The 57,671-nt window shown below is 45.8% G+C and carries 53 protein-coding genes, 1 tRNA gene and 1 other annotated feature (1 of these 55 running past the window's edge); of the genes, 24 read left to right on the plus strand and 30 right to left on the minus strand.

Translation table 11 applies throughout. The features are described 5' to 3' along the window. Positions 1-289 precede the first annotated feature (289 nt). Entirely contained in the window at positions 290-1,285 is a 996-nt protein-coding gene (gene thiL / locus J7545_RS03425) for a thiamine-phosphate kinase (RefSeq protein ID WP_318699869.1), read from the minus strand. Between the two features lie 49 nt (positions 1,286-1,334). On the opposite strand from thiL, the gene J7545_RS03430 reads away from it, so the two are divergent. Further along, positions 1,335-1,889 carry a cofactor assembly of complex C subunit B gene (locus tag J7545_RS03430; RefSeq protein WP_318699870.1) on the plus strand — a complete coding sequence of 185 codons (555 nt, stop codon included), beginning with the start codon at positions 1,335-1,337 and terminating at the stop codon, positions 1,887-1,889. 47 nt (positions 1,890-1,936) lie between these two features. Here J7545_RS03430 and J7545_RS03435 read toward each other — a convergent pair whose 3' ends face one another. After that, a complete protein-coding gene (locus J7545_RS03435) occupies positions 1,937-2,293 on the minus strand; it encodes a DUF3155 domain-containing protein (protein WP_318699871.1) in 357 nt (118 codons plus the stop codon). 281 nt (positions 2,294-2,574) lie between these two features. Between J7545_RS03435 and J7545_RS03440 the strand changes: the two genes are divergently transcribed. Beyond that, the gene (locus J7545_RS03440) at positions 2,575-3,858 is read left to right on the plus strand and encodes a sensor histidine kinase (RefSeq protein ID WP_318699872.1); all 1,284 of its coding nucleotides are present in this window, start codon (positions 2,575-2,577) and stop codon (positions 3,856-3,858) included. Between the two features lie 22 nt (positions 3,859-3,880). Continuing rightward, on the plus strand, positions 3,881-4,471 hold the full coding sequence (locus J7545_RS03445; protein WP_318699873.1) for a DUF1802 family protein: 591 nt from the start codon (positions 3,881-3,883) through the stop codon (positions 4,469-4,471). Between the two features lie 54 nt (positions 4,472-4,525). Here J7545_RS03445 and J7545_RS03450 read toward each other — a convergent pair whose 3' ends face one another. The 13 genes from J7545_RS03450 to ndhN all read right to left on the minus strand — a co-directional run bounded on the left by J7545_RS03450 (position 4,526) and on the right by ndhN (position 14,592). Continuing rightward, positions 4,526-5,122 (minus strand): alpha/beta fold hydrolase, encoded by a 597-nt coding sequence (locus tag J7545_RS03450; protein ID WP_318699874.1) that lies wholly within the window; start codon positions 5,120-5,122, stop codon positions 4,526-4,528. Positions 5,123-5,217: 95 nt separating this feature from the next. After that, positions 5,218-5,613, minus strand: coding sequence for a 50S ribosomal protein L7/L12 (gene rplL / locus J7545_RS03455; protein ID WP_318699875.1), 396 nt, complete (start codon positions 5,611-5,613; stop codon positions 5,218-5,220). Positions 5,614-5,661: 48 nt separating this feature from the next. Further along, positions 5,662-6,210, minus strand: coding sequence for a 50S ribosomal protein L10 (gene rplJ / locus J7545_RS03460; RefSeq protein WP_318719137.1), 549 nt, complete (start codon positions 6,208-6,210; stop codon positions 5,662-5,664). Between the two features lie 51 nt (positions 6,211-6,261). Beyond that, positions 6,262-6,436: a sequence feature (ribosomal protein L10 leader region), on the minus strand. A gap of 41 nt (positions 6,437-6,477) precedes the next feature. Next, entirely contained in the window at positions 6,478-7,194 is a 717-nt protein-coding gene (gene rplA, locus J7545_RS03465) for a 50S ribosomal protein L1 (protein WP_318699877.1), read from the minus strand. 119 nt (positions 7,195-7,313) lie between these two features. Continuing rightward, positions 7,314-7,739 (minus strand): 50S ribosomal protein L11, encoded by a 426-nt coding sequence (gene rplK, locus J7545_RS03470; protein WP_271943014.1) that lies wholly within the window; start codon positions 7,737-7,739, stop codon positions 7,314-7,316. 22 nt (positions 7,740-7,761) lie between these two features. After that, entirely contained in the window at positions 7,762-8,394 is a 633-nt protein-coding gene (nusG, locus tag J7545_RS03475) for a transcription termination/antitermination protein NusG (protein WP_318699878.1), read from the minus strand. A gap of 2 nt (positions 8,395-8,396) precedes the next feature. Beyond that, positions 8,397-8,624: a preprotein translocase subunit SecE gene (secE, locus tag J7545_RS03480; protein WP_271943008.1), complete on the minus strand. Its 228-nt coding sequence runs from the start codon at positions 8,622-8,624 to the stop codon at positions 8,397-8,399. Positions 8,625-9,045: 421 nt separating this feature from the next. Continuing rightward, positions 9,046-9,132: transfer RNA gene (locus tag J7545_RS03485), tRNA-Ser, on the minus strand. 230 nt (positions 9,133-9,362) lie between these two features. Beyond that, the gene (locus tag J7545_RS03490; RefSeq protein ID WP_413038565.1) at positions 9,363-11,171 is read right to left on the minus strand and encodes a R3H domain-containing nucleic acid-binding protein; all 1,809 of its coding nucleotides are present in this window, start codon (positions 11,169-11,171) and stop codon (positions 9,363-9,365) included. Between the two features lie 99 nt (positions 11,172-11,270). After that, positions 11,271-12,419, minus strand: coding sequence for a circadian clock protein LdpA (ldpA, locus tag J7545_RS03495; RefSeq protein WP_318699880.1), 1,149 nt, complete (start codon positions 12,417-12,419; stop codon positions 11,271-11,273). Positions 12,420-12,630: 211 nt separating this feature from the next. Then, positions 12,631-13,377: a salt stress protein, Slr1339 family gene (locus J7545_RS03500; RefSeq protein ID WP_318699881.1), complete on the minus strand. Its 747-nt coding sequence runs from the start codon at positions 13,375-13,377 to the stop codon at positions 12,631-12,633. 56 nt (positions 13,378-13,433) lie between these two features. After that, the gene (locus tag J7545_RS03505; RefSeq protein WP_318699882.1) at positions 13,434-14,057 is read right to left on the minus strand and encodes a VWA domain-containing protein; all 624 of its coding nucleotides are present in this window, start codon (positions 14,055-14,057) and stop codon (positions 13,434-13,436) included. 67 nt (positions 14,058-14,124) lie between these two features. Continuing rightward, a complete protein-coding gene (gene ndhN / locus J7545_RS03510; protein WP_318699883.1) occupies positions 14,125-14,592 on the minus strand; it encodes an NAD(P)H-quinone oxidoreductase subunit N in 468 nt (155 codons plus the stop codon). A 305-nt stretch (positions 14,593-14,897) separates the two neighbouring features. Between ndhN and J7545_RS03515 the strand changes: the two genes are divergently transcribed. The 5 genes from J7545_RS03515 to J7545_RS03535 all read left to right on the plus strand — a co-directional run bounded on the left by J7545_RS03515 (position 14,898) and on the right by J7545_RS03535 (position 20,901). Then, positions 14,898-15,821: an NAD(+) kinase gene (locus J7545_RS03515; protein ID WP_318699884.1), complete on the plus strand. Its 924-nt coding sequence runs from the start codon at positions 14,898-14,900 to the stop codon at positions 15,819-15,821. Between the two features lie 91 nt (positions 15,822-15,912). Continuing rightward, complete coding sequence (locus J7545_RS03520) at positions 15,913-17,244, plus strand: hypothetical protein (protein WP_318699885.1); 1,332 nt, start codon at positions 15,913-15,915, stop codon at positions 17,242-17,244. Continuing rightward, positions 17,237-18,247, plus strand: a complete 1,011-nt coding sequence (locus tag J7545_RS03525) for a GNAT family N-acetyltransferase (protein ID WP_318719138.1) — start codon at positions 17,237-17,239, stop codon at positions 18,245-18,247. The genes J7545_RS03520 and J7545_RS03525 overlap by 8 nt, the downstream gene beginning before the upstream one ends. Positions 18,248-18,340: 93 nt before the next feature. Further along, positions 18,341-19,990 (plus strand): adenylate/guanylate cyclase domain-containing protein, encoded by a 1,650-nt coding sequence (locus J7545_RS03530; protein WP_318699887.1) that lies wholly within the window; start codon positions 18,341-18,343, stop codon positions 19,988-19,990. Positions 19,991-20,109: 119 nt separating this feature from the next. Continuing rightward, positions 20,110-20,901: a ParB/Srx family N-terminal domain-containing protein gene (locus J7545_RS03535; protein ID WP_318699888.1), complete on the plus strand. Its 792-nt coding sequence runs from the start codon at positions 20,110-20,112 to the stop codon at positions 20,899-20,901. Between the two features lie 91 nt (positions 20,902-20,992). Here the strand turns inward: J7545_RS03535 and J7545_RS03540 are convergent, their stop codons facing one another. From J7545_RS03540 to J7545_RS03555, 4 genes are all read right to left on the minus strand, one after another. After that, on the minus strand, positions 20,993-21,295 hold the full coding sequence (locus J7545_RS03540; RefSeq protein WP_318699889.1) for a DUF3082 domain-containing protein: 303 nt from the start codon (positions 21,293-21,295) through the stop codon (positions 20,993-20,995). 35 nt (positions 21,296-21,330) lie between these two features. After that, entirely contained in the window at positions 21,331-22,278 is a 948-nt protein-coding gene (gene ispE, locus J7545_RS03545) for a 4-(cytidine 5'-diphospho)-2-C-methyl-D-erythritol kinase (RefSeq protein ID WP_318699890.1), read from the minus strand. Between the two features lie 3 nt (positions 22,279-22,281). Beyond that, a complete protein-coding gene (locus J7545_RS03550; protein WP_318699891.1) occupies positions 22,282-23,226 on the minus strand; it encodes a glycosyltransferase in 945 nt (314 codons plus the stop codon). Between the two features lie 305 nt (positions 23,227-23,531). Continuing rightward, complete coding sequence (locus J7545_RS03555) at positions 23,532-24,599, minus strand: CAP domain-containing protein (RefSeq protein WP_318699892.1); 1,068 nt, start codon at positions 24,597-24,599, stop codon at positions 23,532-23,534. A 249-nt stretch (positions 24,600-24,848) separates the two neighbouring features. Here J7545_RS03555 and J7545_RS03560 point away from each other — a divergent pair, with 249 nt between their 5' ends. The 7 genes from J7545_RS03560 to J7545_RS03590 all read left to right on the plus strand — a co-directional run bounded on the left by J7545_RS03560 (position 24,849) and on the right by J7545_RS03590 (position 36,995). Further along, a complete protein-coding gene (locus J7545_RS03560) occupies positions 24,849-27,005 on the plus strand; it encodes a PAS domain S-box protein (RefSeq protein ID WP_318699893.1) in 2,157 nt (718 codons plus the stop codon). Between the two features lie 13 nt (positions 27,006-27,018). Beyond that, positions 27,019-28,155 carry an ATP-binding protein gene (locus J7545_RS03565; protein WP_318719139.1) on the plus strand — a complete coding sequence of 379 codons (1,137 nt, stop codon included), beginning with the start codon at positions 27,019-27,021 and terminating at the stop codon, positions 28,153-28,155. Continuing rightward, a complete protein-coding gene (locus J7545_RS03570; protein ID WP_318719140.1) occupies positions 28,133-29,902 on the plus strand; it encodes an EAL domain-containing protein in 1,770 nt (589 codons plus the stop codon). Before J7545_RS03565 ends, J7545_RS03570 begins: the two co-directional genes overlap by 23 nt. Before the next feature lie 45 nt (positions 29,903-29,947). Then, positions 29,948-31,042 (plus strand): response regulator, encoded by a 1,095-nt coding sequence (locus J7545_RS03575; protein WP_318699896.1) that lies wholly within the window; start codon positions 29,948-29,950, stop codon positions 31,040-31,042. Positions 31,043-31,149: 107 nt separating this feature from the next. Continuing rightward, positions 31,150-32,802: an EAL domain-containing protein gene (locus J7545_RS03580; protein WP_318699897.1), complete on the plus strand. Its 1,653-nt coding sequence runs from the start codon at positions 31,150-31,152 to the stop codon at positions 32,800-32,802. 2 nt (positions 32,803-32,804) lie between these two features. Continuing rightward, positions 32,805-33,848, plus strand: a complete 1,044-nt coding sequence (locus J7545_RS03585) for an S-layer homology domain-containing protein (RefSeq protein ID WP_318699898.1) — start codon at positions 32,805-32,807, stop codon at positions 33,846-33,848. A gap of 447 nt (positions 33,849-34,295) precedes the next feature. Continuing rightward, entirely contained in the window at positions 34,296-36,995 is a 2,700-nt protein-coding gene (locus J7545_RS03590) for an EAL domain-containing protein (RefSeq protein ID WP_318719141.1), read from the plus strand. 110 nt (positions 36,996-37,105) lie between these two features. Here the strand turns inward: J7545_RS03590 and J7545_RS03595 are convergent, their stop codons facing one another. The 3 genes from J7545_RS03595 to cobS all read right to left on the minus strand — a co-directional run bounded on the left by J7545_RS03595 (position 37,106) and on the right by cobS (position 41,342). After that, complete coding sequence (locus J7545_RS03595; protein WP_318719142.1) at positions 37,106-37,795, minus strand: hypothetical protein; 690 nt, start codon at positions 37,793-37,795, stop codon at positions 37,106-37,108. A gap of 27 nt (positions 37,796-37,822) precedes the next feature. Next, the gene (locus tag J7545_RS03600; RefSeq protein WP_318719143.1) at positions 37,823-40,483 is read right to left on the minus strand and encodes a DUF3769 domain-containing protein; all 2,661 of its coding nucleotides are present in this window, start codon (positions 40,481-40,483) and stop codon (positions 37,823-37,825) included. Between the two features lie 85 nt (positions 40,484-40,568). Then, positions 40,569-41,342: an adenosylcobinamide-GDP ribazoletransferase gene (gene cobS / locus J7545_RS03605; protein ID WP_318719144.1), complete on the minus strand. Its 774-nt coding sequence runs from the start codon at positions 41,340-41,342 to the stop codon at positions 40,569-40,571. Positions 41,343-41,647: 305 nt separating this feature from the next. Here cobS and J7545_RS03610 point away from each other — a divergent pair, with 305 nt between their 5' ends. The 3 genes from J7545_RS03610 to J7545_RS03620 all read left to right on the plus strand — a co-directional run bounded on the left by J7545_RS03610 (position 41,648) and on the right by J7545_RS03620 (position 44,127). Then, positions 41,648-42,103, plus strand: coding sequence for a hypothetical protein (locus J7545_RS03610; protein WP_318699903.1), 456 nt, complete (start codon positions 41,648-41,650; stop codon positions 42,101-42,103). 162 nt (positions 42,104-42,265) lie between these two features. Next, positions 42,266-43,645, plus strand: coding sequence for a tRNA uridine-5-carboxymethylaminomethyl(34) synthesis GTPase MnmE (gene mnmE, locus J7545_RS03615; RefSeq protein ID WP_318699904.1), 1,380 nt, complete (start codon positions 42,266-42,268; stop codon positions 43,643-43,645). Positions 43,646-43,788: 143 nt separating this feature from the next. Next, positions 43,789-44,127: a hypothetical protein gene (locus J7545_RS03620; protein WP_318699906.1), complete on the plus strand. Its 339-nt coding sequence runs from the start codon at positions 43,789-43,791 to the stop codon at positions 44,125-44,127. A gap of 17 nt (positions 44,128-44,144) precedes the next feature. Here J7545_RS03620 and J7545_RS03625 read toward each other — a convergent pair whose 3' ends face one another. Continuing rightward, positions 44,145-45,560: a 2-succinylbenzoate--CoA ligase gene (locus tag J7545_RS03625; RefSeq protein WP_318699907.1), complete on the minus strand. Its 1,416-nt coding sequence runs from the start codon at positions 45,558-45,560 to the stop codon at positions 44,145-44,147. A gap of 6 nt (positions 45,561-45,566) precedes the next feature. After that, a complete protein-coding gene (locus J7545_RS03630) occupies positions 45,567-46,127 on the minus strand; it encodes a 3'-5' exonuclease (RefSeq protein WP_318699908.1) in 561 nt (186 codons plus the stop codon). A gap of 202 nt (positions 46,128-46,329) precedes the next feature. Between J7545_RS03630 and J7545_RS03635 the strand changes: the two genes are divergently transcribed. From J7545_RS03635 to J7545_RS03645, 3 genes are all read left to right on the plus strand, one after another. After that, a complete protein-coding gene (locus tag J7545_RS03635) occupies positions 46,330-47,019 on the plus strand; it encodes an ATP-dependent Clp protease proteolytic subunit (protein ID WP_318699909.1) in 690 nt (229 codons plus the stop codon). Positions 47,020-47,088: 69 nt separating this feature from the next. Beyond that, positions 47,089-47,685, plus strand: a complete 597-nt coding sequence (locus tag J7545_RS03640; RefSeq protein WP_318699910.1) for an ATP-dependent Clp protease proteolytic subunit — start codon at positions 47,089-47,091, stop codon at positions 47,683-47,685. A 212-nt stretch (positions 47,686-47,897) separates the two neighbouring features. Beyond that, positions 47,898-48,518, plus strand: coding sequence for a J domain-containing protein (locus J7545_RS03645; RefSeq protein WP_318699911.1), 621 nt, complete (start codon positions 47,898-47,900; stop codon positions 48,516-48,518). A gap of 14 nt (positions 48,519-48,532) precedes the next feature. On the opposite strand, the gene J7545_RS03650 is transcribed toward J7545_RS03645, so the two are convergent. Beyond that, on the minus strand, positions 48,533-49,543 hold the full coding sequence (locus tag J7545_RS03650) for a potassium channel family protein (protein WP_413038566.1): 1,011 nt from the start codon (positions 49,541-49,543) through the stop codon (positions 48,533-48,535). 183 nt (positions 49,544-49,726) lie between these two features. Here J7545_RS03650 and J7545_RS03655 point away from each other — a divergent pair, with 183 nt between their 5' ends. Further along, positions 49,727-50,497 carry an HAD-IA family hydrolase gene (locus tag J7545_RS03655; RefSeq protein WP_413038567.1) on the plus strand — a complete coding sequence of 257 codons (771 nt, stop codon included), beginning with the start codon at positions 49,727-49,729 and terminating at the stop codon, positions 50,495-50,497. 14 nt (positions 50,498-50,511) lie between these two features. Here J7545_RS03655 and J7545_RS03660 read toward each other — a convergent pair whose 3' ends face one another. Both J7545_RS03660 and J7545_RS03665 read right to left on the minus strand, forming a co-directional pair. After that, positions 50,512-52,299: a penicillin-binding protein 2 gene (locus tag J7545_RS03660; RefSeq protein ID WP_318699914.1), complete on the minus strand. Its 1,788-nt coding sequence runs from the start codon at positions 52,297-52,299 to the stop codon at positions 50,512-50,514. 106 nt (positions 52,300-52,405) lie between these two features. Then, positions 52,406-53,035, minus strand: coding sequence for a hypothetical protein (locus tag J7545_RS03665; RefSeq protein ID WP_318699915.1), 630 nt, complete (start codon positions 53,033-53,035; stop codon positions 52,406-52,408). Positions 53,036-53,194: 159 nt separating this feature from the next. Here J7545_RS03665 and J7545_RS03670 point away from each other — a divergent pair, with 159 nt between their 5' ends. Further along, positions 53,195-53,491 (plus strand): DUF3288 family protein, encoded by a 297-nt coding sequence (locus J7545_RS03670; RefSeq protein ID WP_318699916.1) that lies wholly within the window; start codon positions 53,195-53,197, stop codon positions 53,489-53,491. Between the two features lie 72 nt (positions 53,492-53,563). Here the strand turns inward: J7545_RS03670 and J7545_RS03675 are convergent, their stop codons facing one another. From J7545_RS03675 to J7545_RS03685, 3 genes are all read right to left on the minus strand, one after another. Next, complete coding sequence (locus tag J7545_RS03675; protein WP_318719146.1) at positions 53,564-54,988, minus strand: MlaD family protein; 1,425 nt, start codon at positions 54,986-54,988, stop codon at positions 53,564-53,566. 28 nt (positions 54,989-55,016) lie between these two features. After that, complete coding sequence (locus J7545_RS03680) at positions 55,017-55,799, minus strand: ABC transporter ATP-binding protein (protein WP_318699918.1); 783 nt, start codon at positions 55,797-55,799, stop codon at positions 55,017-55,019. 127 nt (positions 55,800-55,926) lie between these two features. Beyond that, positions 55,927-56,676: a DUF4344 domain-containing metallopeptidase gene (locus J7545_RS03685; protein ID WP_318719147.1), complete on the minus strand. Its 750-nt coding sequence runs from the start codon at positions 56,674-56,676 to the stop codon at positions 55,927-55,929. Positions 56,677-57,063: 387 nt separating this feature from the next. Here J7545_RS03685 and J7545_RS03690 point away from each other — a divergent pair, with 387 nt between their 5' ends. Beyond that, positions 57,064-57,671, plus strand: the beginning of a protein-coding gene (locus J7545_RS03690; protein ID WP_318699920.1) for an FAD-linked oxidase C-terminal domain-containing protein. The gene runs 883 nt beyond the window's last position; the window shows 608 of its 1,491 coding nt (coding positions 1-608); its start codon is at positions 57,064-57,066; the stop codon falls past the right edge of the window.

Here is a 57,671-nt window from a genome sequence, read left to right on the forward strand (position 1 = left end):
CAGATTTGAATAAAATTGAACACTTTTGGGAGCGGCTGAAGAAGGAGGTGGGAAAACTCAAGAACCAGTGTGAATCCCTTTATGATGCCATCATAGAAGCTTTTAAGATACTGTCCTAACGCTCCCTTTCTTTGCTATATAATTCCATCTTTGGACTTCTGGCAATATTATGCTTCGATAAACGATCGATGTCCAGATCTTAGTGACAAACTAATAAGCTTTCTGTAGGGGGAGTTGGCAATATTATGGTTCAGTTCCCGGCAAAGTTATGGGTAAAGGCACATGTACCTCATGAAAGCGGAAAATGTTGGAATCCCCAACTTCGATCTAAGGTCAAATTGGGGTTTTGTCGATCGTGACGATCGATCAGTTCAATGCGATCGCCCCCTATTAATTCTCCAATAATGGCCGCCTCTCCCTCTAATGTCTCCACGAAAGGATGAGCGACTTCTGGAGGAAGGCACAACACTAACTCAAAATCTTCTCCTCCATAAAAAGTCCAATGGCGAATCTTGGCTTCAGAAAGTACAGAGCTTAAACCCTGAGCAGTGGGAATTTGACTTAAATCAATCCTAGCGCCAACGCCACTGGCGCGACAGATTTGATCTAAGGCATCGGCTAACCCATCGCTACTATCCATTCCGGCGATCCGTTGCGGCTTTAAATTCCATAATTTGGGTAGAACATCTAAGCGCGGTTTGGGATATTGATGCGCTTTAATGAATTTTTGGCGATCGCCGGGTGACAAAGTCATCGACCACTGAGGATTTAACAAACATTCTAGGCCAGCACGGGAGGCTCCATGAACCCCTGTGACCACAATAAGATCGCCGGGCTTTCCAGTATGGCGTTGACAGAGGCGATCGGGTTTAACTTGTCCCAAAGCGGTAATACTAAGGGAAATAACCGGCGATCGCACTACATCCCCACCAATAATGGCAGTCTCATGGGGTTTTAAACCGTCATTCATCCCTTCATAAAGTGACTCAACCCACTCCACCTCTGTATCTGCCGTTAAACTTAACCCCACGGCGATCCCTAGGGGACAAGCACCCATAGCGGCTAAATCTGATAAATTAGCCGCTACTGCTCGCCATCCAACGGCATGGGGGGGAGTCGTGAGATCGCTAAAATGGACTCCATCCACCAACACATCCGTGGTCACCACCATGCGGTATCCTGGAGTCAGATCCAACACTGCCCCATCATCCCCCACTCTATGGGCAGCACAAAACCGGAAGAGACGCTGCAAAAGCCCCTGTTCCCCAACTTCTCTCACCTTCATGGCCACATCGTAAAATACTGAAAACGTCTTCTATACTTTAAACCCTGACATGATCGGCGAAAATCCTGCCTTAATTCCTCTCCTAATCCTTACCCTTCTGCTGTGTATCGGTCTCTTTTTCTTTATTCGAGCCTCCGTTAAAGACCGAACAGAAGAAATCACCCTCATTGCTAACATCACAGAAGAAGAATTACTTCCCCAACTGCAAACCTATTTTGACAACCGAGCCTACCAGGTTACTGCTCTAGAGAGCCAAACCCAGAAAATCACCTTTGAGGGGACTGTTCAACCCAGTTGGTTTTTAGCCATTTTTCTCTCTTTTTTAGCTACTCTTGGCCTACTTTGTGGTAATCTTGTAATTTCTACCGTATGGTCTGACTTTCCCCCAATCCTATGGGCGATCGTCTTCCTTGCCCCGGGTGCAGGTCTTTTCTACTGGAAGGGCGCTTATCGCACTGAACAAGTGGAGCTACAAGTTCAATCTCTTGAGTCATCCACGAAAACGGCGCAAAGTCTAATTGCGGTCAGAGCGCACCGAGATGAACTGGCTGAACTTCAGAAAGCCTTACAATCTTTGCTTTGTAATGAGGCAGAGTTAAGCTGAAACTCTGCCTCATTAGCTCCCTGAGTTACCTGAAGCTTGACACGCTGCTATCCGATCGGATAAGGTGTATCAACTTGTTTGGCTTCAGTTATGACAGCTCCCAGTAGCATTGATGGGGGTTGAAGGTCATCCGGATGTTTCAAACTGGGAAACAGAAAATGGTTTTCCTCAACATATTGAGCGCCAAATAAACCTTTTTCTGCCCAAAAATACCGATCTGTGGTATGCTCGTTCCGCTTGACCAATAATAAAGCGGGTGGGATAATCCCTTGAGCGCGAATAAATTTTCGAGCTGCCGTTACGGGTTTATCTTCTCCGCTTTCAATGCTATACTGAGGAACTTGTTCGAGGATACGCCGTCCTTCCTGGCGACGACGACTTTTGCGCTTACGTCTCCTAGCCAAATCTCCTTACCTCCCCTTTTAGCAGACAGATGTAGTTGTGGTTACAAAATACGTGCAGATTATATCGGTTTCTATGAAAAAAATCAATCAGTCTTAAGATAAATCAACAAAAGTCCCTAATCATACTGACGCGATCCCTATACAGATCCCCATCGGTAGAACCGGCTAAAGTCACTGAAGTCGCGGAAACCACTACAATAGGGAAAATGGAATTCACTTTGGGTATTCCTCGAATGTGTAATGTTGTGAATTCCTAACGTCCCCGCTTAAGTTCTATCCTCATGTTAAGGCCTGCCAGTTCGGACTTTATTGAACTGTGTCGATCGCAAATCTCCTTGTTGACCCAATCGTTGGGAGCATCTTTGAGTGCAGTTTATCTAACGGAACACCATCTAGACCGGTCGTTTACCCAACTGATTCCGATCGCCGCTTACCCGGATCGGGCAACTCCTTGGACGGAGTTGAAGCCGATCTCTTTTCTTCCCTATGAGGGATACTTGCAAGGTCTTGCTCCTTCTTTACCCAATCCCCTCGATCCGAAGTTGGAATCAGCCGCATCGAAAGTCCTGCCGCAACCTCATCAACTGATCCTACCGCTGGTAAAACAAAAAATGTTGATGGGGTTTTTAGTCACCCAACGGGAGGATCGGCAATGGAATGAACTCGAGCGAGAACAAATTCAACATATTACGAATACATTGGCGATCGCCTGTTTGTTGGATCAACGGGGTCAATGGTCTGAACATCGCTATCAACAACAGAGTACGCTGCAAACGAAGCGTCATGAACTGTTCCATAATTTTCTCCATCAATTCCGTAATCCTCTAACCGCTCTGCGAACCTTTGGTAAACTGCTGCTGAAACGATTGCCTGCTGCCGATCCGAATCGGGCGATCGCCGAGAATCTTCTGCGCGAAAGTACTCGCCTCCAGGATTTGCTCCAATATTTTAACCAATCGATGGATTCCCTAGAAGTGTCAGGGAACCGTCTGAATGGGGAGAATCCTTCAGAACAGCGACTGTTGAGTGCAACCCCTTCCTCTGTACCCCAACTTCCGGCTTCCCTAGGTCAGATTTCCCTCACGCTTCAATCGTGCGCTATTGAAGAGATTTTAGACGCTCTTTTACCGTCTATTGAGGCGATCGCTCAAGATAAGGGATTGGGTCTTAATGGTCAAATTCCGGCTAATTTACCTCTCATGGAAGTCGATCCCACGGCGTTAACGGAAGTTTTGAATAATCTTTTAGAAAATGCAATTAAATACACACCCGCTCCAGGAACGATATATCTACAGGTCACGGCTCGCGAGACTCAAAATCAACTGCTGATTGCCATTAGTGATACCGGCCCAGGTATTCCCCCAGAGGATCTAACTGAGGTCTTTAAGCGCCATTATCGAGGGGTTCAAGCTGAGGGGGAGATTCCTGGAACGGGTTTAGGTTTGGCGATCGCTAAAGATTTAACGGAGCAAATGCAGGGAAGCCTGAACGTTTTTAGTCCAGCCGCCTATCCACCTGACGCGACCCAAGGCACAACGTTTGTAGTTAGTTTACCCATTCCGTAAGTTTAATTGAGGATCAATAAGTATGGTGTTGTCAACGACTCGTGCCTTAAAAGAATGGGAGATCGCCATCCAAGCCTTAGAAACGGGCGAAATCATCTGCCTTTGGCGCAAAGGAGGCATTCAAGAAACCGAAAAACGCTTTCAGGTGGATCGGGATTGGATTTGGCTCTATCCGACTTATGAGCATCAAAAACCCTCTTTACTAAAACCAGTCTATGCGGCTCAAGTTAAGCCAGTTCCTTCTGGATGGCATCCTGATAAAATTACCATTAGTAGTGGTGCAAAGGTTACCGATGTTTTAGAACTCACGGAACCGGAGCAAATTCAGGGATTATTTCACAACTTGTTTGCCGAACAGATTTGGACTGAAGACTTTATCAGCGATCGCCTGCGCTGGAAGCCCCAAAAACCGCTCTCTCTTCTCCTGCTGCGAGTTTACCGCTTATCGAAACCAGCGATCGTTCCCTACGATGCCAGTTATGGCGGCTGTAAATCTTGGATCGATCTACAAATTACGATTTCTGGCGATCGACTCTCTCCCGTTCTCAATGATTCCATTTATGAACAACGATGTAACCAAATTCGAGCGCTTTGCGCTGTAACGGGGGGATAGGGAGAGTTAGGACATTTTTTATTGCCTATTGCCTCAAACCCTAACCTAACTGTCCTAACCCACTCCTGTTTTCTTCAGGTATTGACCCACTAACTCAATGATGCGATCGTCCGTTAACATCCAAGGATGAATCAGAACAGGAACCGTGATGTTTTTCCCCACAGGAACATTGGAACTTTTAGCAGGCAAAATCATTAAATCGTTGGGGGTCCAAATGGAAGTAAATTGAACGGAGTTCAGTCGATCGAAATCTCGATTTAAATCTTGCAAAAACTGACTATTGGGGCGCATTTGCACGCAGCCAGGATTTTGTCGCACGTAGGACATTAAGCTACCATGATGGGGAGACGATAACGTAATGAAGCGATCGCATCGCTCTAGCCCTCCCAAGCGCTGTAAATAGTACCGGCTAATGATTCCTCCCATACTAAAGGCAACTATATCGAAGCGTGTATCTTGGCTAAACGTTCGCTCTACATACCCTTGAATCTGTTCTGCTAACCGATCTAAACCCACTTGGCCATTGTTGGGAACTAAATCTAGAGCATGAGTCAACCATCCTTGACCCTCTAACACCACAGCCATTTTCCTAAACACCGCTCCAGTGTCATCAATGCCATGAATGAGTAAAACCGGATTGCGAGTTGTCATAAAAAAAGCCTACAGAGAGAAAACAAGAGTTTAAACAAAAGAAAAGAGGGGATTGAATCCCCCCTCAAAGTATATCAATTCAGGCCAATGGTTCTCTATTTAACGCTAACTTTAGCGCCTGCTTCCTCAAGCTGCTTCTTAGCATCTTCTGCCGCATCCTTAGCCACTGCCTCTTTAATCGGTTTAGGCGCAGATTCCACCATTTCCTTGGCTTCCTTCAGACCCAAGCCAGTAAGGGCACGAACCACTTTAAGAATGGCAATCTTCTTATCAGCAGGAACTTCTTCCAGAATCACATCAAATTCGGTTTTCTCTTCCACTTCCTCAGCCGGAGCCGCAGCGCCAGCACCAGGAGCCATCATCATCATGCCACCAGCCGGAGCCGCAGCACTCACCCCAAAGACTTCCTCGATTTGCTTAACCAATTCAGAAGCTTCGAGCAGAGAAAGGGTTTTCAGCTTTTCAACAATTTCGTCAGTAACAGCAGACATAGTTAGGTATACTCCGTATTAGTCATTTACGATCGGGTGAAGGGGATTCTAAGCAGCATCACTGCCAGCGTCCCCTCCTTCTTTGTCCACGTAGGCCTGAAGGCCACGGGCAATAGAGGATGGAACTTGATTAATTCCAACCGCCAGTTTGGTTGCCACACCATTGATTGCCCCAGCAATTTGAGCAATAAGTTCCTCTTTAGAAGGCAAGTCACCAATGGCTTTAATCTCTTCCTCGGAGAGGGCACGGCCTTCCATGACCCCACCCCGAAGAATGGTTTTCTTGGTGGCTTTTTGAAAACCTTGGTAGGCTTTAATTGCCCCACCAATATCGTCTTTAACCAGCAGAAAGGCTGAAGCATCGGCCAGGAACTCCTTCATCGGTTCCCAAGCTTCATCCCCTTCTACGGCTTTACGCATCAGGGTATTCTTGGTTACCTTACAGGTGGTTCCTGTTGGGCGCAGTTGTCGCCGTAAATCAGTGATTTCAGCAACAGATAGACCTTTGTAGTCAATGACAACAGCGAGTTGGGCATCCTTCAAGCTTTCTTGAAGTTCGGCGAGGATCGCCTTTTTATTTTCTAGGGTTCTCCCCATTGATGTGTTACCTCCATGGTCTGAGTCAGACATTACTCCGACTTTGGCATTAGTCGCCCAAAAGCAACGCCCCGACAGGGTAGCCGGGGCGTTGCTAGCGAAAATGATCGACCCAACCAGGCTAGACTGACCTGGAGATGGGGAATTTAAAGAACACTTTCGACGGGCCTCGGCAGGAAATTAAGCAGCAAGCACCTGCTATCTTGGGCTGAATCGATATAAAAATTCAGAGGTTTAGAGTTTTAGACGCATTGCAAGTTGTACCCGTTAGGCAGCTTCACCAACTTTGAGGTCTCGTAAGAGGGAAGTATCGACCTCAATCGGCGGGCCCATGGTGGCACAAACATAAACGGTGCGCCAGTATCGGCCTTTAGCACCAGAGGGTTTGTTGCGATCGATGGTTTCCTGGATGGCTTTGAGGTTTTCCAAGAGATCTTCCGCACTAAACGCGGCTTTACCAAAGAGGATATGGACGATTCCAGTGCGGTCTGCCCGGAATTCCAGTTTACCCGCTTTGACTTCAGCAATGGCCTGAGCCACATCCGAGGTTACTGTTCCTGCTTTTGGTGAAGGCATTAACCCACGGGGACCGAGTAAACGACCAAGTTTTGCCACTTTAGGCATCATGTCTGGAGTGGCAATGAGGCGATCGAAGTCCATACGTCCTTTTTGGATCTCATCAATCAGTTCTTCCGAACCAAAGACATCTGCTCCGGCACTGGAGGCTTCTGAGACTTTTTCCCCTCTAGCAATAACAGCGACTCGAACAGTCTGCCCGGTTCCTTTGGGTAAAACTACCGTCGTTCTTAACTGCTGGTCAGTATATTTGGGATCAATTCCTAGGCGAATGTGGGCTTCTGCCGATTCTGGGAATTTGGCTGTGGCTGTCTCTTTGAGTAACTCGATGGCCTCTAAGGGTTCATAGGGCCGCTCTTCTACTTTTTTGTACAGCTCTTGCAGTCTACGCGATCGCTTTGTAGGCATGTTTTTTTGGATCTCCTGGGGTGGATAACGAAGGCCTGACTTCTCCCCCGCTTTAGTTCAATTACAGTTGTCTTAAGAGTAGACAATTCTATTATGATAGCACAAGAAGAAAACTTCTTCTAGTCCACCACTTTGACTCCCATATTTCGGGCAGTTCCGGCCACAATATTCATGGCTGCCTCAATATCATTAGCATTTAAATCAGGCATTTTGGTTTGGGCAATTTCTTGCAGTTGGGCGCGGGTAATGCTTCCTACTTTTTGTTTGTTGGGTTCGGCTGAACCTCTCTCAATCTTGGCCGCTTTTTTAATCAGCACCGAAGCAGGAGGGGTTTTGAGAACAAAGGTAAAACTGCGGTCTTCATAAACAGAGATTTCAACGGGAATCACCATTCCAGGTTGATCGGCCGTTTTCGCATTATATTCTTTGCAGAACATCATGATATTCACCCCATGTTGACCCAGTGCGGGACCAACCGGAGGTGCAGGGTTAGCTTTACCCGCAGGTAAAGCTAATTTAATCAGAGCAACAACTTTTTTAGCCATTGGCAATCATCCTAAATTGACTTTATTGTTTTTCAACTTGATTGAACTCTAGTTCAACTGGGGTATCTCGACCAAAAATAGAAAGGAGGGCTTTGAGTTTGCTCCGTTCCGGACTAACCTCAATTACTTCTCCTTCAAAATCTTTAAATGGTCCAGATAAAACCAGGATTTTGTCACCAGGGGCCATATCAATTTTGACCACTGTTTTATCTTCCTGGGTCTGTTTGAACATGCGCTCGACTTCTGTTGGACTCAGGGCAAGGGGTTTAACATGCCCCCGTCCTCGACCGTAGCGACGTTTTTGTTCTGCCCCTACAAAGTTAATCACATTAGGGGTGTTTTTGACTACAGGCCAGGTTTCATCGTCGAGAACCATATGGATCAAGACGTACCCAGGAAGGACTTTTTCTACCGTCTGTTGAGATTTTCCTCCCTTGCGGAATTGAACCGTTGATTTTTCCGGAATTTTAACTTCCAGAATGCGGTTAGCTACGTTGAGAGTTTGCTTGCGTTGTTCGAGGTTATTTTTAACCCGCTTTTCACAACCGGAAGCAACCTGTACAGCATACCATCTGGGTTTTTCAGCCGGTTTGTTGTCGGTTTCCTGGAGGTCTGTTTCTCTGGGGTTGGACTCAAAAGACTCCTCTGATACCATGATCAAAATACCTGACTGGCTGTCCAAATAAATAGTTTATCGACTGCAAAGATCAGGAAGGCGAATAATCCAACCATGGACATTACAGCAACAGATTCACTGATCAGTTGTTGGCGAGAAGGCCAAACAACTTTTTGCAGTTCGTCTTGCGTTCCTTGCAGAAATTTCTGGGTAACCTCTACGGGGTTGTCTGTTTTTTCTGGTACTTGTGCGGTTTCTTTTTTGGCCACAGTGTTTGGATCTCCCTTCTGATTGAGTGATGGGGTGAGGATTGAGTTCTTCCCATGTATTGATCATGGGTTTCTCTTTCTTTACCCTGACGTTAATCTCCAGTCTAGCGAACCTGTCTTGATTTTTACGACCTTTACACCACTTCCTTTCAGCCAGTTCTAGCAGTCCTAAGCAGGACTTGATGACAGACTGGCCAAGATCAGGGACTAACGCGCCCTGGAGGATTTAAACCCCAAACACTAAGCATATCATAATTCACCCAAAAATCATCGAAATTTTTGGGTCTTAAACTCCCTCTTTGAGGGATCAGTAGAAAAACTTAGGCTGATGGTAAAAAATATTTGAACTATGTGTGAGTAACTGTTTACGGGTCGCGTTAACAAAAGCGAGACTATAGTCGTTGTAAGTTGTATTGTAAGACGGAGAGAGAGGGATTCGAACCCTCGTTAGCGTTTCCACTAAACGACATTTCCAGTGTCGCGCCTTCAACCACTCGGCCACCTCTCCAGGTGAAACTGATGGGCAGTAGGTTATTTACCTACCAGTTTATGACTATATCATCAGTTGCTTTAATCAGTCAAGCAGGAGTGAGGTTAAGTTCTGAGATCTTACTCCTGCCTGACTTATAGAGTGAAGCGCTAGGCAACAGGTAGTAGGAGATTTTTTACCCCTACTTGTGTACAAGGTTTTGAGTAGTCAACCCTGCATTCCATAACGCAAGCAAAGCGCTGTAAGCCTCAAGCCGGATAAATCCGCAGACGGCGATTGGGTTCTTCACCGAAACTATCGGATTTGAGCCGATAATGCTCCACCAGTTCATGTTGCATCTTGCGAACTTTTCCAGAGCGGGGCAGAAGTTCTACCGGTTGTCCTTTGGGAATCACAATCTGTTCTACAGCCAAGCGCGCTTCTTCGAGAGCTTCTAACTCATCTTCTGCACCACTGTGGGCAAAGAGATTTAAGTCGATCGCCTCATTGACATGGGAGGTATCGAGATCCAGCAGTCGCTGGAGGGTGCGAATCATCTGGGGGACTGTGTTCGACTTGAGCGTATGTACCGGTAGATGGCGGGATCTGGCCATTTGTTTGAGTTTCCCTTGGTTTTTCAAATGCGATCGCAACGCTAACACCGCATCGGCACCATCAATATCCTTGGTCAGCAATACCGGTATATTCAACGTGCGAATCACCTGCTCCAATTGATGGCGACTAATCCCATAGGGATAGATATGCAACGGCCAATCCTCTCCATTGGGCCCGGTGGGTCGCTCTTGTTCCCCAGTGCGACTCAAGGAATCTTCCAACATCTGATGAAACGACTCTTGCTCTGGGGAAACTGCTTGCGGAAAAGAAGCATATTTAGAGTCATTGGAGACCGGGAACATATGACCCTGACTGCGCCAACCCTTGACCCCCTGAGCTTTTGACCACCCTTGAGTCTCTCCTACCGCACTATTAGATAAAGGCACTGGAGTGAGATGATTAGATTGGCCATGATGACCAGAACGGCGACCCGTCGGCCGTTGAATGGCTAACCCATTTTCTGTGGTTTCATGGCTAATCACCACTTCTCCTTGCTCATTGACAGTACGCACCTGGGGAGTGGGTTGTCGGCCGCGCAATAAACCATCGATCATTTCATCAACTTGTTCGTGGACAATCCACCGTTGACGCTCCTGCATTTCAATGGCAATCTCGAACGTAGGGGGGGACTTGCGCTCTAAAACTGTTTTTTGTGACCCCCGTCGCCGTGCTTCATCATCGCCCAGGGTAACGGCTTGAATCCCGCCGACTAAATCGGAAAGAGTTGGGTTTTTAATCAGGTTTTCCAGTTGATTCCCGTGAGCGGTTCCCACTAACATGACTCCCCGTTCGGCGATCGTCCGAGCAGCTAAGGCCTCTAGTTCTGTGCCGATTTCATCAATCACAATCACTTCGGGCATGTGGTTTTCCACGGCTTCAATCATCACTTGATGCTGAAGTTCCGGACGGGCGACTTGCATCCGTCGAGCGCGACCGATCGCAGGATGGGGAATATCTCCATCGCCCGCAATTTCATTAGAGGTGTCGATAATCACGACGCGCTTGTCGAGTTCATCGGCCAATACCCTGGCAATTTCCCGCAACGCCGTAGTTTTGCCCACACCGGGACGACCCAGCATTAGAATCGATTGTCCACGCTCGACTAAATCCCGAATCATGCCAATCGTGCCAAAGACGGCTCGCCCCACCCGTAAGGTTAAGCCAATAATGTCTCCAGTACGGTTGCGAACGGCGCTGATCCGATGCAGGGTTTGTTCGATACCCGCTCGGTTATCGCCACCAAAGTGACCGACTCGATCTAAACAGTATTGAATATCTTCTCGGCTTACGGGAGTGTCGGTAATATACTCAGCCGCTTGTTTGGGAAATCGAGCTTCTGGGAGACGACCTAAATCAAGGACAACTTCAATCAGTTGACCGCAGTTGGTATGGGTGTCTAAATTGTGGCGGATGGTCACCGGTAAAATGTCGAGCAATTGCTTTAAGTCGTCGGCCATATCCATTGAGGGTTGTTTGGGACTTTGAGCGTTGGAGGCTTCAGGTATCCGAGGCAGTTCAAAAGCGTTCATAAAATCGATATTTAATAGGGGAATAGGATTGGCTTAGGGGGGCGGGGGTTTGAGTTGAGAGATTAGGGTATGGGCTAACTTGACCCCAGCCCAGAGAAGGTCAGGATGGTCTTCTATATGGGGATAGGCCAATCCCTGGAAAGATTGATCGGTTTGGGTTTCGGATGGCTCCAAGGGTTCCAAAATGGGAGAGAGTAAGACACGAGCATAACTACCATAGGCAACACCTATAATGGGGGATTTTGGATCGGTCAATGGGTATGAGGTCGATCCAAGCTTGTTTGTCTCTGGGGTTCCCAAGAGTCCTAGGCTTTTGAGCTTGGGAACGGTATAGTCGTTCGTTCCTCCTGCCAGTTGTAAGGCTCCTGGAAATCCAGATTCCATAACTTTTTGGGCGAGTTTGATGGTGCGGTGGGTGGTTCCGGAGCTGATGTCCCCACTCATGGGACGACCATCCAGTTGCCAGATTACAGGACAGGGGAGGGGGTGAACGAGTTCATGGAGAGACCATAGATAGTCGATGAGACGATCGCCGTCTGGACAGCTAATGGCGATTAACCGCACAGATGCCGTGTGCGGTGCGATCGCTTGCCAAAGACGCTTGAAGTCTGTATAATGGGAGGTCTGGGTATGAATTTCCAAGGCATCAATCCCTGCCTCGATCAGTTGAGGAACAAGGGTTTGAGGCGTGGAAATGTAAGAGCGAGTCACAATTCGGTTGTGGGGGCAAGTGGGGATACACCGGCCACAACCATAGCAACGTTGGTCAATCACACCAATTTCTGGATGAATGGCCAGTTGAATTGCTTGTGCAGGACAGACGGCTTCGCAGGGCCGAGGACAGTCTGGAGGACATGACGATGGGTCAAATTCGGCTTTGCGGAAATGGGGATCTTCTCCGTCGTTCAGGCTAGCCATGATTAGGGGATCGTGGTTTTTGCCCGGCTGACCGAGTTGGCGTTGCCAAGTTTGGGTCTTGAGTCTACGGGCGGCAAAGATGGCCTCTTGAGCCACGGCGACAATAGCCGGATCGGCCGCCACATCAATACAGTCGGCTCCCGCGAGGGTATAAGCCAACGTTAGGTTACGAATAGCAGGGATATGTTGGTAACTGGCCCCGCAGATAAGCTTGAACCAGCGGCGATCCCCGATCGAGTTTAGGGCAGGGTACAGTTGAGTCACCCTTTTAAGATAAGGCCTTGTGGCCAAAATGGGGAAGTTTGCACTCACAATAGAATTGAGTCTAGATCTCAATGGGTTGAATTGGGGTCTAGAGTTAAGGTCAGATTATTTGTAGTATAACAGAAATGCTTTGTACTACAAATAATCTCTAATGGAATTTATTTTAATCTCCCTATCCCCCCATCTCCCCATCTCCCCATCTCCCTATCTCCTATTCTTCCAGAGCTTGGAGATAATCTAGGGCAGCTTCGAGGCGATCGCCGCCATATCCTTGAGCAAAGCTATCAAACCAAAAGCCCTCATCAGAATAGGGATCGAGCCGTGCTAACCATTCCCTGGCACGAGGTTTGAGAGATTCCCGTTGTTGACGGCGTTTTTTTTCTTCCTGTTGAGCCGCTTCTCGTTTTTGACGCTCAATGGCACGATTTTGGATATAGCGATCGCGCATATTGTCGAGTAAATCATTCGTCTGAGCCGCAGATGCTTTTAGCGCTTCCCGTTGCGATCGCATTTGCATCGCCCTCAAACGCACCTGCTCTAAATCTTGTCCTTTATCACTTGAGTGTTCAGAAACCTGTTGTTTTTGCACCGTGTAACGCTGGCGAATCTGTTCTAAATCTAATTCTGAAGCTTCAGAGTCCGCAGTAGGCGCTTTTTTTTCGGGTTGATACTGTTGGCGAAGCTCGTCTAAATCTGATTCTGAAGTTTGAGAGTCCGCAGTAGGTGCTTTTTTTTCTTGCTGATATCGTTGGCGAAGCTCATCTAACCCAACTTCCTCTCCCTCTATCTCATTCCCACGTACAAACCCAGACTTAATATCAGAGAGCAAATCATCCATCGGTTCATTCTCTTGGTTCTGCTTAGGAAAGCGATCGAGAGGGGGAGGCTGGCGATCTCCGGACTGTTTCTGCTGATGTTGAACCTTCAACTCATTCAAGAAATCATCAATAGAACTCATTATCTACCTAACCTCCCCAATACACTAGGAGATCAATCATCTCCTAATCTCTAACCCTAATCATAGATCGCATTCATCAATACATCCGTCAGGGTCATGGACTCCATTTCCTCCATGATAACAGTATCCACAATGTCGAATTTCGCACCGACTTCAACCATCCGGTCATCTAAAGCCTTAAGAAACTCGGTTACTTTGGGATCTTTGCCTACTTGGATAAAAGAAATAGCTAACTCTTCATCGCGGTCAATTTTGCTTGAGGCATCTCGAATTAAGGCAATGGCACCTTTCTTTTCTGCTTCTCCTTCAATACCATCGGTAATCACTAAAAACGTTTCTCCGTTTTCTTTCGCTTGACCAGCCGCTTTACGCTCAAAATAATCATTGAGGGCATGTTCAAGCACTTGATCGAACTTAGTGACCCCAGAGGGAGTATTTTCTTGGAAAACTTGTTCTACCTTACTAGCTGTGACATTATCATAGCGGCGGAAGTTGGCGGAAAACAAATAAACGGTAATCCCATCTGGATCGAGTTTTTCACAGAATTGGGCTACCTTAAATGTAGATTCTTGGGCCGCTTGCCACCGACTTTTACCTCCCGGTTGATCTTGCAGCGACATACTATTACTTTTATCGATAATCAGAGTATAGTCGCGGTTTTTTAGAATCTCTTCTGCCATAGATATGATCTCCTTGATAGATAGCGCTGGCGCGGGTAGATAATGGGTAATGGGTCAACCGTTTTTTCTAGAGGGCTTGTTTTAGAGGGAGCCAGCGAACATCGCGATCGCCTCCTAATTCCACAATCAGTTTTACCTTTGGCTCTAAACTCGGTAAGGCTGCTAGATAACCCAGTTCTTCTGAGGATAGGATATGACCTTCAATAATCCACAATAGTAGCCCCTTTGACTTGGCGGGGAGTTGAGCGAGTTGGGTTTGAATAATGGGCGGGATAAAGTAGACATCACCAACAGCGGCTTTTTTACCACTGCTCTTTTTACCGAGGTGGGGAGGACGTACCCCATGCACTCCGGTTAAGTAAGCGGATAAATCTCCCAGACCTCTTGCATCTAGGGACAGTAGCGTATAACCGGCTGCGCGGACGCGGCGGATATAGCGTCCTTCTTCTCCCCCTTCTAGGGGGACATACATGCCTAGTGCGCCTGCGCTCTCTAAGTCTCGAATGAGCTTCTTACCTGTGATAATTAGTGCCATTCTCTCACCTGACCTGATGTAATTCAGGTTTATTTTAACGTGAGTGAGGCATTTTTACTGTGGGGCGATGGACTCAACTCTGGGAGCGATCGCTGCTGGTCGAAGGAGATTGAATTACTATGGTTAATCAAGTGGGTTCAAATATTTGACAAAAGTCATCGACAGGACAGAACAGTTCTTCTAAGCTGGTAGTTATAAGGAGGAATTGGACTGATAATTTCCCACAAGTGAGCGTACCCGATGCTCGTATTCATTATTTTCTAGCGATCGCTTATCCTGAACTCAGGTTAATTATTCATTGAATTGTGGAACTCAAACAGGTCATTATTTCCCATAAAGCTGGAGACGCAGATAGTCGTAAATGGGCACAGCGATGCGCGAAAGAGTTAGATGTCCTGGGTTGTCGAGTGCTGATGGGACCATCGGGGGCTAAAGATAATCCGTATCCTGTGTTTTTGGCTTCAGCGACTGAACCCATTGATTTAGCGGTAGTTTTGGGGGGAGATGGCACGGCACTGGCAGCCACTCGACAGTTGGCAGCCGAAGGTATCCCGATTTTGGCGGTGAATATTGGGGGAAATTTGGGTTTTTTAACGGAGTCGGCGAATAATTTTTATGATACGCAACGGGTTTGGGAACGGTTACAAAGCGATCGCTACGCCATACAACGACGTATGATGCTCCAAGCAGCAGTTTATGAAGGCAATCAGCGGTTTCTCCCTCCCGCGAGCGATCGCTTTTTAGCGTTGAATGAAATCTGCATTAAACCCGCTTCCCATGACCGCATGATTACCTCGAAGCTAGAGATTGAGATCGATGGGGAAGTCGTCGATCAATATCAAGGGGATGGTTTATTGGTCTCCACTCCCACCGGTTCAACCTGTTACAATCTCTCTGCCAATGGGCCGATCATTCATGAAGGAATGGAGGCCATGACTGTAACTCCCATTTGTCCCTTAAGTTTATCGAGTCGTCCCATTGTTATTCCGTCTGGCTGCATCGTCAGCGTTTGGCCCCTGGCAGACTACGATTTAAGTACCAAACTCTGGACAGATGGAGTCATGGGTACAGCCATTTGGCCGGGTCATCGTGTTGATGTACGAATGGCTGATTATCAAGCCAAATTTATTATCCTCGAAGAAAACCATTCCTACTATCGCACCCTCCGCAATAAGCTCCAATGGGCAGGGACAAGGATTGAGTTGGATAATAATCATCGAAAGAATTAAAATAAAATCATTTTTAAGTTCTAATTTTCAATTGATATACGGTAGAACCTGCCTATTCCCTATCCTCTAGCGCGAAGCGCTATCAATTCCCATGTTTGCACCTTGGGTGAGTGTACTGTTCGTCTTATCGATTCTCGCAGGCTTGATGCTCCTGTTGCGAGAGTATCAGCACCGGCACTCTCCGCATCCGGAATGGGTGCGCAAATTACTTCATGTGGGCATGGGGTTGGTGACGTTGAGCTTTCCCTGGTTATTTGATTCTCCCCTGCCGGCGATCGGTTTGGCCATGGGCGCGATCGCCTTTCTATGCAGTATTAAGTTTATCCCCTACTTTCATCAACGGTTGGGCAGTGTGACGGATGGCGTAGCTCGTAGCTCCTGGGGAGAAGTGTATTTTCCCTTCTCGGTTGCCTTAGTTTTTACCTTGTCCCAAGGGAATTGGGTCTACTATCTGATTCCCATGCTCCTTCTGACACTTGGGGATGCAGTTGCCGCACTCATTGGAGTGAGCTATGGATTGCACACCTATAGTACCTCGGAAGGACACAAAAGTGCGGAAGGGTCGATCGCCTTTTTCACAGTAGCTTTTTTAAGTACCCATGTTCCTTTACTACTGCTCACGGAGACAGGACGAGCCGAAAGCCTATTAATTGCGGTGATTCTAGGCTTGCAAGTAATGGTTTTAGAGGCGATCTCCTGGCAAGGCTTGGATAATGTATTTATTCCCATTGGCGGATTGATCATGTTAAAGTTATTCCTGCCCATGGATATTCCCTCCCTCAGTTTTCGTCTCATTCTCACCCTCATTGTGGGCATATTAACCCTCAATTGGCGACACAGAACGACCCTCAATGATAGCGCTGTTTTAGGGAGTGCTTGGTTCGGCTATTTAACTTGGGTATTGGCAGATTGGCGCTGGTTTATTGCTCCAGTTATCCTATTTTTTGCCTATTCTTTACTCTGTCCTTGGACTCAACAATACCAGGAACGTCGCCATGATATGCGGGCAGTTTTGAGTATTGGCTCAACCGGGATTTTATGGTTATTACTGGGTAAAATTATGGGTGAAACTCTTTGTTTTTATCCCTATACCTTGGCATTTGCGACTCATCTAGCCATCATTGATATTGCGGTACCTCGATTTCATCCTCAATTGCCGAATTGGCGCTTTATTGGGCGCTCTGTGGTGAAGGGATGGGTGTTAATTTTTGTCCCTTTTTTATGGATTCAAGGCTGGGACGGCCAGGCGATCGCCTATGCTGGAGAAGGATTCATTATCATGGGGCCGATCGCCATTGTCTTTGCTCTTCTACAAGGGAGTTGCCGGAATCTGGATGAGACGTGGATGTGGATTGGGCGATCGGCGATCGTTGCTTTGGGATCGGCAATTAGCTTAAACATTTGGGTAATGGGTCATGGGTAAGGGGTATTTTTCTATGTATGATTATCATTTAATTTATCGAGATTCTGAGCTAGGAATCTTAGCCAGTCTTGACGGAATTCCTGCTCTCAGTGGAACTGAATTAAAGCAACATCAACCGGATCTACATCTGGCAATTTTGCACAATCAAACCTTAGTCGCTCGCTGTTCCCTTTGGTGGAAAAATACGCCAAATTATGGTCAAGAAACGCTTGGATTAATTGGCCATTATGCTGCCCAAGATCGTCAAAGTGCTAAAGCTTTATTCAGTCGTAGTTTAGAGATTTTAGGGCAACACCATTGTACTTTAGCCGTTGCGCCTATTGATGGCAATACTTGGCGCAATTATCGCTGGATTACCGATCGAGGAGAGCATCCTGTTTTCTTTCTCGAACCTGACAATCCTCCAGACTATGTTGAACAGATTCTAGGGGCTGGATTTAGTCCTTTAGCTGGCTATTATTCTGCCTTAGTCACCGATTTAAATCAAGGCGATCGCCGCTTAGAGCGAGTCGGCGATCGCCTGAAAAAACTCGACATTACCCTTCGCCCCCTGAATTTGGACAAGTGGGAAGAAGAACTCCGTCAAATTTATCATGTTTCTAGAATTGCATTTGCGCGAAATTTCTTATATACACCCCTCTCGGAGTCCGAATTTATCGAGCAGTACAACCCAGTCCGTAGCTACATTAACCCAGAATTAGTAGTATTAGTGCAGCAAGGAAACACCATTGTTGGTTTTTTATTTGCTCTTCCGGATTTTTGCTTAAGACAACGGAATTTACCAGTTGAGACTGTGATTCTGAAGACCGTTGCTATCTTGCCCCGAAAAGATTACGCTGGACTAGGGAGTTTCTTGGTCTGGCAATGTCATCAAATTGCCCAAAAATTAGGCTATAAATCCGTAATTCATGCCCTTATGTATCAAGGTAATTCATCCCTAAACATCAGCCATCGATATGCCCAACCCATACGTCAGTATACCCTGTTTGCCAAAGCTATTTAAATCGCCTATACTTGAGTATAAAATTCACTTCAAACTTGATTAAAGTCTGTTCTGAGCTTTATTTTATCCCTTATCATCCCGCATGAAAACACTATGCCGTACTTAATCTACGCTCCCCATAGTCAGGATGAAAAATTATATGAACTGCGTTGGGGAATCAATAGCTTGGGGCGATCGCTCGATAACATGATTGTGATTAGTCACGCCAGTATTTCTCGCCATCATGCCGAAATTCACTGGACACCGAGTGGGGTGGAGATGTGTGACCTCAATAGCAGTAATCATACCTTTATTAATGAAAGTCGAATTGACAGTAAATTACTCAAAGATAAGGATATCATTCGCTGCGGTAAAATTAGCTTTCAATATCGAGAGCAACTGGACGTTGTTGAAGAAGAAACGGGTTTAGATCCAGAGGAACATCGCACTATTATTAAAGAGTTTTCCCTCGATCGAGGCGACGTGGGAATACCTGAGTTATTGTCCGATCAAGAACAATGCTTAACCGTACTCAAATTGCGAGAACAGGATGAGCAAAAACGGAAAGAAGATAAACTCAAACTTTTGTTAGAAGTGAGCAAACAGCTCTCTTATCCCAAAAGACTCGATAAGTTACTCAAAAAAATCTTAGAAATTCTGTTGGATTTAATGCAGATTGACCGTGCTGCTATTTTATTGATCGATCCCCAAACCGAAAAACTGCAAGTTAAAGCGGTACATTCCCAAGTTGGTATTCATGCAGACTATCAATTTTATAGTAAGAAAATTACGAATTATGTTTGTGAAAAGCAACAAACTATTATGACGGCAGATGCCCAAATGGATCGTCGGTTTAGTGATTCTGATTCGGTCATTAGTCAATGCATTCATGCCTCAATTTGTGCCCCTCTCAAACCTCGTGATACGGTCATTGGGGTGTTATACGTGGATAATCTATCCTTGGCTAATGTCTATTCCGATGAAGATGTAGAATTTTTAACTGCTTTAGCGAACCAGGCGGCGATCGCGATCGATCATAGTCAACTCTATCAGAAAATGGAATCCGAAGCCGTTCTCCGGGACAAGCTAGAACGGTTTTTTCCCAAAGCTGTCAGCCGTAAACTACGGGAAGAAGGCAACTTGAACAAAATTGTAGACACAGAAGTTACAGCTCTATTTTCCGATGTCAGTCAATTTACACAAATGTCTTCCCTCATGTCTCCCCGCGCAGTCATTGAGATGCTCAATGAATACTTCAGTATGATGGTCGAAGAAATTGTCTTCCCCTATGAAGGAACCCTCGAAAAATATATTGGCGATGCCTTAGTTGCCGTCTGGGGATCGCCTTATCAAAGAGAAGATGACGCAGAACGCGCAGTCAAAGCAGCCATTTCCATGCAATGGGCTGTTAGACGGCTGAATATCCAGCGCCAACGTCGCAACCACCATCCCATTCATATTCACATTGGTTTAAATACGGGACGAGTGGCTTCCGGAAACATTGGTACAGAACGCCTGATTCAATATGCCCATATTGGCGATACGATGAATGTAGCCAGTCGCATTTGTAGTGAAGCTAAAGCCAATGAAATCCTCATTTCTGCCAGCACTTTCGCCCAATTGAACCAGCCTCAAATTCCTGTAGAACGTTTACCCCTTGTACAAGTCAAAGGCAAAAAAGAGCCTCTACAATTCTATCGTGTTCTCTGGGAAGAATTGCCGTATCAAGATACTTTAAATGTAGAGGAAGAGAGTGAGGAATAAGAACCACCGGGTTTTATCCTTTCCTTGTGGATATAATTATTTTAAGATTTAATTAATTTGACAGATTAAAGTCTCGCCATTACCCTGTACGAGTATGCATTTTTTGGTGAGTTTGACCTGTGCAAAAATTCTGGCTCTTCTGTCTGACTCTAGCCGTTTTGGGTTTATCGATCGTTCTTCCTCCATCCGCAGACGCTAGAATTTCCCCTTGTCCCTTGCGTCCTCCTCAACTGAGAACGACTCTGGAATGCCAGATTGCGATCGCCGATTTGCATCCCACACAACCCGTGGTGGGTAAATATCAAGTGCAATATCAGGTCGCTGTTTTAAAGGTCATCGATCGCGGAGAATCTTCTGAATATGCAACCGTTGAAGACTATGTAAATCAGCGCAAAGTACCAGTTGTTTTAGGTCCGGGGAATCAATTTTATATGGTTGACTCTCACCACACCATGAGTTCAATTTGGGAATATTATCAGGGCAATCCCAATATTAGGGTAAACATCGAAATTATTCAAGATTGGCGAAATAAACCGGATTTTTGGTCAGCGATGAAAGCCAATAACTATACCTATCTAGGAACCCCTGGAAATACAATTAGTCCTGAAGATCTGCCCCATAACCTTGGTGAATTGAAAAACGATCCCTATCGTGCCGCAGTTGGCATGGCACTTAATTGGGGATTTTTTGAGCGGCCGAAGGGCGAAAAAATATTTTTCTACCAATTCAAATTAGCGGATTGTTTAAAAGAATTCGGCTTAACTTTACCGGAAGAAATTAACCGTTCCCATGTCTATCAAACTCTAGCCATGATTCACGATCCTGAATATAGCTACGGCAACAGTTCCGTCTGTAATATTCCTCGACCTCAAGAGTTGTCTTTAGAAGGAATTGTGAAAAAACTGCAATGATAAGCGCTTTGCGCTAGGAAATAGTGAGTAGAGAGTAGACTAATGCCACTAATGAGCGCTGATAATACGTTCTGTTTCATCCAAACGGAGATTAATGGGCACTGCTTTTGCGAACGGTGAGTTGAATGGCTAGAGCTAACAATCCGACTGTAGTCAGAGCAAATACGCCAGTTGCTAATAATCCCATGCCCATGACGAGGGTGCGGACGGCTGCACCAATATTTAAGGCGATCGCATTTTTTGTCGCGAGCGGCTTATTGGCAAATGTCTCGATAATGGACATGGAGAGGAAATAGAGAAATGAGGTAATCGCCCCACTCATCAGAGCGCCAGTTAAACAGCGCACTGGGGTAACATTGGCAGAAATAGCCGGTTTACTCGTCTGTTCAGACATTGATTCGTTATTATCGATCATGATTGCTAGAGTACCTATTCGTCACTCACTTTAATGCCTGTTGGTGAAAACTGAGCGACCCATAAGTTGAGATCGGGGTCATTTAATTGTTGTTCGATGTCGTTTTTAATGCGGTTAGCTTCCGCTTGAGATTCGGTAAGGGCAAATATAGTAGACCCTGAACCCGACATCAGTGTACCTAGTGCGCCAGCTTCTATAAACCGTTGTTTGAGGGCGACCAGTTGGGGATATTCAGGTAAAACAATTTTTTCAAAATCATTCCGCAATTCTTCGGTAATGATCGCATGATTCTTGCTGGCGATCGCCCTCACTATCGGCCCGGAGTGAACTTTTTGACCATAGGCTTCAATATGTTCTGGGTCGCGAATATAGGACTCTTCATAGATGTTGCGATAGGTTTTATACGCCCAAGCGGTGGAAATCTTCACGCTTTCATACTTGGCCAACACCACATACAATCGATCGAGATCCGGCAGAGGGGATAACTTTTCTCCCCGTCCCGTAGCTAAAGCCGTTCCCCCTCGAACGCAAAACGGCACATCTGACCCCAACTGCTCTCCTAACCGTTCGCATTCTCCCTGAGTTAAGCCCAAATTCCATAACAAATCCATTCCCACCAATACAGCCGCCGCATTACTCGATCCTCCGGCTAACCCAGCAGCGACGGGAATGTGTTTATCAATGCTAATATTGACACCTCCATATTGGGCGAAGGCTTCGGGAAACGCGGAACACATCAACTCCGCTGCACGATAGGCTAAGTTACTAGAGTCACTGGGAACATCGGGATGGTTACAGGTGATGCGGATGGTATCTGTACCAGAGGGTTCGATGTGCAGGCGATCGCACAAACCCACACTTTGCATAATCATCGCCAATTCATGATAACCATCGGCGCGATCGCCGACAATCTCCAGATATAAATTAATTTTCGCGCACGCTAATAGGGTATATGAACGCATAGTTTAGGAGTTAGGGGTGAAGGGTTCGATATAGCGGGCATTTTCCGGCAGATCGGAAAACGTTTGCCCTTGGGTTCTGGCTTGGAACATATACAACCCTAAAGGAGTATTCACTAAGTCTACAATATCGGCCTTCCCTAAGAGCATTTTGGCGCTGGTGAGGGGGACTTCTTTGAGCACCCAACGTGTCATCCGATAGAGAGTTTCTTTGAGCGTTAGGGAACGCATCAAGTCTACGCCATGGAGTTGATGCAAATAGCGGTTCGATTTTCCATAGCGATACCATTGTTTTTGTAGCTCTTGGAGGGTGCGACGATGGCGATGTTTGACGGTTGCATCGGGGACAAATTCGTATTTCCAATCAGTTTCGCGCAAAATACGCCAGCAGATATCTGCATCTCCTCCCGTGGTTAAATAGGGACGAAACAGTCCCACTCGATCGAAAATAGAGCGACGCACCGCTAAGTTGGCAGTTTGTCCATAGGGACAAAAGGGGTTCGCGAGGGTATGTTTTTGGGAGAGGGTTTCTTGGCGATCGGCGTGTTGTTCGAGTAGAGTGTTACCGGGAAGCGCGATAATTTCGCCCACCGATAACCCAATGTCTGGCTTGGCAAAGGGTTTAACCAGGTTTTCTAGCCATTCCGGTTGGGGACGACAGTCGGCATCCGTAAAGGCAAGAATGTCATACTGAGCTGTTTTGATGCCTAAGTTTCGCGCTGCATAAGAACTTTGGATCTCGGTTTGACTGAGGGGTTTGAGGTTGGATAAGTCGGCACTTTGGAGAATTTCCGAGGTGCGATCTCTGCTACCATTATCGACAATCAGGTATTCTAGGCGATCGCTTGGATAAGTCTGGTTCCGAAACCCCGCTAACAACTCCGGTAAATCCTCCTCACCGTTATACACCGGCACAATAACCGAAACCTGGGGAAAGAAAGGTGCGTTCATAATGTCTGGGAAATGGATATAGGAATTTTTGCTGTTATAGCAAGGAATGAGTTGCTTATCTCGAAGTTTACTCGATTGACCAATCCTCAAAGGTTAAACCGGGCACGCACTCAAAATCTTTCCGATTCCGTGTGATTAGGGTTGCTCGTTGGCTTATACCATTTCTCTATGATGATGCGCTTTAAAAAGGGGCTGGGGTTCCTTGTCTCTCAGGGATAGATTAGTTGCAAGATTAAAGAGAAATGGTAATAGTATCCATCCTTTAATTAATGAAAAGATTCCAATTGACCCATCAATGCCGAATTTTAGATGGCAATAAAATCTCTGGGATCGAGTTGACTCGGCGCAATATTGGGGAGAATGGCTAAAACATTGGTCGTTCCGGCTTGATAAATTAATGTGGCGTTGGCTAATTCTCCACTGCCAGAATTGAAGGTTAAACTATTAAACGATAAGCCTCCAGTTAAACCCATACGATCTTCGGCATCGTTGTAAAAGATTAAATCTGGCACACCAGGACGGAGAACAAAGATATCGTTTCCTGTGCCACCAATAACAACATCCGATCCCAGGTCTCCATAGAGGATATCATTACCCGCTCCGCCATCGAGGTAGTCTTCATTTTGGCCGCCGTAGAGGATATCATCGCCATTATTACCAAAAACCCGATCGTTTTGGCGATCGCCAAAAACAAAATCATTTCCCTCTCCCCCACTCACAAAATCATTCCCTTGACCTCCGCGCACAGAATCATTACCCAAATCTCCGGCAACTTGGTCATTGCCTAAGTTTCCATTGACATAATCATTACCACTATTCCCTCGAGCAATATCATCTCCTCCTAGAGCAAAAATAGTATCATTACCAACCGTTCCTGTCATTTGGTCATTGAGATCGGAACCCAGGGTAAAGGGTGTAGTCGGATTGACCGGAGTCGGTGCAGGTGCGGGAGTTACGACACCATTACGAGGACTCCCAAACACTTGTGTCCAATAAGAATTGTAGTTAACATTACCCGTATCATTAGCCAGAAAAAAGTAACCAACTCCAATTTCCTGTAAATTGGCATTAAGGATATTGGCTCGATGTCCAGGACTATTCATCCATCCCTCAACCACTTGTTCTGGCGTTTGATATCCTGCAGCAATATTTTCAGCTCCTGTAGAAGCTTGATATCCGGTAGCGCTGATGCGATCGCCAATAGAGCTATTGTCTAAGCCCGTATGACTAAAAAAGTCCTGAAAGGCCATATTCTCAGTATGGCTTTGAGCCGCTTGCGTCAACTGTGCATTAACAACCAGAGGAGCTAAACCGAATTGACTACGCTGAAAGTTCGTCAATTCCACAACCCGGTTAATAAATTCTTGACTCATAACATTCACCTCATGAATGAGTGGCTCTATAGAGATCTCAGAAACATGACGGCTGTTTTATGCAAAATCGCAAAAAGTGTAATAAATCTTAGCACTAGTGCCTTGACCAGACTAGAATCGTGCATTGATCGATGCATGAGGGTATAGGGAATTTCTTCCCCATCTTTTTCTCAAGCACTACTTTAGAGCACAAAGCTCTTCCTCACTGCGCTAGGATAAGATAGCAGGAGTTACGTATGGGGAGGAAGAATGGTCTCAAAAGATGAGACATTAGCTGAATTTCATCAGCGTTATACCATAGAACTGCGAACCTATCTTCAAGGAACAGTCAGTTGTCCCGAGGATACAGAGTCGGGAACCAGCTTGGCAATGGATGAGCAAGAAGGTTTGCTTGCACCTACCGTTCCCGTATCCGCCAATATTTTTTTAGGACAACTGGCATTTGCTTCGGATATCAGTGTCGTTGATGTTGTCCATATCCATCAGATCGCCTGTGGCAAGTTAGGCTCAGAGAATAGGGAGAAAGAAGAAGAGTTTTTACGACTGGTCTTATCGGCCTATGAGCGATCGCAACGTTTAAACGCTCGTCAAGGCCAATTTAACCGCTTACCTGATATTTTATATTCTATTAACACAGAATATTATCTACAACGCTGGAATCCGGGTCTCGAAAAAGTCACGGGTTTAAGTCAAACTCGGTTAATGAATGAATCGGTTTTGATTCTCTTTCCTCCCGAAGAGCGATCGGCGATTACCCAACATATTCAACAAGCCTTTCGGGACGGACAAAATGAAATTGATACCCTACTGCTGACTCGTGCAGGGCCTATTCCCTACCGCATCAGAGGGATGGTGATGAAAAATGAGGATGGGGTTGTAGTCGGTCAAGTCGTTCTGGGTAATAGTTTAATTGAAACAACCCTCAATATTGAAGCCTTGCGAGATTCAGAAGAACGATTTCGCCATCTAGTAGAAAACCTCAATGAAGTATTTTGGTTAACGGATATTGATAACCAAGCCATTATTTATGTCAGTCCTTCCTACGAAAAAATTTGGGGTCAATCCTGCGAAAGTTTATACGAAAATCCCCAATCCTGGTTAAGCGTTATTCATCCTCAAGAGAGAGATCGCGTTCAAGCAACCTTACCCGCTCAACGTCATGGCCCTTGGGAACAAGAATACCGTATTCTGCTCTCCAGTGGTCTCACCCGCTGGATTCGTACCCGATGTTTCCCTGTGCGTCATCCCCTTGGCGATCGCATCTATCGTTTAGCCTCTATTTCCGAAGACATTACCCAACGCAAACAAACCGAAGCCGCTCTAGAGCGATCGATCTCCCTTTTACAAGCCACATTAGACTCTACCGCTGACGGCATTTTAGTCTTAAATCGAGAAGGTGATATCCTCAATTATAATCAACAATATGTACAATTGTGGCGCATTCCCCAGCACATCTTATCTCCTAGAAATTCCCAGTTGGTGAACGCCTTCTTGCTCGATCAAATGCGTTATCCAGAAGACTTTATTAACTTCATCAATCAGAACTATCAAGACCCTACAGAAACTCATCAACATCTGATTGAACTCATTGACGATAGGATGATTGAACTGATCTCTAGACCCTATGAACTCAGTGGCTACATTCGCGGCAGAGTTCACTGTTTTAGTGATGTCACCAGTCAACGAAAAGCCGCTGAATCCCTAGAATCTCTCAATGAAGAATTGGAGGCTAGAGTTAAGAAAAGAACCGCGCAGTTAAGGCACCTTAATGAAAAACTTCAATTATCGGTGCAAGAAAAAGAAATCTTACTCAAAGAACTGCACCACCGCGTCAAAAACAACTTGCAAGTGATTGCCAGCTTATTAAGATTACAATCAAGCTATGTGCAGAATCCCCAAGATCGAGAACTCTTCAAAGATAGTGAAAATCGCGTCCGCTCCATGAGTTTGATTCATGAGAAACTCTACCATTCCCAAGAAATGGGAGAAATCAATGCCCAAGATTACTTTTATACAGTTGTCAGTAATTTAGTCAGTTCCTACAGCCGATCTTCTCAAAAGATCGAGATCGACTTAAATCTTGAATCCATTGCCTTAGATGTGGACACAGCAATTCCCTGTGGCTTAATTGTCAACGAATTAGTTTCTAATTGTTTTAAGTATGCCTTTGTAGAACAATCATCAGGAACAATTACAGTAGAATTTATCCGTCAGGATGATATAACTCTGAGTCTTTTAGTCCAAGATGATGGTTGGGGATTACCGGAAAACTTTGACATCGAAGAAATCGATTCTTTAGGCTTAAAACTCGTCCAGAATTTAGTCGAGCAACTTGAAGGAAATTTAAAGTTAATGGGTGAGCAAGGAACTTATGTCAAAATAACTTTTCCGTGGATTGATAAATAAAAGGCAGATCAAAATGATGAATTTGATAAAAATATTAGTCGTTGAAGATGAGCGGATTATTGCCATGGATATCTGCAATAGCTTGCAGCGGATGGGATATGTAGTCGTCGGAATAGTCAACTCGGGGGAAAAAGCCTTAGAAAAAATGCTAGAAGTTAAGCCAGATTTAGTATTAATGGATATTGTACTGAAAGAGGAAATGGATGGCATAGAAGCTGGAGAAAAAATCATCCATGAATTTAAAACACCTGTGGTTTACTTAACCTCTCATACCGATCCGAAAACCCTAGAGAGAGCGAAGAAAACCAACCCCTTTGGCTATATCGTCAAACCCTTTGAAGAGCGCGACTTAAATACCACTTTAGATATTGCCCTGGCTCGCGCTCAGGTAGAAATAGAAATGAAAAAAAATATAGCCAAAGAGCGAGAGTTGCTAGACTTAAAATCTCGGTTTATTACTATGGTTTCCCATGAGTTTCGTACCCCATTAGCAACGATTTTATTTTCAGCAGGATTATTAGAAAAATATAGTCATAAATGGACAGAAGATAAAAAACAAATTCATTTCGATCGGATCAAATCTGGTGTCCAGCGTATGACTCGCATTCTCGAAGATATCTTGGTTATTGGTCAGGCAGATCCTGAACCATTAAATCCTAAACCCAAAGGGCTAGATATTCAAACGCTGTGTACCCAAATGATTGATGAAATTAAAACGTCCTCCAAAACTCACATAGACATTGAGTTCAAAACAGATGATCTCCATACTCATAAAGTTTATTTAGATCCAGAATTAATGGGACATATTGTTTATAATTTACTCTCAAATGCGGTGAACTATTCACCAAAAGGTTCTCAGGCAATTATCGAGTTGGCAAATAAGGATAAAAACTTAATTTTAAAAGTAGAAGATCGGGGTATGGGGATTAGCCGGTCAGAGCAAGAACACTTATTCAAATCTTTCTATCGCGGTAGTGAGGTGGAAAATATCCCCGGAACGGGGTTAGGATTAGCAATTGTTAAGCGGGCTGTGGATTTACAGCACGGAGAGATTACAGTAGAAAGTGAGGTGGGAGTCGGTAGCACGTTCACCGTGGTTTTACCTTTAAACTTATCAGAGACTGACTATGGCGAAAATTCTGGTCATTGAAGATGATGAAGCAATTCGGGAAAATGTTCTGGAATTGTTGGAATCAGAAGGATATCAAGTCCTGGGTGCAGAAAATGGTCGCGAAGGGTTGAAGATCGCCCAAAACGCGATACCTGATTTGATTTTATGCGATGTGATGATGCCGGAGTTAACCGGTTATGCGGTATTAACGACACTACAAGAAAATCCAGCTCTTTCCCATATTCCATTTATTTTCTTAACGGCAAAAGGAGATCGCCTAGATTTTCGTTATGGAATGGAGCTAGGGGCGGATGATTATTTGATGAAACCGTGTCTGCCCAATGAAATTCTCAGGGCTGTTGCTGCCCGGTTGGATAAAAAGGCGAGTCTGAATGCCCACTATTTACAAGAACTTCAGCGTCAAGCCTCGGAAGACTTGTTAACCCATCTTCCCAACCGTACCCGTTTACGGGATCTCTTCCAAACCCTGGTGCAAAATAGCTCTACACTCGTTGCTGGGCAAGAGCAACTGATCCCAGTGTTATGTATTGGTTTAGATCGGTTTGAGCGGATTAATCATACCCTCGGTTATGATGTTGGAGATCGCCTCCTGCAAGCTGCGGCTCAACGCATCTGGGAAACTTTCGATCCCTCAACTTCAACGATTCTCGCTCGCCTGAGTGATGATGTGTTTGTAGCTATTTTAGGGGAACACCTCTCCCGTCATCAAGTGATGGCACAGATGCAAACTCTGCTTGAACAGCTCTCTCAACCCTTTGCGATCGAGGAGGAAAATCTGGTTATGACCGCCAGTATTGGTATCACTTATTATCCCAGGGATGGGCAAGATATCAATCCTCTCATCCAAAATGCCAGTCGTGCCCTTAATCAAGCCAGGGAACAGGGAGGTAATAAATATCAATTCTATATTCCCACCTTTTACGTCGGTTCGAGCGATCGCCTAAACCTAGAAGCCGATCTACGATACGCCCTAGAGCGCCAAGAACTTGATGTCCATTATCAACCCCAAGTCAGCTTGCACACCGGTAATGTGATTGGAGCAGAAGCCCTCATTCGCTGGCAACACCCAGAGCGGGGATGGATTTCTCCAGCTAAATTTATTCCCATCGCTGAAGAAACAGGATTGATTGATGCGATCGGTAAATGGGTACTAGTGCAAGCCTGTAAACAAGGGAAACACTGGCAGCAATTCAACCCCAACTTTCAAGTGAGCGTTAATTTATCTCCCCGCCAACTTACCCACATTCCCTTGCGCCAATGGCTTTTAGATACTTTGATCTCAATGGGCTATATTCCAGGCACTCTAGAATTAGAATTAACAGAAAATGCCTTAGTTGAACAGAAACTAGAAGCCTTGAAAATCTTAAATTCCCTCAAGTCTATTGGGGTTAAACTCGCCTTGGATGATTTTGGCACCGGATACTCGTCTCTAGAATATCTGAAAGATTTTCCTTTTGACACCTTAAAAATAGATCGTTGTTTTATCAAAAGAATTGAAATGAATATGAAACAACAATCCCTGGTAGCAGCGATCATCAAAATGTCACATTCCCTGGATTTACAAGTCGTTGCTGAAGGAGTGGAAACAGAACCGGAAGTGAGATTTTTACAGGCTCAAAACTGCGAAATCATTCAAGGATATTATTTCAGTAAACCACTAGCGAGGGAGGAGTTTGAGGCGCAAATCCTGAACCCAGAGAAAAGACTGCCGAAGTTACTGCTGCAAAAGCGAGGTAAAGATTGGGATAAATATATCAAAGATTGAGAGTAAACTAGAAAAAAAACTGGAGTGTGAAAGGAGATAATCCGGATGGTTAAAGTATTAGTGATTGAAGATGAGGAAATGATTCGCGAAAATATTCTCGATCTCTTGGATGCGGAAGAGTTTGAAGGGCTAGGAGCAGAAAATGGCTGTATTGGAGTAGAGATCGCTAAAGCCGAAATCCCCGATCTGATTCTCTGTGATGTGATGATGCCCCAATTGGATGGTTATGGAGTATTAGAGCAATTACGCGCCGATCCGAAAACGGCGATGATTCCCTTTATTTTTTTAACAGCAAAAGCAGAAAAAAATGATGTCCGCTCAGGGATGGAGTTAGGGGCGGATGATTATTTAACCAAACCCTGTTTACCCGATCAATTACTCAAAGCGATTAACAGTCGTTTAGATAAACAAGCCCTGATTAAACAAGCGTCTGAAGGAAGATTGGATGAGTTGCGCGAGAGTATTACCCGATCGCTCCCCCATGAATTACGCACTCCCCTGAATGGAATTATGGGGTTTGCGGAACTGATGAGTTATGGAGCAGAAGACTTAAAACCTGAAGAAATCCGCGAGATGGCCGAGCAGATTCTAGTATCGGGTAAAAGATTACACCGCTTGATTCGGAATTTTCTTTTGTACGCTGAGTTGGAATTGACCAGCAAAAATAGCGATCGCCTCAACCAATGGCGATCCCAATCTACTGCCTCAATTCGAGATACAGTTCAAGAAGTGATTATCTTAAAAGCAGACCAATTTGAGCGCACGACCGATCTTAAATATGAGTTAGAAGATAGTTCCGTCCAGATAGAAGCGTCTCGATTACAGAAACTGGTACAAGAAGTCATTGATAACGCCTTTAAATTTTCTCCATCTGGAACCCCAGTTCAGGTAATGACAAAGGTAAAAGATAACCAGCTCATCTTAAGCGTAATTAACTCAGGACGGGGAATGATTCCAGAGCAAATCGAGCAAATTGGAGCCTATATGCAATTTAATCGTAAACTCTATGAGCAACAAGGCTCAGGCTTAGGACTGGCGATCGCCAAACAAATCGCCCAAATTCATCAAGGTGATTTAAGTATTACCAGTATCCCCGACGAGGAAACCCGAATTACCATTACCTTACCCACCGGTTCATAGAGGGATGGAGAGGGTGCGGAGGATGGGGAGACGCGGAGATTCCCTATGCCCCATTCCCTATGCCCCATTCCCTATGCCCCATTCCCCATTCCCTATTTTGAATTGAAATGGTTTGCATTCTCGTAATTGAAGATAATCCAGAAATTATCAGTAATGTGGTCGAATTTCTCGAAGCTGAGGACTTTGAAACCCTGAGTGCAGAGAATGGTCGTATCGGTCTAGAACTGGCTTTTGCCCATCGAGTAGACTTAATTCTCTGCGATGTAATGATGCCTGAACTTGATGGGTATGGAGTATTAAATGCCTTACGCCAAAATCCAGCGACGGCAACCACTCCCTTTGTCTTTCTGACTGCCAAAGGTGAACGACAAGACCTGCGGACGGGAATGAATTTAGGTGCTGATGATTATCTGATCAAACCCTTTACCCCTGATGAACTGCTAGAGGCGATCGCCGCTCGTTTATCCCGCTCTGCCCAACTGGAACAGTACGATCCGCTCACCGGACTGCCTCAAATCAGTGCGTTTAGCCAACCGGAAGGGTTTTTTACTCAAGCAGTAGCCCAAAGCGATCTGACTCGTTCCCTGGTTCCCCTAATGTTAATTGGATTAGATCGCTTAGAGCGTATTCAGGAAGCCATGGGTCATCGTCAAGGCGAGCAGATCTTAAAAGTAATCGCCCAACGCCTCACCCAGTTGATCCAGCCTTTGGGAGGTCAGGTAGCTAAAGGGAACGGGGGGCAATTTGCCGTGATGTTACCCCCAGTAGCCGATCAAAGTGTGGCGACGGAGCGCGCTCAAGAGATTTTAGAGGTGATTAATGAACCGGCGATCGTCGGCTATCATCGGGCGATCGTGACCGCCAGCATGGGGATCGGTTTCTATCCCTTAGCCACCAATTTTGACGAACTGCAACGGCAAGCGAGTATCGCCCTCGGTAACGTGAAAAGTATGGGCGGTAATCATTATCGTATCTACGTTGCGCCCTTATTTGGTCTCGACCAAACCAGAGACCTAAAACTCGAAGAAGAATTCTATCAAGCTTGGAGTGCCAACCGCTTTCAAATCCGCTACCAACCCAGAATCGAGATTAAGAAACGCCACTGTGTTTCCGTCGTTGCGCTCTTGCACTGGGAACATCCCCTGATGGGGGGTATTCCTGAAAACAAATTGTCCCAATTAATCACAGTTTGCGGATTAAACTTGGTGTTAGACCAATGGATTTTAGACCAAGCCTGTCAACAAATCAAAACCATCCAAAACAGGAAACAACCCCTACGCGTGGTCATTCAGGTGTCTGAACAGCTTTTTAATGAAGACCTACTCGCAACTATCGATCGCACCTGTCAAACCCATGGTTTCCCCACTTCACGTCTAGATTTAGAATTTGCTGCCAGTACCCTATTGGTCGCTCAAAATCAAAACCAAATGGCGGCTACCTTGAGATTAGCGAAGCAGAAGGGAATCTCAATTACCCTGAAAGATCTAGGTCAAAAAAACCAATTTCTCAATCAGTTAGACTCTCTTGCCGTCGATGCTCTCAAACTTGATGGTAGCGCCATGCAACACCTTCAGCAAAATCAACCTCTGATTAAAGCCATGATTCAACTGTGCCATAACTGGAAATTGAAGGCGATCGCCCCTGAAATTGCCACCCAAGAACAACAACGGTTTTTACAGCGCCATAACTGTGATTTAATCCAATATCAACAGTCCTATGATATCAAAGCGCTCAAAAGGCGTTTACTGCAACGGTTCTAATTATGTCTCTATTTCCTGTCATGCCGATCGCGACCCTAATGGTATGGGCCACAAGCCCCGGTCTGCATATTGCCCAATTCTCCCCATCCCTAGAAACCACTGCTTGGCAATGGATCGATTGGACTCAAGGGAATACGACTCAACGCCCCCTTTCTCAACGTCCGATTACCTTGATGTTCAAAGAAGGCAAGGTAAGTGGATTTGGGGGATGTAATGATTATTTTTCTAGTTACCAAATAGACGGCGAACGCCTCATGATGGCCGACCCGTTTGGACGCACGTTTAAAGCCTGTGGCAACCTGTCTGACCAAGAAGACCAGTTTTTAGAGCGATTAGGGCAAGTCGATCGATACCAGATTAACCCCGATGGGGAATTGTATCTGTTTTATCGTCAGAATGGGGAAATGGGACAAATGCGCTTTAGTCGAGTTCTTAAGTCATCCCCAGTACAGACTTCTTTTACCGACATTCCCCTCAACTATTGGGCCCAAGACTTTATTGTGGCCCTAGTTGAGCGTAATCTGATATCTGGGTTTCCTGATGGTACATTCCGCCCAGATACCCCAGTCACCCGCGCCGAATTTGCCAGTCTGCTCCAGAAAAGCTTTGATCTGCCTCAGGTACGAAAGCGCGTCCTTTTTCAAGATGTGCCCCAAGATTTTTGGGCCTATAGTGCCATTCAATATGTAGCGACGACTATTCCCCAGCTTATGGGGGGTTATCCAGAGGATAGGTTTCACCCAGAAGAGCCGATTTTGAGAGTTGAAGTACTGGTGAGCTTGGCTAATTTATTACCAGAAGTACCAGAGGTAGATATCGTCCAAATGTTAGAGCGCTATGAAGACCGAGAAGAAATCGCCGATTATGCCTTAGAAAAAGTAGCGATCGCCACTCAACATCAGATGGCGATCAATTATCCCCAAATTGGGCAACTCCATCCCAACCGACCTGCGACCCGTGCAGAAGTGACAGCCCTCATCTATCAAGGCTTAGTCAAAACCGGTCAAGCACCTGAAGTGCGATCGCCCTATCAGGTTAATCCTTAAATTCCTAGCCTTGGAGTACAGTAGGGAATAGGGAGTCGGCAGTCGGCAGTCGCTTACAAGGGTTTTCCCTATTCCCCATTCCCTATTCCCTACTCTCTACCGCCCAGCGCTATACAGTCCCAAGGGAGCATCGATTACCCAAACTAAGTATCTTCGGACTGCAACAAATTTCTGACTATTTCCATCAGGAGAAACGCATTATTCAATCCCCTAAGCCATTCTTTATCCCGATTAGCCCTAGGGAATCGCGTTAATCTAACAGAAGAGTCATTCTTCCATGGCTGACTTTGGGCACAAAGGTGTTGTTTGAAAAATGCCTTTTCCATCTCTTGATTGTTTTCCGGACACACTTGCCTGCCTCTAAAAGTTGCCCACAGACTTTTGGGAGGATGACCACTCACCTCCAGGGTCAAACGGTGTTATCAACCCCTCTCAATTGAGCCAAAAATGCTGAACCGTCAAAACCACCCGATCAACCCCTTGACTTCAACTCCAGGATGGCAACGCTGGATTGGAGGTGCTTTTGCGGCACTGGTCTTAATGGGACTAGAGGGTATCGGTCTGGTCAAGCAACTCGAACAGTTAGCCTATCGAGGTTTGTTTCAGTTACGGGGAGAAGAATCTTGGCATAGCCAAGTGGTCATCGTGGGTATTGATGAAACGACACTGAAAAATCGGCAAAACTCTGATAGTCCCCGGCAAATTTATACCACCCTTTTAGAGCGTTTAGCCCCCAGTCAGCCCCGGATGGTCGTGTTGGATATTTTAATGCACGATCGCTCCCCCGACGATCTACAGTTGGCTCAAGCGATGCGTCAAGTTCCCGTGGCACTGCCAGTATCTTGGGATAAGCAAGGGAATCAGAAAGATCCGATTCCAGAATTGGCAGCCGAGGCTGTGGTCATGGGGCATGTGGTGAGTCGTCAAGATTCTGATGGCTTAACGCGCATAGTAGTCCCCCAATTGGGGCAGATCCCGGCCCTTGGAGTGGCAGTGGCCAATGAGGTGATGGATCGGCCTCTGGAGTTGGATCGGCAGGGCTCTGAACCCCTATGGATTAATTGGCCTGGATCGGTGAACCATTTGCCCCAATATGAATTGTTCGAGGCGATTGAAGGGGGCGTGCCGATAGAGGAATTCCGGAACAAAATTGTGATTGTAGGCGCAAATGTGACTGGGTTTAATCCCGTGTTAACGCCGTTTGATATTAATCCTCCAGCCAGTGGCATTTATGTTCATGCGGCGGTGGTGAGTAATGCCTTATCGAATAATGGATTGCAACAGGTGGGAACATTTTTGCATCCAGTTTGGATCAACTTACTCTATTTCGCGGGGGCGATCGGTTTGAGTGCAACGCTTGTATTTTGGTCATTCCGTAACCAAATTATCGTTGTACTGGGTTTGGGAGGAGTATGGCTAAGTATGGGTTATAGTGCTTTTCATTTTTATTATCTTTTGCCTGTTGTCTCGCCTTTGGTGTTGTTGGGTTTAACGTTGTTATTAGTAACACTTCAAGATCGCTTGAAAATGAAGGCGATGTTGGTAGAACAGGAAAAGCAGTTATTTGAGTCCGCATTTTACGATCTAGCTACGGGTTTACCTAATTATGCTCTGTTTATGGATCGCTTGGAGGGGGTGCTCTCCCGTACTCGCGAACAATCTCAGCCGCCTTTATTTGCGGTATTTTTTATTTATATCGATCGCTCTAAGGTCGTTAATCCGGATTCGGGACATCGGTTAAGCAATGAGTTGCAGGTGGCGATCTCCGATCGTATTGAAGAGGCATTGAAGCGATCAATGGCTCATTCCCCTCGCCCCCTTTTGTCTCCCCATTCTGCCCATTTTTCTCCTCGTTCTGAGATCTCATCTATACCGACTCAATTTACCATCGCTCGGTTAGATACAGATACATTTGCGGTATTGGTTAATGCTCTTTCCTATTCCTCCCAGGCGATCGATGTGGCTCAAACGATTTATCAAACCCTCTCCCATGCTTCAGTGTCTGAGGGGTTGTTCACTAACCCAATTGAGCCAGATGAAGCGATCGGTTTACTCGAAGAAAATTTATCAGCAATGACCGCTTTTATCGGGGTGGCTTTATCAGCCGTTCATTCTGATTTTGAACAAGTTTCGGTTAATATCTATTCCCAGGCAGAAAGTATGCTCAGGGATGCTGAAATTGCCATGTACCAAGCTAAGGTTAAAGAGGGAAATCATTATGCTATTTTTGACCAAAATCTCCACCATGCAGAAATCCAAAGATTAGAACTCGAACTCGATCTACGACGAGCGATTAATCGCGCTAGGCGACAACAGGAAAATTGGTCGGGTTCGATCAACAATTCTAATTGTTCTCCTGCACATTTTTCTTATGCCTCGGAGCAATGGGGATCGGAATTTGAAGCTCAAAGCGATTTTCGTCTCTATTATCAACCCATTGTTTGTTTTACAACAGGTCGAATTAGTGGATTTGAAGCCTTAGTGCGCTGGTATCATCCTACCCGTGGCATGGTTTCCCCAGTCGATTTTATTCCTCTGGCTGAGGAAACAGGATTGATTATGGCTTTAGGAGATTGGATTTTAAAAACAGCCTGTTATCAGTTGCGAGAGTGGCAAAATAAGTTTCCCCATGGTTTGGAGGTGACCATGGTGGTGAATTTATCGAGTTTGCAGTTACATAATCCCCAGCTCGTGAGTCAGATCCAAACCTTACTCGATGAAATGGATTTAGATCATCGTTATTTGAAGTTGGAAATCACCGAAAGTGGATTGATGGAAAATGAAGACATAGCCTTAGACTTACTGAAAACTCTTAGAGAAGCGGGAATTCAGTTGAGTATTGATGATTTTGGGACGGGTTATTCTTCATTGGCACGGTTACATAATTTGCCAGTGAATACATTGAAAATTGATAAGTCGTTTTTGGAGAGGACGGCTCTAGATCATGAAAGTTGGGAAATTATTGAAACGATCATTATTTTAGCCCATAAATTAGGGTTGACAGTGGTAGCCGAAGGAATTGAAACGGGAGATCAGTTTGAGTTGCTTCAAAGACTTAGTTGTGATTATGGTCAAGGGTATTGGTTATCGCGCCCAATAGATGCTTCAGGGGCAACGGCGCTGTTGGCAAAAAATCCACAATGGTAATACAGTGCTAGTGCGAAGCACTAGGGAATAGAGAATACAGCGATCGCAAGCTCCGAAAGTGACAGAAGGATTACACATGTTTTTCATCGCAGTGCAAAGCGCTTTATGAATCAACTGGGAGAGTCCTGAGCGAAGGCTTGAAGTTTCAAATAAAATTCAGAAGTGGGTAAACGAGGCGCAAATCGATCGATGGGGAGTCGATCCGATCGCCCATTCGCCCCATCAGAGTCTAACTCAAGGGCGATCGCTCGATCTTCAGACTCTGAATTCTGGCTTTTTTCTTCTTCTTCAACATCGACTTCTTCAATCATTAAATCAGTCAATGTAGGTGAATTCTGTTCTAGTCCACTCTCATCAGAAACTTCATCGAGCAACCGCTCCTCTTGCGCTTCAACTTGGGGGAGTAACTCAGGAACAGGAGGGCGCATTTCCAGAGTGAGATTGAGATACTCTAAAGGCAGTAACTCTTCTGGCAATTTACTACAGACAATCTTCTCAAACTCATGATTAAAGTGACAGATGGGTTGTCCCCGTCTAGCCCAAAGATTCAAAATTTGCTCAATCGAAATTATTTTATATCTGCCTTGATATAAAGCTTCTACGATCGCCAACCGCAGCCAATCGCCCTTAAACCGATCGAGCCAGTGCTGTATACATTCTTCCACGCGATAGCGATCTAAATCAAAGCTATAGTAAATCAGCAAAGCCGGAACATAGGAGAGCGATCGCATTTCGGAGACACTTCGCCCAACCGATACGCTCTCCAGAAAAATAATCCATGGGTTTGCTGATGCGATCATGGGAGAATGGGGAATAGGGAATTAAAATTAAAAAGATTGAATCACGGTTGGAGTAGCTTGGCGAATATTCGGACTGGAAAAAGACTCACTCACGCCGCTCCAATTAAAATCACCTAAGCGAAATCCGAGAGCTGCTAAACCCAAATCTGGATTATAGCGAAAGGTCAAGCCATAGGTGCGACGACTATATTCAACCATATAATCGGTACTAATGGTTTTTCCTGTATCTAGATTAAACCCAGCACGGGCAGCGATGCGAATAGGGCCATAAAGTTGTTGATTGAGTTCGAGTTGCAGAACCCGCACATCAGCTACTCGGTCAAACCGAAAGGGGGATTCTCCAGTGGGGATAAATTGGGAATAGAGGATACTAAATCCAGTGTAGTCTAACCAGGAGCGGGAGAAATGGCCGAATTGGCCCTGAAACCCCATTAACCCCTGTAAATAGGATTGACTCTCGCCATTGCTATAAAATCCCGCTGTTCCAGTCAATCCAGCTAAAAATTGTACATAAGGAATGACGGGTTTAGGAGTATATTTGAGTCCCTCTGTGGGAGTAGGAGGCAAGGGTTCCCCCTTCCACAGAGAAAAGGGACGACGCACAGTGGCACTCATTTGGGTTCGATTTAAGGACACTCGATCGTCACTTAGATCGGATGGATCTAATAAGTCTAGGCGATCGGTTGGCGCATAGATATTCTGGAAACTGGCTTGATAATTGACTGCAATTCCCGTATCGGCAATATAAAGAATGGGAGAAGCAAACACAACTCCCACACTGCGATCGACGGTTTGAAACCCTAGAGAGCCATTATAAAACCGGTTGCGATAGGTATATTCAGCACTCAAGGTATGATTGGCAATCCGGTGTTGTAATTGCACATTCGCTCTGGCTGTATCACCCGTATTATTGAATCCGGCTAAATTGACATTGGCTTGGAACGTGGTTTGAGGGGCTAACCTGGCATCCAAAGATGCTCTTAAACCGATCCAACTCCAGAAAGAGTCGGTTTGCAGATCTTCCTCGGATACACTGTCTGCATCTCGGTTATCACTTGAGAATCCTAAAGCGCGTTGAACCAAGAATTGGGGAGCTAAACGCAGGGAAAACCGGCGAGTTTCAATGACTTCAAAACTGCGTTCAATAAACAAGCCTCCACGATCGCGGTTATCAAACCCTAAAGTGGCGATCGCTGGATCGCGCTCTTCTCGACTAATAATCAGGCGATTTCGCAAGAGGGGAACCCCCACCCGCTGATCGAACACCAACCGGGGGCGAGTCATTAACACTTCATCCTCTAGGGGAGAAATGCGCGTTAATTGAGCGCGATCGGCTCGTACCTCTAACTCTGGGGGGGAAAAGGGATCGTTCGTAAACCGAATATTCGTGGCTTGCCAACCTTCGGGCGTAAAATCCAACTGTTCTGCCTCAAACCGCACCCGTCGGACCTGTCCCCCTTGTTGTACGCTGGTAGTTGCAGCGCTCCCTCCACCCCCGACATTAATAATCACACCTCCAGCATCCGTGACATCCGTAGGGGGTTGATCGAGGAGAATTCTTTCTCCTGGAGGAAGAAGTTGGGAATCGGGGTTATCGTCCCTAAAATCGAAATCCGTTCCAGCGGTGGGAATATAGACTACGCCCCTTGCCTCTTCAATGGTTCCTGTCCCTTGGACAAAGTTATAGAGAAAGCGAGAGCCTAATAAAATTTGTTCGCCACTGACTAAAGATACATTGCCTACTGCCAGAGCCAAGCGGTTAATCAGGTTAACCTGTAGCTTATCTGATCGCAAAATCGCATCATCCAAGAGCATTTCCACGTTGCCCTCAGCCGTGAAAATTTGCCGTTCATCATCAAACTCCTGGCGATCGGCGGTTAATTCAATTACCGCGTCTTGTCCTGGAGGGGCGATCGGAATCTCAATCTCTTCCGGTTCGGCTGATTCAATCGGGATGGGCGTTTCTGAGCTAGACTCGGGTTCATCGGTGGATAGCGAGGGCCGATCGTCATTCAGGGGCGAAATTTCGGAAGCAGGAAGAGCATCCAATGCAGGAGTTTGGGCGATCGCCGCTTCCATTTTTTCCGATAAGGCTTCTTCAATCGCCTCAGAAACTGGTGTAGTCCGCCATGGGGAGTAATCTTTAATTGGTGGTAATGCTGGCTCAACTGTTGGCTCCAGACTTAGATCGCTAACTCCATAAACATCGGCAATCGGTGCAACTTTCTCCTCCCAGCTGACCGATAACCGACCTCCTAACGCTGAAGCCTCCGTACTGGCAACTAAGCGTTCATCTTCTGGAGAAGAGAGTTCCGGAGGGGCAATGGGTGATAGCGTCTCTCCACCAACCCAACTCAACTGTTCTGGTTTAACCACAGCGCCTTCTGGAGCTGAAAGGGGTTCAGGACTATATACAGTCTCCAAAGTACAGCATTGTTGGCTCTTTTCGAGTCCACTCGATCCCCCTTTCCTGTCTGATTGGGGAACATTCCTCTTTTCAAGGAGGACTTGCTCCTGCTGCACCTCTTGGTTTAGGGAGGTTGGGGGAATCAATGCAGGACGTTCTACAATAGCCATTGGTGCAGGAGCAACCCAATCTATCCCTTCAGTTGGCTCGGTGGCACTGATGCTTTGATGGGGAATAGCATGAACAACTGGCGGCAATTCAGGGGGGACAGGATAGGGCATAGATTCGATGATTCACTCCAATACCTTGCCCAGTATAGCGCTACAGGCTGACGCAGGGACGGTAATTATAGTGCTGCGCGCTATATTACCCACTGCTGATCAAAATCGCCCAAACTAAACTCAATGCTTCTGTCCATTCCACGACTGCACCATAGGTATCTCCGGTATGTCCTCCGAGTTGATGATTGAACCACCATGCGCTTCCTCCGGCGATCGCTGCCCAGCCTAATGTTAAGCTGAGAATTTCCATACTCTGTTGAGGATTGAGGGCGGCTTGTCCACCACTCAGAGCAATGAGCAGAATCAAGGATGGTAAAACATCTTTATAGGATTGAATCGCTGCTTTATGAAAAGCTCCTTTTCCCGTCGGTTTGAGATAGGGATAGCGCCAAATTGCCCAAAGTTGTCCGGCTCTTCCCCATGCAGGAATAGCGATCGCCACCCACAACTGTTGGGGGTTTAAGGAACTCATAGCCGCCGTTTTCAGTAATAGAATCAGGATGGCAGACATCGCTCCAAATGCACCCGTAACGCTATCGCTCATCACCTGCAAACGGCGATCTCGATCCATCACACTTAAACCATCAGCCGTATCCATCGCTCCATCTAAGTGTAATCCCCCAGTGATGGCAACCCAGAGGGCAATGATTACGGAACTACGGGTAAAATTGGGCATTCCTACAGACCATAAACACCAATTTATCACCCCTAATATTGTTCCGATCAGCATTCCTACTAAAGTTGCAAACCTTGCTATTCCGGAAAATTCTAAGGGCCAAGAGCGAGGCATCGGTATGCTAGTATAAAAAAAAATTGCCCCACTGATTCGCCAGATCCATATCATTGCCACTCCCCCCATGCTCTATGTTAATCTGCCAATAGACATCTACTCTGTTTTCTTGGTCGTCGATCTGCATTTTCCCTCTGTTCAGAGGTGAGTGTCATCAGAAACACGGCTACTAGATGACTGCCGTTTTACTTACGCGATCGATACTTCTAATTCGATCAAAAAATCCGTAGAATCTGGCAAGTATCGGCCAAAGAGTTAGGATAGAATTGTCTCATAGGCTACTTTAATAGGCCATTCTATCTTAGGGTGCAGTCTTGGGATGTCAAATCGTCAGTAGTCTTGTCGTCCTCTTTTGAAATTAGAGAGTTTTTCCCATGAGTTACGATCAATTACCTGGCAATACACGGTTACCTGCTCCTTGTATTCTCAACAGAGGGATCGTTGTGAATCCACAGGATATTCAGAAAGTGATTGGGGATCTCCATCGTGTCCGTTATGTTGAACTGTTCGATCGGCAAACCCAAGCTACTGGCGAAGCGTATATCCAAGAAGTGTTTACCGATCCACTGCGATCGACTATCCTGGCGAATCATACGTTATATCTAAATATTCAAAGCTTTGATTATTTAGAACTGAAACAATCTGACGACCAAGAAACCTATTTTGATTTAGTTCAAGAGAATCGTATCCTGCGGTTAATTCCTCTCTCTAATCCCCTACAAAACCAACCGGTTAGTTCGTTAAATACGGCTGCTCTAGAAGTGATGATGGCAGAAGTTTTAGCGGCTAATTTAGATGTACAAATGGACGATGACGAACCCTTAGCCTAAGATTTGGAAATGGGTTGACGTGACAAAGATTTAAAGAGTGACTGGAGATTCTACATACGTGTTCGGTTCTAGCAGCGTAAATTCAATGCCACATTCTATTCGTTTTTTGGTAATTTTATAATTGGCGAGTTCAAGTAAGCGTTTTCTCAAGGGAATCCAAAGATGAATTATCCCCCAGAAAGAGAGACGATCGCGGCGATCGCCACTGCTATTGTGCCGCAAACGGGTAGCGTGGGAATTGTTCGACTATCGGGAAGCCAAGCATTAGAGATTGCCCAATTGCTCTTTGAGGCTCCTGGAAATCAGCCTTGGAAGAGCCATCGTATCCTTTATGGTTATATCTGCGATCCGCAAACGGGTTCAACGGTGGATGAAGCCTTATTGATGATTATGAAAGCGCCCCGCTCCTACACCCGTGAAGATGTGGTGGAATTTCACTGTCATGGGGGTATCATGGTGGTGCAACAGGTGCTGACACTTTGCTTAGAGCAAGGCGCTCGACTGGCGCAACCGGGCGAATTTACCCTCAGAGCATTTCTCAATGGACGCATTGATTTAACTCAAGCGGAAAGTATCTCAGATTTGGTGGGGGCGCGATCGCCTCAAGCGGCGGAATTAGCCTTAGCCGGAATTCAGGGAAAGTTAGCTTCTCCCATTCGTCAGCTACGCAACACCTGTGTGGATCTGTTGGCGGAAATTGAAGCGAGGATTGATTTTGAAGACGATCTTCCCCCTTTGGATGAACCATACATCATCCGTGCAATCAACCAAGTATTAGATCAATTAACGGATATTTTAGCCACGGCTAATCAGGGGGAACTGCTCCGCAGTGGATTAAAGGTGACGATTGTCGGTCGCCCCAATGTGGGAAAATCGAGTTTACTCAATGCTTGGAGTCAGAGCGATCGCGCCATCGTTACCGATCTACCGGGAACCACCCGTGATATTGTGGAAACCCAGTTAGTGGTGCGGGGAATTCCCATCCAAGTTTTAGATACCGCAGGCATTCGGGAAACTGGCGATCGCGTAGAAAAAATTGGTGTCGAGCGATCGCGCCAAGCGACGCAAAAAGCCGATCTGATTCTGTTTACCCTCGACGCTGCTGCCGGATGGACGGCAGAAGATCGAGCTATTTACGAGCAACTCCCCCCCGAAAAAACGATCCTCATCCTCAATAAAATCGATTTAGTTGGCGATCTGCCCTCTGGTTTGCCTACCGATATTGTGGCGATCGTCAAAACCGCAGCCGCCCACAAACAAGGCATTGAAGATCTAGAAGAAGCAATGATTACGGCTGTTAATGGGGGGAGCTTGCAAGCAGCCAATCTTGATATTGCCATTAACCAGCGGCAAACTTCCGCCCTTACCCGCGCTAAAGTCTCCCTAGAACAAGTTGAAGCTACCATTGCCGAACAGCTCCCCCTCGATTTCTGGACGATTGACTTACGAGGAGCAATTCAAGCCTTGGGTGAAGTCACGGGAGAAGAAGTTACTGAATCTGTATTAGATCGGATCTTTAGTCAGTTTTGTATCGGCAAATAGGGACATGAAGGGTTGCATTAACCCCATCTTATAATGGCTCTATTCATGTAGGTTTTTTGCTAAAATATTAATAAATTGTTAAGATAATCCATAAGTACCCTGGGTCAAGTTGCCACAGGGGATTGCTAGAGGGGAATTGCCCTATGACAATTGAACAATCGTTTTACCAGCAACTCCGTCAGCGAGGATACTGGGATCAGACCGAGAGATTATCGGCTTGCGATCGCCAAAGTACCTTGGCCTTAGCGTGGTCAAATCCGAATTTGACCAGAGATCCTGGCACCATGTACAAACTGGTGTGGCTCCTATCTTCCACCAGCAGACGGAAACGGCTCAGTGCTATTGATTTACGGATTTTAGACCGCACAGCTACTGATTTGGCAACTCAAGGTCAACTGCTACCTGCCACAAAATCTTATGTTAAGTATTTGTGGCAGCAAGTCTATACCCAAGAGTATGCCCAAGCGCCTGTCCATGAATAATCAATAGTTAACAATGATTAATGGTTGATTCGTGCGATTAGCTTGTGCAAGGCAGCTCGATTGAGCTTGCCTTGGGGAGATCGGGGGAGTTTCTCAACTGCAACCCAAGTCTTGGGTTGCTTATAACGGCTGAGATGGGGTGCGATCGCCTCCTTTACCGTGTCTGAAGTTACATATTCATCCTGGGGCACATACACCGCCGTTACCCGTTCCCCCCAGTCTGCATCAGGAAAACCCAGGACTGCCACATCCTGAACCAATTGTGTTGCCCGGATTGCCGCTTCCACTTCCTGGGGAAAAACCTTCTCTCCCCCAGTCACGATCGTCTGACTGTGGCGACCGAGAATATACAGATATTTTTCGCTGTCAAAATAACCAATATCATCTGTTAAGAAGGAGCGATCGCCGGGAAAGGGATGGGGAAAATAGCCTAAAGCGAGGGATGGGGAGGCGATCGCCACTCGTCCCGGTTGCAGCGTGGGCAAGGGGTTCCCCTTATCATCTTGGATCGTAATCTGAGCATGGGGTAGGGGTTGACCGCAACTGATATTACCTGCAAAAAAACGATCCGGTTTCAGGGTTGCCACTTGGGAAGCCGTTTCCGTCATGCCATAGGTGAGTGCCACAGGTATTTTAGCCTGTTTTGCCTGTTGCAATAATTCTGGCCAAGCCGGCGCTCCTCCCAACAGAACCGCCCGAAATTGAGATAAGCAAGAGCAAGAATTGGATAACAAGCGCTTAAGTTGGGTGGGAACCAGAGAAATAAAATAATTTTGCGGATTAAAAGGAAGGAAACCCGTTAGAGACAGATACGGCATAAGGGCTAGAGTTCCTCCTGTGAGCAAGGTTCGCATCACTTGCATCAGTCCACTGACATGATAGAGGGGAAGCGTGCAACAGCAATCAATAGCATCAGATAGCACAAACTCCTCTGTTGTAAAAGAGGACTTTGATCCCTTTTTTAAAGGCGATTGAGGGGAATGAATATATCTTGAATCGTTAAAATAGCGGGTAAACCCTTCAACAGAAGCGCTGAGGGTTCCCCAAGTATGCATTGCAAAGCGAATCTTTCCCGACGATCCTCCTGTCGCAATCATTACAGTACCAGGAAATGACGGCGGCGGCGGTGCTTCTATTGGGGAACAGGGAACAGTTCCCCAAACCAGTTGGGGTTGAACCTGTTCCCACACTTGTCGCCATTCTGAAGCTTTCCACTGGGGGTTACCGAGAAAAACCGGAGTTTGGGTAGCAATAGCAGCAAAAAAGCCAGCCAAGAAAGTAACGGGTTCAGATTCATTGAGCAGCAGTCTGGGAGGAGTGGCATATTGGCCCAAATGCTGATATTTTTCCCAGAATAGGGGATAAAGGCGATCGCCCTGGGGACAAACCAGATGAAAGGATTGGACTAAATCAGCGATCGCCGTCTCAACCATGACCGATTACCCATTACCATTCCTATAGGCTGCCATTAAATGGGCCAGAATATGGGCAATATTCCACGCATCATCAATCCCTCGATGGTGGGTTCCGATCAGAGGAAGATGAAGCAACTCTAAGGCTTGCGCCATCCCTACTTCTTTCGGTAAACCGTGGAGAACCGTCAAGAGAGTTTTAATATTAATATGTCGATTGCTAAAGGGATAGGGCACTTCCAGCATTTCACATTGCTTCTCAAACTGAGTGCGATCGTAGTTACCATAACTTGCCCAAACTCGCTTATGAGTGTGATACTCACTTTGCAGGCGATCGCACGCTTCCCGAAAGCTCACTCCCGTATCCACTTGCTCTTGAGTTAATGTAGTCAGTTGAGTACAAAACTCACTCACCTTGGAAAGCGTCGGTTTAACTAAAATACTATCCTTTTCTAAAGGTTTACCCAAGGTTAAATCAACCGTGGCAATTCCCACTTCAATAATTTCATGGTGTTCGCCAGGTGGCGATCGTTTACGCCAGCAGGTGGCTTCAATATCAATAACAACAATGCGATCGAGTTTAGGCATACTTTAAAAGTGAGTTATCCAATAATCTAGGATCTAATCTTTTCACAAACTGGGTTTCTAGTTTCCCATCCTATACCTCTTTTGTTTACTCTTCCCATCTCCCCATCTCTCCATCTCCCCATCCCCATTACCAGCGCGTAACGCCCGATCGCGCTAGGATAAGAAATATTAACAAATAGCCATTCAATAGCAATCCTAGTCTATGGATACACCGATTAAGGCCGTACAATCTCCCTATTACGGAGATGCCTATTATCGAACACCCCCCCCAGATCTAGCCTCCTTACTCCTCAAGGAGCGCATCGTTTATTTAGGGATGCCCCTATTTTCCGACGATCAAGTCAAACAACAAGTTGGTATCGATGTCACCGAACTGATTATCGCCCAACTGTTGTATCTACAGTTTGACAGTCCCGAAAAACCGATCTACTTCTACATCAACTCCACTGGAACCTCCTGGTATGGAGGAGAAGCCGTTGGTTTTGAAACCGAAGCCTTCGCCATCTGCGATACCCTCAGTTACATTAAACCTCCTGTGCATACTATTTGCATTGGTCAAGCCATGGGAACTGCATCGATGATCCTCTCGGCAGGGACTAAAGGCTGTCGCGCAAGTCTGAGCCATGCTACCATCGTCCTCAATCAACCGCGCACAGGTACACAAGGGCAAGCCACGGATATTCAAATTCGGGCGAAGGAAGTGATCGACAATAAACAGACCCTGCTTTCGATCTTATCCCAAAATACGGGCCAAACTGTAGAGAAAATTGCCAAAGATACCGATCGCATGTTCTACCTAACTCCTGAAGAAGCCCAAGAATATGGATTGATTGATAAAGTATTAACCAGTAGCAAGGATCTTCCCCAACCCATGCCTGCCCTGAGTTCTTAACCCTTGGGCAATTGAACGTTGATTGACGTTTATCCTTTTGTTTTGTTGTTCATTTTTTGGTATTTTCTTATGCCTATCGGTGTTCCTAGTGTTCCCTATCGTCTCCCTGGAAGTCCTTATGAGCGGTGGATTAATATTTACGATCGCCTCTATCAAGAGCGGATCATCTTTCTCGGCCGTGAAGTTACGGATAGTTTAGCCAACCAACTGGTAGCGGTAATGCTCTATTTAGACTCCGATGACCAGAATAAGCCCATTTACTTGTACATTAATTCTCCTGGTGGTTCGGTGACCGCAGGCATGGCCATTTACGATACCATGCAGCACATTAAATCAGAAGTGATCACCATCTGTGTGGGGTTAGCCGCTTCCATGGGAGCCTTTTTACTGGCGGCGGGGAGTCCAGGTAAACGGTTGGCACTGCCCCACTCTCGGATCATGATTCACCAGCCCCTCGGTGGTGTAGGGAGACGACAAGCGACGGATATTCAAATTGAAGCTCAACAAATTCTCCGCACTCGCTCCCAGTTGAATGAACTAATGGCGAAACACACCAAACAACCCCTAGAGAAAATTGAAAAGGATACCGATCGCGATTATTTCATGTCTGCTGAAGAAGCGAAAGAGTATGGTCTCATCGATAAGGTGATCGTAGACCGGGTTTAGTTGAGGGATGGATAACAGAGTAGATTTCTTGCAGAAGTTAGGTAGAAGTTAGGTAATAGGTAATAGTCAATCAGAATATAGGATGACTGCATTACTATTCCTTTTCTGCTCACTGATGCAAGAGGTCTATTCAAAAATACTATATATGCTGTATAGTCTGTTATCCTCCAAGTTGAGGGGATGAGGAGTGTTTTTATTTTCACTGTTTGTGGATGGATATTGCCTATTATTACCGAGTGTTGGACTTAAAACCAGGGGCCTCGTTTGCGGAGGTTAAAGCTTCCTATCGACGTTTGGCGCGAGGATGTCATCCTGATGTTAATCCGGGAGATAGACAAGCCAAGGAAAAGTTTATTCAACTCACGCAAGCCTACGAAATTCTCTTAAAAGAAATTTCTGAGGTAGCCAATACAGAAATAGGATTTGAAGCGTTTTCTCACTCTTCCCCTGAACCCACCGTAACGCCTACTCCCTCCCCTGCGCCTGCTCCCCGGAAGGTGAAAATTCCTCCCTTAAACCCCCAGGATAAACGGTTAAAGCAAAGTGCCTATGAGCAATTACGAGAGTTTTTAAAAACGAAGCGTTTTCCCCGGGCGATCGCCTTAGTGGAAGCTCTGCGCGATCGCCTCCCCATCGATCCAGAAGTGCGTCAATGGCAGGCGATTACTTATCAATCCTACGGTCAACATTTACTCAAACAAAATCAACTCGAAAAGGCGCAACTCTATCTGCAAAGAGCCAGACGCACGGACCCCCACAACCGCCGTTTGTGCCTAGAAGTTGAACAAGACCTCAACCGGTTGGGAGTCCAATCCGCCCATCAACAAGTGTAATCATGAATGATGAATTAATTGTGAGGATTCAGGGGAGAGAGCAGTTGTTTTAAGCGCCGAATTTGTTCCGAGGTTCCCATACAAATGAGTAAATCTTGGGGGAGTAATAGGGTTTCTCCCGTTGGCGCTCCGATGACGGTTCCATCCTGGCGACGGATGGCGAGGACCAGAACACCAGAGCGCGATCGCAGTTGCATTTGTTGAAGCGATTGGCCAATATAGGGACAGCGATCGCTATCAATCCCGAATTCTTCAATCAGTAAGGAGCGATTTTTGCCCGTGATCATACCATCAACGAAATGCATCACTTGAGGTCGTAAGGCAGCAGTCGCCATTTTGCGCCCAGCCGTCGTATAAGGAGAAACGACGGCATCTGCTCCTCCTCGATAGAGTTTCAGTGCTGCTTCATCGGTACTAACGCGGGCGATCGTCCTAATTTGGCTATTGAGACTTTTCGCTGATAAAACCGTGTAGAGATTCTGTGCATCAGAAGGTAGAGCAGCAACCAAACAACACGCTTGATTAATGCCTGCTCTATGCAACGTATCATCTAAGGTGGCATCTCCTTGGAGGATAAGATACCCTAAACTTTGAGCCGCTTCTAGAGCCTCTGGTGAAGAGTCAACAATTACAAAGGGAACGCCTTCTTCATGGAATTCTAGGGCAATCTGTTGCCCAGTACGACCAAAACCGCAAATAATATAATGGTTGATCAAGTTTTTCAGCACTTTCTGTTTTTGTCGCAAACGTATTCCATCTTGAAAATAGCCTTGCAGGAAGGCTTCTGTAAACCGATTGACAATATACCCAATGCTAATCACTCCAAAAAAAATCAGGGCGATGGTAAAGATTCTCCCCCGTGATTCCATTGGCTCTACTTCGCCATAACCCACCGTTGTTAGGGTAATAATGGTCATATAAAAGGCATCAGGAAAAGACCATTTTTCTAGAACCATATAGCCGATGGTTCCCCATATGCAAACGAACCCTAGGGCAAGAACACCGACTAGAAGTTCCCGTTGCATTCGTTGATACTGTTGTTCGATGGAAGACACTCTTGATAGGGGATAGGGAAGGGGTAATGGGAATGGAGACTGGGAAATTTCCCATCCGTCGCCGATCTTTAACTAGAATAATATCTTACACTTGTGGTGTTCAATTAATCGGAAACTTAAGGTTTGTATAGAGTGGGGAAAGTCATGGGTAAAATGGGGCAACTGAAAGCAATTATTTTTGATGTGGATGGAACCCTGGCAGAAACGGAACGGGATGGTCATCGTTTGGCATTTAATCAGGTTTTTTCTAATGCCGGGTTACCGTGGCAATGGTCTGCTGAGTTTTATGGGCCACTTTTAGAAGTGTCGGGAGGAAAAGAGCGCCTGGTTTCTTATGTTCGCCGGTATCATCCCCAGTTTGAGCCTCCAGTAGAGTTGGAAGTATGGGCTGCCCAATTACATCGCCAGAAAACGAAGTATTATCGACAGTTTCTTTCAAAAGGTTCGATTCCCTTACGACCGGGTGTTCAACGGTTAATTGAAGAGGCTATAAGCAAAAATATACGATTGGCGATCGCTACAACTAGCGCCCTACCCAATACCATGGCCTTATTGGAGAAGTTTTTTCACCCAACTACGTTTGAATTGATTGCGGCCGGTGATATTGTACCCCAGAAAAAACCTGCGCCTGATATTTATTACTATGTTCTAGAGCAAATGAATTTATCGCCTAGAGAGTGTTTGGTGATTGAGGATTCCCAAGCAGGGGTGCAAGCAGCGACTGAAGTTGGTTTACCCACGTTAGTAACCCAAAATGAATATGCTCAAAATCATGACTTTCCGGGGGCGATCGCCGTTTTAAGCGATCTGGGCGAACCGGATGCTCCGTTTACCGTCATTCGCGGCGATCTGGGAATTTATACGTATACGACCCTAGCAACTTTAAACTTTCTGCATCAGCAGGTCATATCCATTAAACCTTAAAAGCAGTATACCCATTATTCATTAGGTCGATGAGTGGACGGAAGAATCTTCTCCATTGGAATGAGGGCTTCCATTACCGATTTTACAATTGGAGCCGATACCGTACCCCCAAAAGCCCCTGCGCCTTTCGGTTCATCAACCACTGCAACGACCACATAGGGGCCATCCGGCAAAATACCAACAAAACTGGTTATTTTTGCTGATTCATAATACCCACCACCAGCATAAGCCTTCTGAGCCGTTCCAGTTTTACCTGCCACTCTATAATTGGGGATCTGGGCAGCTTTTCCACTCCCCCCATCCACTACGGCTTCCATCATAGCTAAAACGGCTTCAGTTGTTTCTTGAGAAAACACTCGGCGGGGAGCTTCAATACTTGGAGTATAGTGCAATTGTCCTTGCACATCCCTAAGTCCTTTAACTACATGAGGAGTGACTAAAAATCCCCCATTGGCCAAAGTGGCATGGAGTTGGGCAAGTTTCAGGGGAGTTAAGGATAACCCTTGACCAAAGGAGACAACAGCAGGCTCAACAGCTATATTGACAAAATGTTCTTTCGGTTTGAGGTAACTCGCGGTTTCTCCTGGTAAATCAATTCCCATAACACTTGAAAGTCCCAGGTTTTCCAGCCAGTCATAAAAGACTTCTGGCTTCATCTGCTGGACAACTCTAACCATGGCGACATTACTGGAATATTTTATAATATCGGTTAGACTTGATACGCCTCTACCTCCATTCGCATCAAAGTCATAATTCTGAATCGGCCATTCACCGATATAAATCTGTCCTGGATCGTAAAACCGATCGTCAGGTTCAATCGCATCTGCTTCTAAGGCGATCGCCACATTAATCGGCTTAAACGTCGATCCTGGCTCATATAAATCGGTAATTGCCCAGTTTTTTAATAAGCCTAAATCGGCTTTCCAATAAGTATTGGCATCAAATGACGGATATTGCACCAATGACAAAATCGACCCATTGGATGCATCCATCACAATCACCGTACCCCGCTTGGCCTGATATTGTTTCATCTGCTCAGAAAGGGCTAACCGGGAAACCCGTTGCAGCCGGGTATCCAAGGTTAATTGCAATTGCAGGGCATCCATATTCAACAAGGGAGTCGATCCTTGATTGGGTAAAATATCGCCTTCTCCCGTGCGCGTCACTTCGACCCACTCACTAGAGCGCTCTAGAATATTTTCATAGGCAGCTTCGATTCCAGATTGTCCCATCCGCTCCATATTCACATATCCCACCACTTCCGAGACCAGATCTTCTTGGGGATAAATCCGCTCTTGATAGGCATTGAACTCTAAGCCATCAAGAGATAGAGTTTGAATCCGACGGGCAGCATCTTCCGGCACACTATACTGAATCTGAATTCCTGTCGGCCCTTCAGAAAAGCGTTGCATGACTTGATTGGCCGGTATACCTAAAATACCAGAGAGTGCGTTAGCAATCTCTGGCATAGGTCGCTTAAACATGATGGGATGGGCGTATAAGGTAAACCGGGGTTGATCGACTGCCAAAAAATGTCCTTGGCGATCGACAATAGACCGACGGGAAGTCGCCTTCTGTTCTTGACTGCGTTGTTGCTGTTGTGCCTTTTGGCGTAACTCAGCACTCTGAATGACCTGTAAGCTTAATAATTTTAGGCTGAGTCCCAATAAACCAGCAATCAGCACCCCCCAGACGACTACCGATCGCATCTGAGGTACAGCAGCCATTTTTCTGCCCGGCTTTCTAGGGAAAGAACCCGTGGCGATCGCTTTACGTTTGCTCGGCCGAAAAGTTGAGGCCATAATTTCTGAAATAAATTAAATCAATCCCTGAAAAACAAGTGGCTTAGAGCCACTTGTTAAGTATAACTTCATAGACTCATGGTATTAGGTCTTCTAATTGGAAGGCTTAATATCCCCAAGGTTTAGAGGGTAACGGTTCCGGTGCTAAATTAGGCAAAGACTCAGAAATAGCAGGAACCGAACGTTGTTCCACCGGCTCAAGGAAAATCGTAGTCTCTGGATTTTGAGGAACTAAACCGGTATCTTCGGTTTCTGCTTGGGATGCCATCCGATTTTTTAAGATTTCACTAGCCGTAACTAATTGACGCTCATAACGTTCTAGATTTTGCAGATGATCGTATTTTTTCATCCATTCTTGCTGCGTTTGCACCGTTAGACTATAAATTCCCATGGTAGCTGCACCTAAACCTAGGGTACAAAAAAAGAGGACTTTTTCGATCGCCCGTAGAGCGACTACACTCTTTGGTAATTGGTTATGTTTTGGATCTAAGCGTTTAACGGTTCCTGATTGAGTTAATCCCTGAACTGACGTGGCTTTATCGACAACCTGTTGCTGAAAGTGGTCATTTCGAGCCATCTGTGAAGGCACTCTAGAAGAACTAGCCGATGGCGAAGTGGGTGCTATTTTAGGAGCTTGAGGTTGGGAAGAGACTAACCGCAGTCTGGAACGATTCGGGTTGTGTAAACGAGGTTGGCGACGAGGGGAGGAATCGGGAAAGGATTTGAGAGCAACCATGGAATTGAATAAATTTGGGAGTAGTTTAACATTAATGCTCGAGGCTCGGAATCAATGGCTTAACTCATAGGTCAAGGATTCCGTTTAGTCATATTATGGTTTAGATGGGATAGCACTGTCTCCCTTTTGCCGGTTAATTGAAGTTCAGGATAGAGCGTTATGGATCGTGAATCTGGAAAGGATCAAAAGCATCCGCGTGAGGATCGCGATCGCCTGATTGTGGATCAATTGCTCCAACATTCTGGGGAACCGACAGATTTTCATTTAGTAGAATTGGCGCGTCTGAGAATTCGTTACCAAGACTTTCCAGGTGCTAGAGCGCTACAACAGGATTTAAACCGCGCCATGCAACAGTGGAACTTGAATGAGGAAGCCTTATTTGAGCGAACCCGTGCCATTCATATCCAAGGATTGGTGTATAAACGAGGAGGCAATCAACAAGAAGATTGGAGTTAATCTAATTTGTTAATGGGTAATTGGCGATCTCCGTGTCTCCGCGTCCCCGCGTCTCGGTGTCTCCCTATCTCCCTATGGATTGAAATCAAGTGATGGTGTCGAAGGGGAAAAATCCGCAGAGGGAAACTCTGGATTCAGTTCAAAAAGGGTTTTGGGTTCAATCTTAAAATCTACTTTGATATTAGAATCCATATCCTGGGCTATGTCCCAGTCCGTTAACTCTGGAGCGTTGAATGCCTCAACTTGTGGCAACTGTTGCTGACGCTTGGGAGATTGCATTTGGGTTTTAATCGGCTCTAAAACCTGGGCAATTTCCGCTTGTTCTTCTAAACGTTCTGTAGAAGAAACTAATTGACCCAAACCATTCACCAAATTACGAATATTCTGGCGAAATTGGGGATCGCCGAGCAAATCATCCATATCTGAGGTGAGTTTTTGGGCATTTTGAAATGTTGAGCGAGCTGAATCTAAGGTTTGCTGGAGCATCAACAAAGTCGTAGGATTATTAATGTCATCGGATAAATCCTTTAAGTTAGCAGAAGCTTGGGCAGCATTGGCTGAAAGAGTTTCTAGGTTATTGATCAACTCTCCTTGTTGGACTTGACTGAGAATCGGGGTCAACGTAGATACCGCAATTTTCATCTCCTCGGATGTGCGCTCTAAATTGGCTAAGGTGCTAGTAATATTAGTTCGATTTTGGGCAATCAAACCATTCATATTTTGTAGTGCGGTTTTTAGTTCGGCGCTGGTGCTTTCCACTTGTCTAGTCAGTTGGGCACTACTTTCAGTAAATTGGGTAGTTGCTTGCAGGGTGGATTGACGAATTTGATCCGCTGCCGCGCCTACGGATTCAGTTGCATTAGAAATCGTACTAATTTCTCCCTTAGCTAGGGTCGTTAGTTCTGCTAGTTCAGCGCTCAGAACTGTAAAATTTTCAGCCGCAGATGTCGCTCCGTCCAGGGTAGACATCAGACGAGCATAAAATTCTTCCGAACTAAAGAGTTCTGCCATATCTAAACCCCTGCGTAGGAGTTCAACATAGCTGACTCCAATTTGGCCAGAAAGTCGAGTTCCTTCGCAAATAACCACGGTGCGATCGCACTCCTGACTCTGAGCAGAAGTCATATTTGCTGGCACAGAAGATAAGGGAATAATATCGATTGTTGTGGAGCCAACTAAACCGGATTGATTGGCTTCAATGAGCGCATTTTTGGGCATCACCAAATCCCCTTGATGAATATTGAGCGTGACATCAACCCCATTTGATCCCGGATTAATCGCTGCCACGAAACCCACTTCGACCCCACGATATCGAACTTCTGCCCCAATTTGTATTCCTTCAATATTGTCAAATTCCACAATTACGGAGTAAATTTGTTTACTAAAAGTCCCTCCGCGTAACCAAAGGATCAGACCGCCAAAAAGTCCCATCCCAACTAAGATAAGTAACCCAACTGAACCTTCTCGAATTGTCCGTTGACGCATGATGGTTTTCACTTCCCTACAAGATTGTACCCGCTTTATCTTAACTGATGACGGGAATCGGGCCCTCTAAGCTCCCGGCGGCAAATTGACGAATATAGGGATTATCCGTGTCATCAATTTCTTCGATTTTGCCATCCCATCGGACTTTACCCTGATGCATGAAGACGATCCGATCTGTGGTGCGGCGAATGGTACTTTCTTGGTGAGTGACCATTACATAGGTACTACAGCCTCCTTGCTTCTCTTTGAGGGAGCGAATCAGGTCTTCAACTACGGTGGAGGCAATGGGATCGAGTCCAGCAGTGGGTTCATCGTAGAGCAGGACTTCGGGATGGTCTTGGGCATCTTGGGGATTTTCCATAATGGCTCGGGCAAAGCTGACTCGTTTGCGCATTCCTCCAGATAGTTGAGCCGGGAAGCGATCGCTAATTCCCGATAATCCCACTAATTCCAGTTTTGTTTCCACCATTTCCCGGATGTGTTTTTGAGGAATTTTGCCTTCTTGATAGAGTCGAAATCCGACATTTTCCGCCACAGTTAACGAGTCAAATAAGGCAGCCTGTTGAAAGACCATACCAATTGTAATCGGATCTTGGATATCTCCCACTAACCCTTCACGCTTTTGTCCAGAGACATAAATTTCGCCAGCATCCGGTTGATGTAAACCCGCAATAATTCTTAGGATCGTGGATTTCCCTGTCCCGGAGGGCCCGATAATCCCTAATGCTTCTCCTTTGTAGATCGTCAGGTTAAGGTTATCTAAAATCCTGCTTTGACCAAAGGTTTGGTAAATACCGCGCAGTTCAATTAAGGGTTCACCCATGAAATATGCATAATTTGGCTGGCTTTTGGCAGTATACTCGATTAAGGGCTATTTGCCAATGTGATGCACAGTGTGAAGAATGTCGGGAATGGGATAGTCTTGTAATTGCCTATTGCCTAGCGTTATATCATTTCCAAAAAGGCTCCAGTAAAGTGCCCCATGCCTCTGATTTTTGCTCGTATTCTTCCTCGCATATTTCCGCCCGCTCTTCCGGTAAATATCCGTCTTCCAGCAGAAATTCAAATTCCTGGCGATCGCTACCATAGATTAAACACACCGTATCATAAAAACGTTGGGAACTCAACGCATGTTCGCCCCAAAAAGGAAGACTTTCGAGATTTTCTGCTTCCTCTGCTGCTTCTGCTTCAAACTGAAACATCCCACTCAATGCTCCCGCATCATCTTCATAAACATCGAGGAGAATAATCGTGGCAAACGTATCAACGGCATCTTCTTCTTTTCCCGTGATTGGGAGTTCGTACAGATCGACTAAAGCATGACCGAGTTCGTGAAAAAAGGTAAATAAACTCGCATCAATAACTGTATCTGCAAAATCCTCTTCAGTTTCACTATTTTCTGTGAAAATTGAGAGAAATTCATCGATCAACTCATAACACATCGTAATGGTCACTGCATTTGGATCGTAATAAGCATTCACTTCATCACAAGTGGTGAAAACAACAGTGATATCTGTTGGAAATACAAGTATTTCGTTTAAATCACTTGCCAGATCGTCATAAAACTCAGTTTCAATCAATGCGGTGCGGATATTTGCCAATACTTCGTCGTCGGTTTCCTCATAACTCATAATAATGTCACCCCTATCTTCGATTTGAGATGGGGAGTCAGAGGCATCAGATATAATTGTGTTGCCCATCGTGCAATTGCTTAAACCGCCTAATAAAGCTAATGAGAGTACACTTTTTGCTAAATACGGATAGCTCTGCTGGCATACTCTATGAACATGATTCATCATTAATTTAGTGATATTGGTCATGGGGTGAGGGCTATCCCTCGATGGAATAGAGGCTATATAGAGTATAGTGGCAGCGTCTGGTGCATCAATACAGGACTTAACTTTGTTCCCTCTTCCCCGTTCCCTGTCGCAGATCGCGGAAACGTCAGCATCTCAAACCGTGACAAAAGGGCGATCGCTTTACGAATAACAACAGTCTCTAGAGAGACCAAAAGAATTATTTTAAGGCGGTAACAACTCCTCGATCTTGGTTAAAGTAGAAACAGTGACTTTTTTTTCTGGATCTCCATGCTCAGTTCGCTCCCCCAAATCTACCGCACTAACTCAGATTGGAAACGTATTATTCGTGACTTTGAACAAGTCCTTGGCCGTAAAAGCGTCATCCAGCGCAAGGAAGAACTTCTAACCTATGAATGTGATGGATTGACCAGTTATCGGGTGCGGCCGAAACTGGTATTACTGCCGCGCGATACGGAAGAAGTGGCAGCAACCGTCAAATTATGCGATCGCTACCAACTTCCCTGGGTAGCACGGGGCGCAGGCACGGGACTCTCTGGGGGCGCTCTCCCCGTAGAAAATGGAGTCTTGATTTCCACGGCATTTATGCGTAATATCCTAGATATTGACCTGGAAAATCAACAAGTGGTGGTGCAACCGGCTGTCATTAATAACTGGGTAACCGAAGCAGTCAGTGGTGCAGGGTTCTATTATGCCCCCGATCCCTCCAGTCAAATTATTTGCTCCATTGGTGGGAATGTAGCGGAAAACTCAGGAGGAGTCCATTGTTTCAAATATGGAGTCACCACCAACCACGTTCTCGGCTTAAAACTGGTGCTTCCCGATGGTTCTATCGTTGATGTGGGTGGAGAAGTACCCGAAATGCCTGGATATGATCT

The sequence above is a fragment of the Roseofilum sp. SBFL genome, from assembly GCF_017746885.1.
Lineage (GTDB): Bacteria > Cyanobacteriota > Cyanobacteriia > Cyanobacteriales > Desertifilaceae > Roseofilum.

What these genes read in the sequence shown, in the direction of transcription:
- thiL (WP_318699869.1), bottom strand. Translation starts at nt 1,285, where the DNA reads ATGAAGGTGAGAGAAGTTGGGGAACAGGGGCTTTTGCAGCGTCTCTTC.
- J7545_RS03430 (WP_318699870.1), top strand. Translation starts at nt 1,335, where the DNA reads ATGATCGGCGAAAATCCTGCCTTAATTCCTCTCCTAATCCTTACCCTT.
- J7545_RS03440 (WP_318699872.1), top strand. Translation starts at nt 2,575, where the DNA reads ATGTTAAGGCCTGCCAGTTCGGACTTTATTGAACTGTGTCGATCGCAA.
- J7545_RS03445 (WP_318699873.1), top strand. Translation starts at nt 3,881, where the DNA reads ATGGTGTTGTCAACGACTCGTGCCTTAAAAGAATGGGAGATCGCCATC.
- J7545_RS03450 (WP_318699874.1), bottom strand. Translation starts at nt 5,122, where the DNA reads ATGACAACTCGCAATCCGGTTTTACTCATTCATGGCATTGATGACACT.
- rplL (WP_318699875.1), bottom strand. Translation starts at nt 5,613, where the DNA reads ATGTCTGCTGTTACTGACGAAATTGTTGAAAAGCTGAAAACCCTTTCT.
- rplJ (WP_318719137.1), bottom strand. Translation starts at nt 6,210, where the DNA reads ATGGGGAGAACCCTAGAAAATAAAAAGGCGATCCTCGCCGAACTTCAA.
- rplA (WP_318699877.1), bottom strand. Translation starts at nt 7,194, where the DNA reads ATGCCTACAAAGCGATCGCGTAGACTGCAAGAGCTGTACAAAAAAGTA.
- rplK (WP_271943014.1), bottom strand. Translation starts at nt 7,739, where the DNA reads ATGGCTAAAAAAGTTGTTGCTCTGATTAAATTAGCTTTACCTGCGGGT.
- nusG (WP_318699878.1), bottom strand. Translation starts at nt 8,394, where the DNA reads ATGGTATCAGAGGAGTCTTTTGAGTCCAACCCCAGAGAAACAGACCTC.
- J7545_RS03490 (WP_413038565.1), bottom strand. Translation starts at nt 11,171, where the DNA reads ATGGATATGGCCGACGACTTAAAGCAATTGCTCGACATTTTACCGGTG.
- J7545_RS03500 (WP_318699881.1), bottom strand. Translation starts at nt 13,377, where the DNA reads ATGAGTTCTATTGATGATTTCTTGAATGAGTTGAAGGTTCAACATCAG.
- J7545_RS03505 (WP_318699882.1), bottom strand. Translation starts at nt 14,057, where the DNA reads ATGGCAGAAGAGATTCTAAAAAACCGCGACTATACTCTGATTATCGAT.
- ndhN (WP_318699883.1), bottom strand. Translation starts at nt 14,592, where the DNA reads ATGGCACTAATTATCACAGGTAAGAAGCTCATTCGAGACTTAGAGAGC.
- J7545_RS03520 (WP_318699885.1), top strand. Translation starts at nt 15,913, where the DNA reads ATGTTTGCACCTTGGGTGAGTGTACTGTTCGTCTTATCGATTCTCGCA.
- J7545_RS03525 (WP_318719138.1), top strand. Translation starts at nt 17,237, where the DNA reads ATGGGTAAGGGGTATTTTTCTATGTATGATTATCATTTAATTTATCGA.
- J7545_RS03530 (WP_318699887.1), top strand. Translation starts at nt 18,341, where the DNA reads ATGCCGTACTTAATCTACGCTCCCCATAGTCAGGATGAAAAATTATAT.
- J7545_RS03540 (WP_318699889.1), bottom strand. Translation starts at nt 21,295, where the DNA reads ATGTCTGAACAGACGAGTAAACCGGCTATTTCTGCCAATGTTACCCCA.
- ispE (WP_318699890.1), bottom strand. Translation starts at nt 22,278, where the DNA reads ATGCGTTCATATACCCTATTAGCGTGCGCGAAAATTAATTTATATCTG.
- J7545_RS03550 (WP_318699891.1), bottom strand. Translation starts at nt 23,226, where the DNA reads ATGAACGCACCTTTCTTTCCCCAGGTTTCGGTTATTGTGCCGGTGTAT.
- J7545_RS03555 (WP_318699892.1), bottom strand. Translation starts at nt 24,599, where the DNA reads ATGAGTCAAGAATTTATTAACCGGGTTGTGGAATTGACGAACTTTCAG.
- J7545_RS03560 (WP_318699893.1), top strand. Translation starts at nt 24,849, where the DNA reads ATGGTCTCAAAAGATGAGACATTAGCTGAATTTCATCAGCGTTATACC.
- J7545_RS03565 (WP_318719139.1), top strand. Translation starts at nt 27,019, where the DNA reads ATGATGAATTTGATAAAAATATTAGTCGTTGAAGATGAGCGGATTATT.
- J7545_RS03570 (WP_318719140.1), top strand. Translation starts at nt 28,133, where the DNA reads ATGGCGAAAATTCTGGTCATTGAAGATGATGAAGCAATTCGGGAAAAT.
- J7545_RS03575 (WP_318699896.1), top strand. Translation starts at nt 29,948, where the DNA reads ATGGTTAAAGTATTAGTGATTGAAGATGAGGAAATGATTCGCGAAAAT.
- J7545_RS03580 (WP_318699897.1), top strand. Translation starts at nt 31,150, where the DNA reads ATGGTTTGCATTCTCGTAATTGAAGATAATCCAGAAATTATCAGTAAT.
- J7545_RS03585 (WP_318699898.1), top strand. Translation starts at nt 32,805, where the DNA reads ATGTCTCTATTTCCTGTCATGCCGATCGCGACCCTAATGGTATGGGCC.
- J7545_RS03590 (WP_318719141.1), top strand. Translation starts at nt 34,296, where the DNA reads ATGCTGAACCGTCAAAACCACCCGATCAACCCCTTGACTTCAACTCCA.
- J7545_RS03595 (WP_318719142.1), bottom strand. Translation starts at nt 37,795, where the DNA reads ATGATCGCATCAGCAAACCCATGGATTATTTTTCTGGAGAGCGTATCG.
- J7545_RS03600 (WP_318719143.1), bottom strand. Translation starts at nt 40,483, where the DNA reads ATGCCCTATCCTGTCCCCCCTGAATTGCCGCCAGTTGTTCATGCTATT.
- cobS (WP_318719144.1), bottom strand. Translation starts at nt 41,342, where the DNA reads ATGGGGGGAGTGGCAATGATATGGATCTGGCGAATCAGTGGGGCAATT.
- J7545_RS03610 (WP_318699903.1), top strand. Translation starts at nt 41,648, where the DNA reads ATGAGTTACGATCAATTACCTGGCAATACACGGTTACCTGCTCCTTGT.
- mnmE (WP_318699904.1), top strand. Translation starts at nt 42,266, where the DNA reads ATGAATTATCCCCCAGAAAGAGAGACGATCGCGGCGATCGCCACTGCT.
- J7545_RS03620 (WP_318699906.1), top strand. Translation starts at nt 43,789, where the DNA reads ATGACAATTGAACAATCGTTTTACCAGCAACTCCGTCAGCGAGGATAC.
- J7545_RS03625 (WP_318699907.1), bottom strand. Translation starts at nt 45,560, where the DNA reads ATGGTTGAGACGGCGATCGCTGATTTAGTCCAATCCTTTCATCTGGTT.
- J7545_RS03630 (WP_318699908.1), bottom strand. Translation starts at nt 46,127, where the DNA reads ATGCCTAAACTCGATCGCATTGTTGTTATTGATATTGAAGCCACCTGC.
- J7545_RS03635 (WP_318699909.1), top strand. Translation starts at nt 46,330, where the DNA reads ATGGATACACCGATTAAGGCCGTACAATCTCCCTATTACGGAGATGCC.
- J7545_RS03640 (WP_318699910.1), top strand. Translation starts at nt 47,089, where the DNA reads ATGCCTATCGGTGTTCCTAGTGTTCCCTATCGTCTCCCTGGAAGTCCT.
- J7545_RS03645 (WP_318699911.1), top strand. Translation starts at nt 47,898, where the DNA reads ATGGATATTGCCTATTATTACCGAGTGTTGGACTTAAAACCAGGGGCC.
- J7545_RS03650 (WP_413038566.1), bottom strand. Translation starts at nt 49,543, where the DNA reads ATGCAACGGGAACTTCTAGTCGGTGTTCTTGCCCTAGGGTTCGTTTGC.
- J7545_RS03655 (WP_413038567.1), top strand. Translation starts at nt 49,727, where the DNA reads ATGGGGCAACTGAAAGCAATTATTTTTGATGTGGATGGAACCCTGGCA.
- J7545_RS03660 (WP_318699914.1), bottom strand. Translation starts at nt 52,299, where the DNA reads ATGGCCTCAACTTTTCGGCCGAGCAAACGTAAAGCGATCGCCACGGGT.
- J7545_RS03665 (WP_318699915.1), bottom strand. Translation starts at nt 53,035, where the DNA reads ATGGTTGCTCTCAAATCCTTTCCCGATTCCTCCCCTCGTCGCCAACCT.
- J7545_RS03670 (WP_318699916.1), top strand. Translation starts at nt 53,195, where the DNA reads ATGGATCGTGAATCTGGAAAGGATCAAAAGCATCCGCGTGAGGATCGC.
- J7545_RS03680 (WP_318699918.1), bottom strand. Translation starts at nt 55,799, where the DNA reads ATGGGTGAACCCTTAATTGAACTGCGCGGTATTTACCAAACCTTTGGT.
- J7545_RS03685 (WP_318719147.1), bottom strand. Translation starts at nt 56,676, where the DNA reads ATGGGCAACACAATTATATCTGATGCCTCTGACTCCCCATCTCAAATC.